The organism is Paraburkholderia sprentiae WSM5005, assembly GCF_001865575.2.
In the GTDB taxonomy this organism is placed as follows: domain Bacteria; phylum Pseudomonadota; class Gammaproteobacteria; order Burkholderiales; family Burkholderiaceae; genus Paraburkholderia; species Paraburkholderia sprentiae.
In genome coordinates, this window is the sequence record NZ_CP017561.2 from 2,689,624 (window position 1) to 2,746,563 (window position 56,940).

At 62.4% G+C, this 56,940-nt stretch carries 51 protein-coding genes, 1 tRNA gene and 1 pseudogene (2 of these 53 cut by a window edge); 23 read left to right on the forward strand and 30 right to left on the reverse strand.

Going from position 1 to position 56,940, the window contains the following annotated elements:
• Together BJG93_RS12240 and BJG93_RS12245 are read right to left on the reverse strand one after the other, a co-directional pair.
• On the reverse strand, positions 1–1,559 hold the 5' portion of the coding sequence (locus BJG93_RS12240; RefSeq protein WP_051374431.1) for an AAA family ATPase. 916 nt of this gene lie to the left of the window's left edge; only the first 1,559 of its 2,475 coding nucleotides appear in the window; the start codon lies at positions 1,557–1,559; its stop codon lies off the left edge, out of view.
• Between the two features lie 93 nt (positions 1,560–1,652).
• Positions 1,653–5,102 (reverse strand): TM0106 family RecB-like putative nuclease, encoded by a 3,450-nt coding sequence (locus BJG93_RS12245; RefSeq protein WP_027198537.1) that lies wholly within the window; start codon positions 5,100–5,102, stop codon positions 1,653–1,655.
• A gap of 167 nt (positions 5,103–5,269) precedes the next feature.
• Between BJG93_RS12245 and BJG93_RS12250 the strand changes: the two genes are divergently transcribed.
• Both BJG93_RS12250 and BJG93_RS12255 read left to right on the forward strand, forming a co-directional pair.
• Positions 5,270–5,560: a hypothetical protein gene (locus tag BJG93_RS12250; protein WP_027198538.1), complete on the forward strand. Its 291-nt coding sequence runs from the start codon at positions 5,270–5,272 to the stop codon at positions 5,558–5,560.
• Positions 5,561–5,697: 137 nt separating this feature from the next.
• Positions 5,698–6,747: a helix-turn-helix transcriptional regulator gene (locus BJG93_RS12255; RefSeq protein WP_027198539.1), complete on the forward strand. Its 1,050-nt coding sequence runs from the start codon at positions 5,698–5,700 to the stop codon at positions 6,745–6,747.
• A 235-nt stretch (positions 6,748–6,982) separates the two neighbouring features.
• Here BJG93_RS12255 and BJG93_RS12260 read toward each other — a convergent pair whose 3' ends face one another.
• Complete coding sequence (locus BJG93_RS12260; RefSeq protein ID WP_027198540.1) at positions 6,983–7,648, reverse strand: hypothetical protein; 666 nt, start codon at positions 7,646–7,648, stop codon at positions 6,983–6,985.
• Positions 7,649–8,510: 862 nt separating this feature from the next.
• Between BJG93_RS12260 and BJG93_RS12265 the strand changes: the two genes are divergently transcribed.
• Positions 8,511–8,831, forward strand: a complete 321-nt coding sequence (locus tag BJG93_RS12265) for a hypothetical protein (protein ID WP_027198541.1) — start codon at positions 8,511–8,513, stop codon at positions 8,829–8,831.
• A 227-nt stretch (positions 8,832–9,058) separates the two neighbouring features.
• Here the strand turns inward: BJG93_RS12265 and BJG93_RS12270 are convergent, their stop codons facing one another.
• The 7 genes from BJG93_RS12270 to BJG93_RS12300 form a co-directional block, all read right to left on the reverse strand.
• Positions 9,059–10,867 (reverse strand): hypothetical protein, encoded by a 1,809-nt coding sequence (locus BJG93_RS12270; protein WP_027198542.1) that lies wholly within the window; start codon positions 10,865–10,867, stop codon positions 9,059–9,061.
• On the reverse strand, positions 10,867–11,352 hold the full coding sequence (locus BJG93_RS12275) for an ABC-three component system middle component 2 (RefSeq protein WP_027198543.1): 486 nt from the start codon (positions 11,350–11,352) through the stop codon (positions 10,867–10,869). The genes BJG93_RS12270 and BJG93_RS12275 overlap by 1 nt, the downstream gene beginning before the upstream one ends.
• Positions 11,327–12,385, reverse strand: a complete 1,059-nt coding sequence (locus BJG93_RS12280; RefSeq protein ID WP_027198544.1) for an ABC-three component system protein — start codon at positions 12,383–12,385, stop codon at positions 11,327–11,329. Before BJG93_RS12280 ends, BJG93_RS12275 begins: the two co-directional genes overlap by 26 nt.
• A 695-nt stretch (positions 12,386–13,080) precedes the next feature.
• Positions 13,081–13,407 carry a hypothetical protein gene (locus tag BJG93_RS12285; RefSeq protein ID WP_027198545.1) on the reverse strand — a complete coding sequence of 109 codons (327 nt, stop codon included), beginning with the start codon at positions 13,405–13,407 and terminating at the stop codon, positions 13,081–13,083.
• Between the two features lies 1 nt (position 13,408).
• Positions 13,409–14,878 (reverse strand): hypothetical protein, encoded by a 1,470-nt coding sequence (locus tag BJG93_RS12290; RefSeq protein ID WP_027198546.1) that lies wholly within the window; start codon positions 14,876–14,878, stop codon positions 13,409–13,411.
• 80 nt (positions 14,879–14,958) lie between these two features.
• Positions 14,959–15,363 carry a hypothetical protein gene (locus BJG93_RS12295; protein ID WP_027198547.1) on the reverse strand — a complete coding sequence of 135 codons (405 nt, stop codon included), beginning with the start codon at positions 15,361–15,363 and terminating at the stop codon, positions 14,959–14,961.
• Between the two features lie 93 nt (positions 15,364–15,456).
• The gene (locus BJG93_RS12300; RefSeq protein ID WP_027198548.1) at positions 15,457–16,170 is read right to left on the reverse strand and encodes a hypothetical protein; all 714 of its coding nucleotides are present in this window, start codon (positions 16,168–16,170) and stop codon (positions 15,457–15,459) included.
• Positions 16,171–16,882: 712 nt separating this feature from the next.
• On the opposite strand from BJG93_RS12300, the gene BJG93_RS12305 reads away from it, so the two are divergent.
• From BJG93_RS12305 to BJG93_RS12320, 4 genes are all read left to right on the forward strand, one after another.
• Entirely contained in the window at positions 16,883–17,110 is a 228-nt protein-coding gene (locus tag BJG93_RS12305) for a hypothetical protein (RefSeq protein ID WP_027198549.1), read from the forward strand.
• A gap of 241 nt (positions 17,111–17,351) precedes the next feature.
• The gene (locus tag BJG93_RS12310; protein ID WP_154671854.1) at positions 17,352–18,134 is read left to right on the forward strand and encodes a hypothetical protein; all 783 of its coding nucleotides are present in this window, start codon (positions 17,352–17,354) and stop codon (positions 18,132–18,134) included.
• Between the two features lie 24 nt (positions 18,135–18,158).
• Positions 18,159–18,509 (forward strand): hypothetical protein, encoded by a 351-nt coding sequence (locus tag BJG93_RS12315; protein WP_027198550.1) that lies wholly within the window; start codon positions 18,159–18,161, stop codon positions 18,507–18,509.
• A gap of 376 nt (positions 18,510–18,885) precedes the next feature.
• A complete protein-coding gene (locus BJG93_RS12320) occupies positions 18,886–19,296 on the forward strand; it encodes a hypothetical protein (RefSeq protein WP_063828935.1) in 411 nt (136 codons plus the stop codon).
• 25 nt (positions 19,297–19,321) lie between these two features.
• Here BJG93_RS12320 and BJG93_RS12325 read toward each other — a convergent pair whose 3' ends face one another.
• From BJG93_RS12325 to BJG93_RS12335, 3 genes are all read right to left on the reverse strand, one after another.
• Positions 19,322–19,726: a RidA family protein gene (locus BJG93_RS12325; RefSeq protein WP_027198552.1), complete on the reverse strand. Its 405-nt coding sequence runs from the start codon at positions 19,724–19,726 to the stop codon at positions 19,322–19,324.
• 64 nt (positions 19,727–19,790) lie between these two features.
• Positions 19,791–20,021: a hypothetical protein gene (locus BJG93_RS12330; protein ID WP_027198553.1), complete on the reverse strand. Its 231-nt coding sequence runs from the start codon at positions 20,019–20,021 to the stop codon at positions 19,791–19,793.
• Positions 20,022–20,156: 135 nt separating this feature from the next.
• On the reverse strand, positions 20,157–21,377 hold the full coding sequence (locus tag BJG93_RS12335) for a Bcr/CflA family multidrug efflux MFS transporter (protein ID WP_027198554.1): 1,221 nt from the start codon (positions 21,375–21,377) through the stop codon (positions 20,157–20,159).
• Positions 21,378–21,787: 410 nt separating this feature from the next.
• Between BJG93_RS12335 and hemL the strand changes: the two genes are divergently transcribed.
• Genes hemL through BJG93_RS12350 form a run of 3 tightly spaced genes read left to right on the forward strand, consistent with a single transcriptional unit; the run spans position 21,788 to position 24,919 of the window.
• Positions 21,788–23,071 carry a glutamate-1-semialdehyde 2,1-aminomutase gene (hemL, locus tag BJG93_RS12340; RefSeq protein ID WP_027198555.1) on the forward strand — a complete coding sequence of 428 codons (1,284 nt, stop codon included), beginning with the start codon at positions 21,788–21,790 and terminating at the stop codon, positions 23,069–23,071.
• A gap of 33 nt (positions 23,072–23,104) precedes the next feature.
• Complete coding sequence (gene ribD / locus BJG93_RS12345; protein ID WP_027198556.1) at positions 23,105–24,256, forward strand: bifunctional diaminohydroxyphosphoribosylaminopyrimidine deaminase/5-amino-6-(5-phosphoribosylamino)uracil reductase RibD; 1,152 nt, start codon at positions 23,105–23,107, stop codon at positions 24,254–24,256.
• Between the two features lie 15 nt (positions 24,257–24,271).
• The gene (locus tag BJG93_RS12350) at positions 24,272–24,919 is read left to right on the forward strand and encodes a riboflavin synthase (RefSeq protein WP_027198557.1); all 648 of its coding nucleotides are present in this window, start codon (positions 24,272–24,274) and stop codon (positions 24,917–24,919) included.
• A gap of 101 nt (positions 24,920–25,020) precedes the next feature.
• Here the strand turns inward: BJG93_RS12350 and BJG93_RS12355 are convergent, their stop codons facing one another.
• The 5 genes and pseudogenes from BJG93_RS12355 to BJG93_RS12375 form a co-directional block, all read right to left on the reverse strand.
• Positions 25,021–26,037, reverse strand: coding sequence for a 2OG-Fe(II) oxygenase (locus BJG93_RS12355; RefSeq protein WP_231337401.1), 1,017 nt, complete (start codon positions 26,035–26,037; stop codon positions 25,021–25,023).
• Positions 26,038–26,085: 48 nt separating this feature from the next.
• Positions 26,086–26,893 (reverse strand): annotated as a pseudogene (locus BJG93_RS12360) (oxidoreductase).
• Between the two features lie 35 nt (positions 26,894–26,928).
• Positions 26,929–30,069, reverse strand: coding sequence for an efflux RND transporter permease subunit (locus tag BJG93_RS12365; protein WP_027198559.1), 3,141 nt, complete (start codon positions 30,067–30,069; stop codon positions 26,929–26,931).
• Positions 30,066–31,181 carry an efflux RND transporter periplasmic adaptor subunit gene (locus tag BJG93_RS12370; protein WP_027198560.1) on the reverse strand — a complete coding sequence of 372 codons (1,116 nt, stop codon included), beginning with the start codon at positions 31,179–31,181 and terminating at the stop codon, positions 30,066–30,068. The genes BJG93_RS12365 and BJG93_RS12370 overlap by 4 nt, the downstream gene beginning before the upstream one ends.
• Before the next feature lie 80 nt (positions 31,182–31,261).
• Positions 31,262–31,879: a TetR/AcrR family transcriptional regulator gene (locus BJG93_RS12375; protein ID WP_027198561.1), complete on the reverse strand. Its 618-nt coding sequence runs from the start codon at positions 31,877–31,879 to the stop codon at positions 31,262–31,264.
• A 75-nt stretch (positions 31,880–31,954) separates the two neighbouring features.
• Between BJG93_RS12375 and BJG93_RS12380 the strand changes: the two genes are divergently transcribed.
• A complete protein-coding gene (locus tag BJG93_RS12380) occupies positions 31,955–33,415 on the forward strand; it encodes an efflux transporter outer membrane subunit (protein WP_027198562.1) in 1,461 nt (486 codons plus the stop codon).
• Positions 33,416–33,475: 60 nt separating this feature from the next.
• Positions 33,476–34,093, forward strand: a complete 618-nt coding sequence (locus BJG93_RS12385; RefSeq protein ID WP_027198563.1) for a TetR/AcrR family transcriptional regulator — start codon at positions 33,476–33,478, stop codon at positions 34,091–34,093.
• A gap of 147 nt (positions 34,094–34,240) precedes the next feature.
• Here the strand turns inward: BJG93_RS12385 and catA are convergent, their stop codons facing one another.
• From catA to BJG93_RS12420, 7 genes are all read right to left on the reverse strand, one after another.
• Complete coding sequence (catA, locus tag BJG93_RS12390; RefSeq protein ID WP_027198564.1) at positions 34,241–35,176, reverse strand: catechol 1,2-dioxygenase; 936 nt, start codon at positions 35,174–35,176, stop codon at positions 34,241–34,243.
• 79 nt (positions 35,177–35,255) lie between these two features.
• A complete protein-coding gene (gene catC, locus BJG93_RS12395; RefSeq protein WP_027198565.1) occupies positions 35,256–35,546 on the reverse strand; it encodes a muconolactone Delta-isomerase in 291 nt (96 codons plus the stop codon).
• 27 nt (positions 35,547–35,573) lie between these two features.
• Positions 35,574–36,710: a muconate/chloromuconate family cycloisomerase gene (locus tag BJG93_RS12400; protein WP_027198566.1), complete on the reverse strand. Its 1,137-nt coding sequence runs from the start codon at positions 36,708–36,710 to the stop codon at positions 35,574–35,576.
• 275 nt (positions 36,711–36,985) lie between these two features.
• Positions 36,986–38,629: a GMC family oxidoreductase gene (locus tag BJG93_RS12405; protein ID WP_027198567.1), complete on the reverse strand. Its 1,644-nt coding sequence runs from the start codon at positions 38,627–38,629 to the stop codon at positions 36,986–36,988.
• On the reverse strand, positions 38,619–39,284 hold the full coding sequence (locus tag BJG93_RS12410; RefSeq protein WP_027198568.1) for a gluconate 2-dehydrogenase subunit 3 family protein: 666 nt from the start codon (positions 39,282–39,284) through the stop codon (positions 38,619–38,621). Before BJG93_RS12410 ends, BJG93_RS12405 begins: the two co-directional genes overlap by 11 nt.
• Positions 39,281–40,318 (reverse strand): membrane protein, encoded by a 1,038-nt coding sequence (locus BJG93_RS12415; RefSeq protein ID WP_027198569.1) that lies wholly within the window; start codon positions 40,316–40,318, stop codon positions 39,281–39,283. The genes BJG93_RS12410 and BJG93_RS12415 overlap by 4 nt, the downstream gene beginning before the upstream one ends.
• Positions 40,319–40,346: 28 nt before the next feature.
• The gene (locus tag BJG93_RS12420; protein WP_027198570.1) at positions 40,347–41,468 is read right to left on the reverse strand and encodes an enolase C-terminal domain-like protein; all 1,122 of its coding nucleotides are present in this window, start codon (positions 41,466–41,468) and stop codon (positions 40,347–40,349) included.
• 328 nt (positions 41,469–41,796) lie between these two features.
• Here BJG93_RS12420 and ribBA point away from each other — a divergent pair, with 328 nt between their 5' ends.
• The 4 genes from ribBA (at position 41,797) to BJG93_RS12440 (ending at position 45,270) form a co-directional block, all read left to right on the forward strand.
• A complete protein-coding gene (gene ribBA / locus BJG93_RS12425; RefSeq protein ID WP_027198571.1) occupies positions 41,797–42,930 on the forward strand; it encodes a bifunctional 3,4-dihydroxy-2-butanone-4-phosphate synthase/GTP cyclohydrolase II in 1,134 nt (377 codons plus the stop codon).
• A gap of 49 nt (positions 42,931–42,979) precedes the next feature.
• Entirely contained in the window at positions 42,980–43,492 is a 513-nt protein-coding gene (ribH, locus tag BJG93_RS12430; RefSeq protein WP_027198572.1) for a 6,7-dimethyl-8-ribityllumazine synthase, read from the forward strand.
• On the forward strand, positions 43,489–43,923 hold the full coding sequence (nusB, locus tag BJG93_RS12435) for a transcription antitermination factor NusB (RefSeq protein WP_027198573.1): 435 nt from the start codon (positions 43,489–43,491) through the stop codon (positions 43,921–43,923). The genes ribH and nusB overlap by 4 nt, the downstream gene beginning before the upstream one ends.
• A 150-nt stretch (positions 43,924–44,073) precedes the next feature.
• Positions 44,074–45,270, forward strand: coding sequence for a pyridoxal phosphate-dependent aminotransferase (locus BJG93_RS12440; protein WP_027198574.1), 1,197 nt, complete (start codon positions 44,074–44,076; stop codon positions 45,268–45,270).
• Between the two features lie 91 nt (positions 45,271–45,361).
• Here the strand turns inward: BJG93_RS12440 and BJG93_RS12445 are convergent, their stop codons facing one another.
• Positions 45,362–46,576, reverse strand: a complete 1,215-nt coding sequence (locus BJG93_RS12445; RefSeq protein ID WP_027198575.1) for a transglycosylase SLT domain-containing protein — start codon at positions 46,574–46,576, stop codon at positions 45,362–45,364.
• A 616-nt stretch (positions 46,577–47,192) separates the two neighbouring features.
• Here BJG93_RS12445 and BJG93_RS12450 point away from each other — a divergent pair.
• On the forward strand, positions 47,193–48,767 hold the full coding sequence (locus BJG93_RS12450) for a UbiD family decarboxylase (RefSeq protein WP_027198576.1): 1,575 nt from the start codon (positions 47,193–47,195) through the stop codon (positions 48,765–48,767).
• Positions 48,768–48,811: 44 nt separating this feature from the next.
• Positions 48,812–49,492: a LysE family translocator gene (locus BJG93_RS12455; protein ID WP_027198577.1), complete on the forward strand. Its 681-nt coding sequence runs from the start codon at positions 48,812–48,814 to the stop codon at positions 49,490–49,492.
• A gap of 36 nt (positions 49,493–49,528) precedes the next feature.
• On the opposite strand, the gene BJG93_RS12460 is transcribed toward BJG93_RS12455, so the two are convergent.
• The 3 genes from BJG93_RS12460 to BJG93_RS12470 form a co-directional block, all read right to left on the reverse strand.
• Positions 49,529–50,494 (reverse strand): threo-3-hydroxy-L-aspartate ammonia-lyase, encoded by a 966-nt coding sequence (locus BJG93_RS12460; protein ID WP_027198578.1) that lies wholly within the window; start codon positions 50,492–50,494, stop codon positions 49,529–49,531.
• Positions 50,495–50,691: 197 nt separating this feature from the next.
• A complete protein-coding gene (locus BJG93_RS12465) occupies positions 50,692–51,000 on the reverse strand; it encodes a hypothetical protein (RefSeq protein ID WP_027198579.1) in 309 nt (102 codons plus the stop codon).
• Between the two features lie 385 nt (positions 51,001–51,385).
• On the reverse strand, positions 51,386–51,547 hold the full coding sequence (locus BJG93_RS12470) for a hypothetical protein (RefSeq protein WP_167544139.1): 162 nt from the start codon (positions 51,545–51,547) through the stop codon (positions 51,386–51,388).
• Positions 51,548–51,819: 272 nt separating this feature from the next.
• On the opposite strand from BJG93_RS12470, the gene BJG93_RS12475 reads away from it, so the two are divergent.
• From BJG93_RS12475 to BJG93_RS12485, 3 genes are all read left to right on the forward strand, one after another.
• Positions 51,820–52,755 carry a Rossmann-like and DUF2520 domain-containing protein gene (locus BJG93_RS12475; protein WP_027198580.1) on the forward strand — a complete coding sequence of 312 codons (936 nt, stop codon included), beginning with the start codon at positions 51,820–51,822 and terminating at the stop codon, positions 52,753–52,755.
• A gap of 94 nt (positions 52,756–52,849) precedes the next feature.
• The gene (locus BJG93_RS12480) at positions 52,850–53,170 is read left to right on the forward strand and encodes an EthD family reductase (RefSeq protein WP_027198581.1); all 321 of its coding nucleotides are present in this window, start codon (positions 52,850–52,852) and stop codon (positions 53,168–53,170) included.
• 157 nt (positions 53,171–53,327) lie between these two features.
• The gene (locus BJG93_RS12485) at positions 53,328–53,891 is read left to right on the forward strand and encodes a YggT family protein (protein WP_027198582.1); all 564 of its coding nucleotides are present in this window, start codon (positions 53,328–53,330) and stop codon (positions 53,889–53,891) included.
• A gap of 117 nt (positions 53,892–54,008) precedes the next feature.
• Here the strand turns inward: BJG93_RS12485 and BJG93_RS12490 are convergent, their stop codons facing one another.
• The gene (locus BJG93_RS12490; protein ID WP_027198583.1) at positions 54,009–55,727 is read right to left on the reverse strand and encodes a methyl-accepting chemotaxis protein; all 1,719 of its coding nucleotides are present in this window, start codon (positions 55,725–55,727) and stop codon (positions 54,009–54,011) included.
• 224 nt (positions 55,728–55,951) lie between these two features.
• On the opposite strand from BJG93_RS12490, the gene BJG93_RS12495 reads away from it, so the two are divergent.
• Positions 55,952–56,025: transfer RNA gene (locus BJG93_RS12495), tRNA-Gly, on the forward strand.
• A 124-nt stretch (positions 56,026–56,149) separates the two neighbouring features.
• Positions 56,150–56,940 carry the 5' portion of a tRNA (guanosine(46)-N7)-methyltransferase TrmB gene (gene trmB / locus BJG93_RS12500; protein ID WP_027198584.1) on the forward strand. Its footprint extends 19 nt past the window's final position, so the window shows 791 of its 810 coding nt (coding positions 1–791); it begins with the start codon at positions 56,150–56,152; the stop codon falls past the right edge of the window.

The window sequence follows — 56,940 nt, forward strand, 5'->3', positions numbered from 1 at the left end:
CTCTTGAAGACGCGAATGTAACGTGCTTGCGACTCCGGTCTATCGATGTCCGGCCGGTCGTCTGTAATCTTCTTGCGAATCGCCTCGTCCGTACCGCACTCGGAAAAATCGACATTCTCGCCCCAACCAAGCAATACATAGCCCTTTTCAATACACTCCTGAAATACTTCTTGCCCTTCGGTAGTCCCGGCAACGCCCAACGACATCTTGTACACCGCCCGGTCCTTGAGCGGCTTTCCGCTTAGTCCCGGTTTAATCAGCGTGTTAAGCCGCGCCGCATCGCATATTTCCCGAAAAACACCGGGACGCACCCGATATGATACTTGGCCGTCCCTGAGTTCGGGCCGCAGCCCTTCCACGAAGTCCTCGTATCCGTAAGACTGGTGGAACGTCACGAAACAGACGCGCCCATCCCGACGCAGTTCTTCATAGCGAGCCATGAGGTCTTCGCGCGCCATATCAGCATGGCCATCGCAAATTTCAACGGCAAGCTTGGCAGTGCTGTAGGTCTTTCCAGTGCCGGGAGGTCCGTAAAGAATCTTGTTGGGGCTTGGATAGCTGTTAACAGCGCTCGCTTTCATTTCACTCATAGTTTGTTCCTCTGATATACCCATGTCGGAAGCGTCGCTGTCGTAGGCGTCGCACAGCAACGAAAGGACGGCCATCGACGGCACGTCAATTTTCTGTGCAGGGAATTCCACCCACAGTTTTGGCGCGTTTGCCTTAAGACTGCTTATCCGGGGCTGATTTTTGGCGTAGCTCTCTCTAACGCTCGCGCCGGGCGCTAACGCATCCCAATTGCCCGGCTCCATAAAAATGCTTACGGTAGCTCCGCGCAAAACCAGCCCGAGTTGACGTCCCGCTTCAGTTTTGAACCCTGCCATGTATTGCACGGGTTCTTTAATGAGGGAAAATCGCTCCTTGAGGAACATAAGTGCATCTTCAGTTTTAAGGCGCTCGCCCAGTGCTTTCCTCCAGAGCTTCTGGCCATAGGAGACCAGGTCTTCGTTGTCCCTCTCTTGCAAAAGTCGAAGATAGAGGTCCGGGTACTTCTTGTCCTTTTCGTCAGCCAGCGCGCGAAGCACTTCGATTTTGAAAATGGGAACGATGGTCGGATTCTTACGGTCCTGGTAGAGAAACGCAATCTTCCATTTAAATGCTGGGGCGAGCAGAGCGTCCTCTACCACGTCCAGTTGTCCCGCTCTGGCCGCTTTCGCGACCTTCACTACCTCATCATGCACTTTTTTAAATGCCTCGACCGGTGTTTTTCCGTATCGTTCGCGCCAACCGTATTCATCACCATAGATGCGGCCCTTAGCCTGAATTTTTTCCTCATTATCGCTTCTATGATAAATGCCGAACTTGAAGGATGAGCCCCGCCCGATGGAGCCGAGACCGTCAGTCTTTGTGTCAATCCAATAGGTAAACGAGTCCGCCTCTGCTTTTTCCCCTTTAACCCGCGAGTATTCCTCCAGCGTAAGACTGTAGAGCCGCTCGAGCGGCCAGCGTGCAAGGAAGGCTTCCCATACCGCATTCGCATCATTGACGTTCTGTTTCATTTCTCTGGCTGCGCTTTTGATTATCCACTTTCATTCGGTACCAGCATTGGGCGGCTCAGTGGAGCGACTACTCCCGCCCACTCGCGCTGGCGGTTATACGGTGAACTGGACCTGCACACCGCGCGATGTTACGTGCCTCTCCGAGTAATACACGAGTGCGCACAGCATGTTAACTAGCGCCATTTGCTCTGGCCTGGAGCACGGAACGGTGAGCAGGTCCGGGCAGGCCACGAGGATGGCCAGCGCCTTTGCGCGCGATACCGCGACGTTCAGGCGGTTCTTGCTGAAGAGGAACTCGATATCTCGTGGAAGGTGGTCGGCATTTGACGTTGCCATAGACAGGATGACGACGTGCGCCTCTTGCCCCTGGAACTTGTCCACGGTTCCTACTCGCGCGCCCGTCGGCAGTGCGCGCTTGAGTTGGTTGACCTGCACGTTGTATGGCGCGACGACGAGAATGTCCTCAAGCGTTATGGGCACCATGCGACCATCTTCGTCCCGAGTGCCCTTGCGGAGTGCGTTCACGATATCAACAACTTTCCTGACCTCCTCGTCGCTAGACTGCGCATTGCCGTCGTGCTGAACGGGCACATACCGGATGCCTGTCATGGGCGCTGCGGGCTCGCCTTCGAAGGGCGCGTCAACCAAGCGTTTAGCCGTTTCAGGTGCTGGCATCAGCCGGCCGTCGTACACGGCGTCAGAAATGAACTGACAGACGTCATGATGCATGCGATATGTCGTCTTCAGGAAAATGCCCTTGTCCGCCGGGATGGTAGCGGCACCATCGAGCAGATATTCGAGCGTCGACTCCCCCGAGCGGCTCGGGTGCATGCCCTTGCTCGGCTGCCCGAGTTGCATCTGGTCGCCCAGCAGGACGATGTTCCTAGCGCTCATGCCGACGGCAACGAGGTTGGCAAGAGCCATCTGCCCTGCCTCATCGACGAAGAGGTAGTCCAGTTGGTCGCGCATTTCCTTTTTCGCGAAAAGCCATGAAGTGCCCGCGACGAGGTCGGCACCACCGGAGACGATGTCCTTGTCGTTCTTGACGTCAACAATCATGCTGCCACCGTGACATGTATCGTCTTCGTTCGACTTCTTCATTCCGGAGAATCGGACTTTCGCAGTCAGCGCGCGCTTCTCAACAGCCTGCAGAAGATTGTTGATAGCCTGATGGCTGTTGGAGGTCACTCCAACGCGCTTTTTTTTGCGCAGGAGTTCAACAAGAAGGTGCGAGCCTGTGTATGTCTTACCCGCACCCGGCGGCCCCTGAATGAACAGGCACGTCTCGTCCATCCCTTCGACCACGCGAATGACCTGCGGAAGCAGGTCCAAGTCGTCATCAATGAGCGCCACGCCGTGCCGTGCACCACTGATACGCGGAACTTCGCGTCGCAGAAGCGCCTGAACTGCACGATAACCAGCCGTGTGGCTGTGCATGCAGGTCGCAAAATGCTCGAGTGCTTCACGGTGAGCATCTGTTCTGAGGGGTTTGCCTGGCCCGATGGACGTCACCGAATGTGGGCTGAAGGGCGTTTTTTTGCCCACGGTGAATGAGACGCTCCGGGCCTGCATGTCCACCTGTAGGTTGGACAGCGAGTTCATGGTCCTCGTATCCGCAGGCGTGACTCCCGTGCGCAGCTTCGTCTCCTGGCTCGGCACATTGTAAAAGTACCGGAACGACTCTTTTTCCAGAACCGGCTGACGGCTCGGGTCGGGGACGAGGCCACCAAGACACTCGGCGTCCTCGATAAGCTGCGCATCGGTCATGTCCCTCCGGGCGTACATTGCCCACCACTCTGGCTTTGCCTCGCGCTCGTGGAAGAAAACCAGGTGTGCTACAAGCGCTTGATACCGGTCGGCCACAGTCCAATGCGCCTCTTTCAGCGGAAGAGGCTGCAGAATCGACTCGACAAGGGCCTGTCGGCGAATCGTGTCAGGGTCGGTTGCGACGGGTTCGAGCGCTGGGGCAACTACTTCTGGCGCATTTGACGCCGGTGCCGCCTCTGCTTGCAGTTCCAGCAGCCATTCGCGCAACTCGTAGGTAGACTCGACATCGTCACGGTTATAGTCCTCGATGTCCTGCAGAAGCTGCTCCGCTTCCACAGACTTTTCGCGGTCGTTTGCGAGCACTTTCCATCGCTCGTAGAACACGATGCTTGCGCCGGCGTTGGTCACCGTTCCTGCACGCACCCCGCGATAAAAACGCTCGATGTACTTGATGGAGTAGCTGGGCTCCGACACGCGCAGCGCCTCGCGCACCACTGCGTAAAGGTCGATGAGCGCACCTCGACGCAGAAGATTGTCGACCGACGCCTCGCGCGTACCGTGCACTGACATGAGCTTCTTAAGTGCGGTGGGCTCGTATGGGGCATAGTGGTAGATGTGCGCCTCCGGGTATTGCGCAAGGCGCGCGTCCACATAGTCCATGAACTGCTCGAACGCGAGCTTTTCCTCAGCGCGGTTATGTGCCCAGAATGAACGGAAATATCCGTTTGGCTGGTCGACTTCCCAGACGCCAAAGAGGTATTCCAGGCCACCGGTCTCGAGCGGATTGCCTTCCATGTCGAAGAAAATATCGCCCGGGCTCGGCTTTGGCAGCCGCTCCAAGCCGCGAAGACGGGTGTCGCCCGGCTCTTTCTGGAGCAGGAGGTGACGGCGAACGCCGTCTTTGCGGAACTTATGCTGCAGTTCCGCCTGGGAGCGCAATCGCTCGACCGTGGCAGGTGCAATTTTTTCAATTGGCTTGCCGGGCTTCATGGCCGCGAGAGCTGCGAGAGTGGCGACGCCGGCGTCCTTCAGCTTGCGAATGTGTACGCGCGCGATACCCGCCACCTGGCAAAGATGGTCGTCTTTGATGCGCTGCTTCTCGCACAGATTGCTCCAATGACACTGGCTGCACTTGTCGCACGGGTCCGGGTAGCTGCCCGCAGCAGCCGACTCCCGCTCCACCCGAGCCAGGAACCGGGCGAGCGCCGTGTCAAAGTAGTATCGGTAATCAGCGCAGCGGTACGCGGCTTCCCGGTTAGAACCCAAGACCACGCGCATACGCTCAGGATATCGGCCTTGAGCTTTGGCGAGCAAATGTGAGTAAAAGCAGAGCTGGACCAGAAACTTGCTCCGAGACGAGAGCGCGAGCTTTGTGTCGATGGGTTCGTAGCTATAGTCGCCTAGCGTCGAAGGCATCGCGACCTTCACAAGAAAGTCCGCGTAGCCGAGCAGGTTGTCGTCAAGAAAGGCCGCTTGGTAGATGACATCGTATCCATTGCGCATCGCCAGCAGCGTCGCCTCGACACGGGACTGAATGCTTTTTCCGGCGTGCTTGTTAATGTCGACGACGCGCCTGTGCTGCGCGGTCAATGTAGCCAGATAGGCCTTCTCATGGACAAGCCCCCTTTCCTGCACGAGTGCGAGCTGCTCGTCTTCAGGATTACGCGGCAGTGGAGTCACAAGGTCAATCAGCGCGAGCGTCGTACTGTGCTCGCACTCGAGGAAGGACACGACGTCCGACGCCGAATATACTCTCGCCCCGTTCAGTTGCAGCATTCGTTCTCCTTTGACCCTTCAGACTTTTACTGATAATACCGATAACCGGGACAAAGACCGTCTCGATGTCGGGACGGTTACAAAACACAACGAGCCAAAGCCGTGCTTCCACCGTGTCCGGGTTCGAGGTGAAACGCAGGGCGATGGCAAGAAGCCACGGAATCCCCATGCCATTCTCAGACCACCCGCTTAATCAGCCGCTTCCCGCCGACCTGTCGCAAGGGTTCAGCTTGTGGAATGTCGTTGTGAGCATCTCCCAGGCTCACCAGACCATCCGCGAAGGACACGAAGCGATTATCGACATGATGTTGGGAAAACTTGAGAGCGTGGACGACGCGCCGGCGCTCATCGCTAAGCGATGGGAGCTGATTCTCGCCGCGATGGAAGTCGTGACAGACGGTGAACGAATCCTCGAGGATTACCGCGACGAGATTGCCGCTCTTCCCATTAAGCCTTGAAATGGAAGAAAGAGCGCTCAGTCCCGGGCCCGGATACGTCCGGAAATGGTCATCGACACCACGCCCACAACGAAACAGACAAAATATGCCCCAATTTCTCAGCATGATGCCGAGCGGCATTCGCCACGGATAAACAGATGCTCAGTGAACTGGACGAAAAAATCCTGCTTGCGCTTCCAACCGAGCGGGATGCTGTACCGTGGGTATCGACGCCCACGGTCTATGCCCGACTCCAGGAAGCGCGTCTAGACGTCCGCTATGTGAAGAAGGTGCAGCGTCATCTAGAAGCGCTCGAGGCTGAAAAGCTGGTGCTGTCCCACCGCGACGGCCGCGAGTTGCTCTGGCAACGCAAACCTTGGATGGAGGGGGCCAACCGGAGTTTCAATCTAATGGGGGCTTCGGAGGCTGTTGCCTTCAGCATTCTCAAGCGATTCGCGGGTAGCAAGCTGCCCGAAGCCGTCGTCCGGGATATTGACCCGCTGTTCAAGGCCGCAGAAGTCCGGTTGTCCCGGGAAAGGCCCGACAGCCGCCTTTACCGGTCATGGCCAGGCAAGCTTGACTCCGTCGATGGAAGCTTCGCGCTCATCCGCCCGCCACTGCGGACAGAAGTCTTCCAGACGGTCATTTCGGCAACATTTTTCGAGCGGGAACTTCTGGTCGGATACCGGCCCGCCTACAAGGAAAAACAGGTCGAAGAGCCCAAGGTGAAGCCCCTGTGGCCACTCGCGCTGGTGGAATCTGCCGGTGTCGTCTACATGGTGGGACACAGCGAGCCGCAACCCGAGAAGGGCAAGCTCAAGCCTCTGCGCACCCTGTACCGGCTCGACCGGATTGTCTCCGTACAAGAGTCGGGTAAGGGATTCACGTATCCGGCAGACTTCAGTCTCCAGGAATACGTCGCAAACGAACAGCAATTCAACTTCCTGCCGGAACCGCCCATTCGACTCGTCATCGCCTTCGACAACACGTCTGGCAATTACCTGCGCGAGTCGCCAATGTCCAAAGACCAGGAGCTTGAGACGCTTCCGGATGGACGCCTGCAGGTCTCCGGTACCGTTGTGCCGAGCCTGAAGCTCCGGTGGTGGCTGCGCTCACTCGGACCAACGGTCGAGATTCTTGCCCCGGAGTCGTTACGCAACGAGTTTGCCCAGGATTACGAGACGCTCGCCAAGCGGTACAAGGGCTAAGTTGACACCTAGTCGAAGTCCGAGCGGAGGGGTTAATGCAATGCCTCAAACCCAATACAGGTGGCCGAGGCATAGTGGAATGATGGGCAGCGCGAAAGCGCGCTGACATACGAGAGCAGCCCCGCCGTCTTGTGCACCCGGGTGCAGAAAAGGTGCGGTCCGAATTTGCTCCAGGACCGTTCCCAAGTTCAACGCCGCTTTTCCGTTGCCCCGGCGGTTTGCCGGGAATCCGGAATCAGCCGTCCTCATCCGGGTCTGCCAGGGACGCGGCGCGGCACCAGACGTCCACGATGATGGGCGAACCACCATGTGTCTCGGTGAAGTCGCGGATTCGCTTCTGGGTGTCGTGGTACCAGTTATCGAAGTCCTTGTCGTCTGCCGGGGGCGTCAGCGTGCTATCGCCAAGCAACTCTCCCACACGCCGCACGGTCGGCGTATTGAGCGTCGTGTGGCCATGCTTCTCGATGTGTGCCCGGACGTCATCCGCGACCTTGATACGCAGCCATTTGACGAAGAGGTTGACAAGCTTGTACAACTGCTTCCGGCTGAGCGGATAGGCCGGGTGAGCATTGGCCGACCAGTACTCATCCAGGGACGCCACCAGTCCGCGATGCCACTCATCGAACGACGCCTGTGAATCTACAGTCTTGACCAACTCACCTTTTCTCCTGAGGTCAATCAGCCGTTTCAGGATTTCATCTGCCCAGTCGTTGAAGATGCGATAGGCAGAAGGCTCTTTGCCCGCTGGTCCTGCTTGATTTCCCTGGAATGCGCCCGGAGCTGCGCCCCGTTCCGTAGTTTCATTGTTTACATTGTTGAATTCCTTCTGGCACGTCCTGATAGCCCCCCGATAATCACGAATTATCGGCGTAAGCGACGTGATATGAACCATGGTCTGCATGAAGATGCTCCGTTTTTGTCTATCTGAGGATGTGCGCCAAAAGGTGCCAGTCCGGCATGAGCCTGCGTCTCATCAGTTATCGGCCGTTCCCCCTGTTTCTTTACCCGCGCTCCGTCGCTGAATCACCGCCACAGACTTGTTGTTGATATCGATAAGGCAGGTGCCCTGTCGTCACGCGCCGCGACGTAGGCTCGCAGTGACGCAGATGGTCGGATGCAACGCGCCCGTGAAATCCCATGCGCCTGATAAGTGAATCAATTAACCAGCCTGTTTAGGCCGACCCAGCCTCACCATGTGTGCGCCTGCATCGCTTGGGGAAGATACATCATGAGGGGCAATCGCGACATTCCGCGTCTCGTTTACCATGGTCCCTAACGGGCGTTGCGACCAAGAAAAAAGAAGTTCGCCAGCTCAGTGTCGAACGAAGCCTCCGGCATGCCTCGGCGCGCATCGCGTCGCGGTCTGGGGAGGCTGGCGCACGACCCTATATGCATTCTGGTCGGACAGATTTGTCGTGCGTTGACGCAAAGCTGCAGAAACCAAGACACTAAGTGTCCCGATACAGATACATAATGTCGACTTATTTTCGACAGGAAGACCTTCGATGGAATTTAACGAGGAATTTGCCGCTCAATATAGAGCAGCCCTACCGAGTGCGCTGTTCGCGCGTCACCGCACTTACACGTTTTGAGCGGTTTGCCGACGCTGCTCACGAACGCGACGGACTGATTGCGGAGCTCAAGGCGTTTGCTAATCCGTGGATAAACGACATTGCGTCGTGGCTCTCCGACGACGACACTGACCTGGATACTGGTCCGAGCAATCACACTACGACACCGCAGCTTCCGACTCGGAGAAGATTATGACCGTGACTGCCGGCAAGGTGGTAGTCGTAACCGTTGAATTCTTTCGGACCATGCGCTATCGCCAGCGGCACCAAGTGGAGAGCAATCGGACCCCGCGTTATCGCGTGCGATACCAGCTGGACGGGCAACCGACCCGCGAGGCCGTGGTCGGCCCGAACCCGAGGCAAGGGCTGGTTTGGCGTATTCGCGAAAGCAGACGGGGAGATACGGTTGAGGTCCTGCTCTCCGAGGACGGAAAAAGCATCCTCGACTGGACAAACAAGACGCACGATGAACTGCTGGAAGACTTTGATGGGACCTTCGGCGAATCCGACTGACTGCTACGACTGGAGAGACTTCCGCCCCCGCCGGTCACAGCCCCGCAGACCAGTAGCATTTTTAGGTGTGCGGGAACGGAACAGTGCCAGCAGTAACCCTGCCGCCGCGCGTGTCCGCGAAGCGTAAAGAACGAGCAGCTCGGGCACTCGCCGGTTGTATGCAGCAACAACAAACACGTTTAAGCGAGGCCCTCGTGGGGCTCACCGGCCGTCGGCCGGGGTTCTCTTCACGACGGAAAGAAGCCCCGTCGGCCCGCGCCACCCGATTCACCGATAAACTCAGTGTAAGGGATTTGTTCGAGTAACGCCGTCGAAGGTTCCTCGTTTTCGAGCACGATAACCTGCCCCGGCTCCTGACGAGCGGCTAGCCACTCGTAAAAGCGGTCGGCCACCGTCGTGTCCAGCAACTCCTCGCCCTTCCCCCCGTGTTTAGGGTCCTTATAAGTGACGACAGGAGAGTCGACGGCTACAAATCCGAGATGTGGATTGCCACTCTGCAACGCGTGCTCCATCAGCGCCACCACATACGCCGTCAAAAAAATCCCGCGCTTTCCTTTCCCGAAGGAAATTCGATTCCGCTGATTTATCTGTATATCCACATTCTTCTCGTCGAAGTGCACCGCCTCGACGCCCGGAACTCCCCACTCTGATAGCAACGCTTTGATGCGATTGCAAACACTCACCGCATCTTCGGCCACGTTTCGGACTACGGTTTGAGTTTTTCGTTTGCCAAGTTGTGAGTACTCTTCACGGCGCTTGACCAGCACGTCGACACGGTCCAAGTCGCGTAATACGAGCGCCCATTCCGTTCTCTGCGTGGCCAGCACGCTGAGGCCGACGCCATCCGCGCCAGGCGATTTCGCGAACAGCGCGTCCTGCTCGGCCAAGTTGTCCTCTTCCCGTTTGCGCACTTCACGAAGGTCTACCGTCAGGCTCTCAATGTCGTCATCGAGTTCGCGAATCGCTGACGCAAGACCGTGCTGAAGATGCGAAATTTTTTGAGACTCTGCGCGCGCCGCCTCGGCCATCAGCGCAAAAGAGTCGTTCTCCGCATGCACATGTCGCGACTGCACCACCAACGGCGTATCGCACAGCGGACAGGGCTGGGGAGCAAAAGCGTCCATCAGCGACGCGGCCGTCTCGACGGCCTCCAGCCGCTGAAGGTCACTCGAATACTTCTCTCTGAGAAGTTCGAACCTCGTGCGGGCTTCCGTCAATGCAATGCGCTCGTTTGCGATGCGCCGGACCTCTCTTTGCAAGTGCAATCGGCCACGCTTAAGCTCGTTTAGCGCGTTTTCATTGCTCCGCAAGAACGTCTGCAACTCCTGAATACGAGTGTCCAGCTTTGCCATCGCTTCAAGTACGTTCGATAAACTAACGTCTTTGGGAAGTCGCGCGTTTAGTGTCGCCAGCTCCTCGTCGACTGCTTCGACGTAGCCACCGGCACTCGCCCGTTTGGCGGCTGACGCGACCAGCGTCAGTCCTTCGTCGTCGTGTCCCGTCAGAATGACCGCACCACTGGCGCGTCTTCGTGTCAGCAGGTTTGTGTCCGTTCCAACCAACGGTTTCAAGTCAAGAGTTTCAATCTCGTCAAACAGACTGAAGTGGCGCAGGTCGCCCGCCGCAAGCCCCTCGCGCTTCCCGGCTTTGACCAAAATTCGCTTTTCAGAGGCACCGCACAGCTGCGCCAAAACGCCGGCTATCTTTCGCGGCTTGCCTCCGGGAACTGCGCCCTGAGGTGGGGTTTGATGGTAGCCATCGCATACCGCCTCGCTTCCGTCTACGAGGTCCCGAAAGAACGTCAACTCTTCGCCATCGGCCGACTTTAACTGGAGCGCAAGTCGGGTATATCCTGCTGAGAACTGATTTTCGCGAGGCTTTCCTGAGGAGCCAAGTCCATAGCGCAAGCTCTCAAGAACATACGACTTACCTGTATCGGTCGGCCCGAACACGAGATATGACCGTCCGGCGAACAGCAGTTCTGCCGGCTCCCGGTCTGGTCCGGTTACGCACAACCTTTGAAGCTGAATACTCATCAACCCTCCAAGATGTCGGAGCCGCCATGGACGAAATGGGCTCCCCATCGCAATCCGCGCTCGACAAACATAACCTCTATCTCGCTTGCCGAGCAGCTCCCGAAAGTGTCCGCCACCCAGCGACATCGCTCTGCCAATACCGCTCCGTATTCCCCGGCAATCAGTCCGACAAGTGCTGTCGCACTCTCCCCCGCCGAATACCAGATTCCGCCAGCGTCAACTTCAATCGACACGTGGCCCCTGGTGGACATCAGGTAAAGCCCTTGCTCGATGACATCTCGCCTGGAAAGGTACTCGCCATTCCGGAGCGGCACTGGCGTATGAAGGCTGCTTGGGCCGCCAAGGTCAGCTGAGTAAATTGCCGCATAGTCCAAATAGACAAGTGTCTGCAGGTCCGCCTTGCGAGGATGCAATGCGAGCAGCAAGAACACCATCCGGACGCCAAGCTCGAATGGACTGTTAAACACTTTCGCCGTCTGCTTCATCGCTTTCGACCCATTGGGCCCGACCTTGATTTGCGAGATGATGACAACTGCCCTGCAGGTCACCGGACCTGAGGCGCGCCCGCAACGGGTTATTCATTATCTGCAACACGTTTGCTGTTTGGAGAACGGAGCGCAAGCGGACGAATCCGCTTTCGTGCGGAAAGGTCAACTCTGCTCCAATCCCGTTTTCCACCTCGTCCAGGAGCGCTTCAAATGCCCCTGGCAGCTTGTCACGGCTAAAGCGGTGCAGGCCCTCCGCTGAATAAAAGAGTCGCCTCTGAGCCTTGAAGTGCGCCCCGTGCGCGGGCGGGATATCGGGCAAGTCATCAATCTTCACCTGTGCATGCTCGGCATATATCCGCAGCAATTCGGTCACATACGTCGACTCGCTAGAAACCGGCTTTGGAGGCACTTCTGGGTCATTTTCTCGCGGAGCGAGAACTCCGAATCGCGCCCAATACGAAGCTGCATCTCTCTCATGGATTGACAGCAGTTCCATGGGTGGCAGACGCTTCACAACGTCAAACGGGAATACCTCAATGAACTTTTCAAGGTCGGCATCAAGGGGTTGCTTGAACTTCCCGAACTTGCCCTCCTTCTTTCGCCAGTCGTCGAGAAGTCGTTCTTTCAGTCGTACCGGATTCTTGAGCAGGTCGAAAAGCGTTGTGCCAACGTCCTTGCTTGCACATATGAAATATTTCGCGGGGCGCGTATAGTCTTCACGCCAGACGCACGTCACGAACTTTGCAAGCTCTGGAAAAAACTCGCTGGGCGTCAACGGACTATCATAGTGTTTTGCCTGATAGAGGTCCCAGGTACCCGCTTCCGGATATTCCTTCGAGTACCCACATACGTCACGACCTTTGTCTCCACTCCCGCCGAGAGCCACCACCTCAACATAGTCTCCCTCCTTCTGGAGTTGACGGACGCATTCCTCGATAAAGCCTTCCCACTCGCCCTCGTGCATCAACAGTAACCGTTGCTGTGGCGAAATGGCGGCAGGACCAGGATGGAAGACACTCGGATGGTTCATAACGAAAACCCGCAAACGATTTTAAAGCGCTGCCAGCGGGAACACTCAAGGCGGCATGTTGGCATTCGAAACATCACGTCGGCTATATCGACATGCAATGCGAGCGCCGGCGCGTGCAAGACCGCTGTTTAACGGCGCATTTCTCTAAACCTTGAGAAGCGATAGCGAACACGGCGGAAAACAAGACCGACTTGTCTTACCCAGTCAAGGATGCAGAAGGCACGCTCTCGCGCCGCGATAGGTCAAAAACCGATATGCCCGAGACGAAAGCTCGCCTCATGAGGTTACGCGCCACGCGCCGCCGATTCAAGGAGCATGAACCTGCGACTGACATTGGTCCGATACGGCGGGACAGTCCGAGTTTAATCAACTTGGTAGAACCAAAGCACATAGACCTGCCTAGTTTTTCGATAGTAGATGCGTTCGCTTCTCGGCAAGTTGGTTGTCAGCCTGTGTCCAGGCTGACGGAAACGAGTAACCGGCCAGTCGCTGCTAGCACCATGCCTCTATGGCGTCGTGATTGGCGGGGCGGCGGGCGACCCCCTCAAAAGCACCGGTCGGTAAATCAGCCTACCTCGCTGCGCAACGCCGAACTATCAACGCGTCGCGCAACGAAATCCACGTCTACGATAGATAGGCCTCTAATGCCAGAATTCCGGCACGGGCCGCAAATGTCGCTCGCCTTGCGTTGCATCTTAGCGAGAGCCACGACCTCTACCGGCCGCTTGCACATACTCCTCCTCGATGAGGCGTCGACACCCAGCAGACACCTGCAGGGCCGAAACGAGGTCCGCCTTATCGATATCGAACCGGGCCCCAAGCGCTCCTGCAAGCTTGAATCCAGCCTCGAGGCTCACCTGCCGGATTGCTTCACTGTAGGTACGGCCAATGACGTAGCCAATCCTGTACTCCGGAACCCTCGATTCGATTTCATGGAGCGGTGCGTCCTCAACGGCCTCCGCCCCATGTTCGAAGCCAAGCGCGAACGGGCTGCGCTGACAAGACCTGTTCTCTTTTTCCATTTCAGACTACCACTATCGCGCCGTTTTCTTTCTGTTGCTCGATATAGGCTGCCGCTTGCGTGAACAGGTTCAGAAGTTCCCTCGACGTGCGTCCCTTAACCGCAAACTCGAATAGCTGTTCGTGGAAAGCACGCTTGATGGCCTGGGTTTCTGCATGTTGACGGACATTTTCGCCTTGCAGGTTCCAGTCCTGATTTGAAAAAAACATCTGACCGTAGACCTGTTCGATGAGTTCTTCCGCATGGATGGGGAACATCAGGCCATCGCCGCTGTCCAGTGTCGAAAATGCCGGGTATCTTGAGCTGCTTTTATTATGCTCGGCGGGAATCTCCTTGAGCGTCTGAACCGGGCGAAGTTGTGATTTTCCGCCCCAATGACCCTTGACGTAAAAGACGCTTACCGTCGCCATGGCGAAAATAAACAGATTCTCAGGGTTCCCGTGAATCCGCTCTGCCAGCTCTGGTCCACCGTTTCCTCCCCGGTTTGCCTTATACCGCTTTTGCACTGACTCAGTCAGTTGCACCGCCCTGTCGATGTCCTGGGGCGTCATCACCCGCGTGAAGACGTCGTCCTGTTCACGTAGCCATCCCTTCGCACCAAACCATCGTGACAGCAGCTCCGCAAGCCCCGTCCACTTCGTTCCTCGCGTCGGTACTTCGTCAGGCACCGTCGTGATGCCGCAGCCATTAAGTCTGCTGAGAAACTGCGCGGCCACTGTGGCCGCCTCTTCGCCAATGGTGTCTTTCGCGCAAGTCTCCCAGAGTGCGCGGTTCACCGACAGATTCACAGCAATCCGTGCCCGTAGACTATCTGGAGCTTTGCCTGCCAGGCTGGCATCCTTGCACCAAGCGTCGACGTTTTGCTTCATGAACTGAAGCGCATCACGAGAGCACCGTTTGTCTTCCTCAGCAGGCAACGCCACGCCTACAGGCAATCCCAGGGCTTTGTGGCGTCGCCCAGCAAAAAGGGTAATCTGCTGGCCGAGCAGATTATCTAACCCGATGATGGTCTCCATGAACGCGATATCGTCACCAAAGGGCAGATTCTGCGCAACTTTGGACCTGAACTGCTCGGCAGGCTTCCATTCGGTCATCGCCGCGTAAGGGCCACCCGGTTCGTGAAGTACACTCGACAGATTCTTGCGCGCGGTCACCCACAGGTCCGCAACCTCTTTGTCCTTGCCGGTTAGCAAGGGCGAGAGATACCGCATTGACGCGAAGTTGCGGGGCGTGATGCGGCGCTCGCCGGTCGGCCCAATGTCCCATGCATCAACAGGCAGCTTCGCGAGGAGCAGCGCATTCCATTTGTGTGCCAGCGCATTCGACGCCTGCTGAAGAAGTCCGACCAGAGAGTGGACCTCGTTCAGATACCCGTCGTGCAGAATCTCGGATGCCGCACACTCCCCTACCGAGAGGATGTCCGCAAGATTTTCTCGCGCCCGGCGGAACTCTTCGTCCGTGTAGTTTTTCACTTCTTTGGCCGTCGCGCTCTCTACTCTCAGGTTGAATTTTTGCCGACCGGCGTGCTGCCGGCCAGCGTCCGACTTCTTATTTAGTCCGACTCGTGGAAGTCTTCACCGTCACCGCAATCACCGTCATCCGGGCCGTTGCATTCGTAGCAGTGCCCCTGAATGAACCCGTCACTGCGGACGTCGCCGTCGTCCATCTCGTCGATGTGCGTGCAGTCATTCAGCGCGAGGGCTTCATCGCTGACATAGCCCTCGAGCATGGTCAGATTGTCCTGCGGGCAGGTATCGCACGGAACCGGACGGTGATTTTTGTCGTGCCTGGGCTGGGTCGAGCCATACATGGTATTCCCCAAGTAGATTGATTGAATGTCGTCTCGCAACGGCTTGGTGTGTCGCGACTTCATTTCAGCAAATTTCGCGAAGAAACGCCCGGGCCGAAACGCACACACCCCCTCGGTCGCCCCATAGACCAGGACATCGCGTAGCATAATGCCCGCAAAACAAACAGAGGGGTGCAGGGGTCTGCAGAACTCATACGGGCTACAAATGGCGTGCCATAACCCATGGCCACCCTGTAGGTTTTATATCGCCGGTTCCAGTGCTACCGCTCGCGACCGCCGGGCACGGCTGTCGATGTATTTCAGGGCAGCTGTTGCGAACGGTATGTTCAACCGCGCCAAACAGCGCCGGACGGCTTCCTCCTTCACGGCAAGCGCGGGAATAATGGCGTCTCGAAAAGCGTCTGCCTGTTGCCGCAGCCCCAGTTCGTCCACAAGACCGTCAGCCGCCAGGATTTGCGGTCCCTCCATGAGCACATGGTGGGTGAACAGCCAGTTCACCAGCGCGTGGCGTCGCCTGTCATCCGGGATGAGTGGATTGACACGGATTTCTTCAAGTTTCCTTGTCAAGACACCGGCCCAGTACTCCCGCCGCCCGGGAAACCGGAGAATTTCTTCGGGCACGATGATGAGGTGCTCAAGGCCGTTATCGAGGTTTGTCAGCCCGCTCTCCAGCTCCGGAGTCCAGTCGTTGTAGTCGTCGTTCACCACTATCTGCGGGACACCGTCGACCAGAAACCGGCGCACATGCAGTAGTTCGTGCATCACGGACGCGGGCTGGAAGAACTCTTCCCGGGAAACCAGCAGTGTCGCGCCATGTTCGTCAACGTGGCAGGCCACGGTTCCGCCCCGCGCGGGGTCCACTTCGACCTGGATAACGATGCCGCTCTGCTGCTCGATGCCTCGCACGAATGCCTGGAGGTCGTCCGGCAGCTGACGCAGGTAAAGGTCGTCCATGGCGCGATGCTCCGTTCGGGTTGCTGGATTCTGCAAGCCTAAGGCACGGTCCGCCCTTCCGTCACGTCGTACGCTTGCATGCAAGGTGTAGCCCGAACAGCGAACGCATGCGGGAACCCTCGCATCCGACGGCGGCATCGACTACCCGGCTGGCATCCTTGCCCGGAGACAACGCCAGGAGGCCTTTCATCGGGCCCACTGAGCCGACCGTGCCGGCCGAACCAGGACCAGGACAAGGACCAGGACCAACCAGCTTCCGCTTGTGTGTGCCGTTCAGGTGTGCCAGTATGGCGATGAAAGCAAAGTTAAGTCGTTGTTTTTAAAGGACCGGTTTTATACTGAGCGAGAATCTCACCGCCTCCGCCAAGTCTTCAAGAAAAACCCCGTAAGTTCAGCGACTTTACGGGGTTCTTCTTTTTCTGGCCCATCAATCGCTCATCATCGAGCACAAAGCTCGAATACGAACAACGGGAAGGGCGCCTGATCGAGCTTGCGCTGGCGGAGGACGTTGTGTTCAACCTGTTCCGCGCACAGCGCGACGCGTGGCCTTGCGGCGTCGGGTTCATCAACCCGATAGAGGCATGTCCCATGTGTCACGTCCCTTCTCTTCCTGAGCAAACGCAATCGTCTATCTCATTCCCTATCATCGGCACGCTACTCGCCGCCGCGCTCGCTTTCATCCAGGCGCACAACAATGCGACGGGGCAGTGTCATGCCTGACTTTCTGAACGCCTCTGTACAACCGGATACCGCGATGCCTGACACCGTCGTTATCCGCGTCGATCAATTGCACGCGCTGACGGGCCTATTGAGTCTGGAAGAAGTCGCGGAGCAATTCTCCGATCTCTCAACCGTTGCCCAGGTTTCCATTTTCGGTCTGTTCGAGGATGCGCTTGCTGGCATATGCACAGCACTGACACGGACGGCAACGGGTGAATGATGGGCTGCGCGAGTGCCGCCAGCGGTTGGAAAAGCTCATAGACCAGCGGTACGGTCGCTGCCCGCGAACATCCGCGCTACGGGCGTGAAAAACCGCAATGTTCCTGCGGGCGCTTTTTTCCGTTTCATCGAGGGCCGAGGAGATTTTGGGCGGTCGCCCATGTACGGACTGCCTGTCGCACGGTAATTATCTGACTGCTGTCAACCCCGGCAGCGACTTCAGATAGACCATCGACACACCCATGTCCCTGTCCGTATTTGAAATGCACTCCGTGGAGCTGTCCTGCCAGCGGCCACCGGGTGTCTGTTATGTCATCTGCGACGAATGGCACTATAAGGCGTGCCTCGGCAGGGCCGCAGACCTTCAGAGAGCCAGGGCGGAGACCCGGGACTTTCTTGACATTGCCCAACTGAATCACAGGGCATGGCAGGAGGACCGGAAACTGGTCAGGAATCTCATTGGCAGTCACTGGCTGTTTTTTCATCGCGTACGGGACCGCAACCCTGACACCGATGGCTGGTGGGTCATCGTCGCGCTTCTCGAAGAGGTGCGCCGGGGTGCCCTGCTTGCCATTAAAGGTCCGCGCAATGGCCTGTTTCCGTCACCCTACAGCAGCGCGCCGTTGCGGAATATCGCAGCGAGGGCCGGTAATCGCCCGGACGGCGAACCCATTCTGTCTGTGCAGTACGATCCGGCCACCAGGCAAACCCAACTGAACGCTGCGCGCGCAGCCAGGGCTAGCGATAGAGGCGCATCAACGCTGCGTGCCGACCCACGGCCTTTCGAGTACACGCCGGATACGGTGAGCGGTGATTCCTTTGATATAGCCAAAACGCCCAACAACGGAGAGCCCGGTACGTGGTACGCCAACCCCGGCAGCGGTCAGGTGCGACTATATGGTAGCGACGGCAAAGGATACATAGACTTGGACTTCGACCATTCGCACGACGGAATGCGTCCACATGCGCATAATTGGGTGGACGGCAATCGTGATTGGGCTGTCGTCCCTTTCTCCCCATTATGAATAAACTGTCAAACATCAATAGATATGGACAACGACAAAACCCTTGATGGCTTCCACGACTCCTACCTTATAGGAATCGACGTGGATCATTTAACCAATTCAATCACGCTAAAACTGCGACTTGGCGACACGGTAACATCCTTGATCTTCCACGGTGCTACTCGGTTTTTGCTAACAGAAATGCTCATACAAAATATCGTCTACGACATTAAAGATCTGATGCCGGGCTCCGATGCCCATCAACATGCAAAGGCGCTACTTGATAAAAGTTACTGGAAGGTCAAGAAGCCCGGCTCGCGCATTATCACAATCACCGCATCGCTTGGAGCGGAATTATTAATTGAATTCGAAAGTTTAGAAAAACTGATTCATTGATCACTCGCGCGCTGTGATAGACACCGGGGACACCGAAGCAACCGAATCTGCGGACACGCGCGTCCCAGCGCCACGCAATTGATTGCGCGGGGACCGCGGCGGCATTGTGTTGCTGCAACGGAGCGTAAAAAATGCTGAGTTCCTATGAGCGTGGTTTGAAACGTGATAACTCTTTCGCGTAACTCCGCGGCACCCCATACCGACGACGCCATGAGAGAAATCCGCGAACAGATGCACCGTGACCCGATCACGGCTGTCGAAGTCAAGCACAATGATCCCGTGGCCGCGCGCGCGGCAACTAAGCGCAGTCGAGCCAAGAGTCTTGCGGGACATACTCATGCATAGACGCAAGTGCACGTATTTTTTGACGCGTCTCATGCGTGTGCTCGCCTTCATTGCACTAGCGTGGATACCGGTTGCGTATGGCAAAACCTGCACGCAGCGTGAGGCAAGCGCGGCGGATGCAGCGATCGATCACCTCGACACGTGGGCAAAGCTGAACGAGGCGTTCAACAAGTACGCGCAGTGTGACGATGGCGAAATCGCGGACGGCAACTCAGAAGCTGTCGCGCGTCTGCTAGTGGATCATTGGCACACTTTGCCGCAACTAGGTGTATTGATAAAGCGTAATCCGTCATTGAAAGCCTTTGTGCTCCGCCACATCGATACGACGCTAGACACCGACGATCTTTTCAGAATCGCCAAGCTTTCAACGTCATCCTGCCCGATCGGCATGAGTTCTCTATGTCGAGAATTAGCGGCCGCCACGAAGAAAGTCATGCCGTAGTTGCTATATGGCTGTGACGTCGAATTCAAATCACCGCCACCGCCTCAACCTCGATCTTGAACCCATAATGCAACTGCGGCACCGGCACGACCGCGCGCGCGGGTTTTGCGTCGCCGGCCCAGCGCGCGTAGATCCGATTGAAGCTCGCCCAATGTTCGACATCGACCACATACACGCGCACCTGCACCAGTTGCGCGACACTGCTGCCGACGCTTTCGAGCGCTGCCTTCACATTGGCCAGGACCTGTTCGGCTTGCGCGTCGAATGACGCATCGGCGAGTTTCTCGCCCTGCGCATCGATCGGCAATTGCCCGGACACGAACACGAAGCCATTCGCAACCGCGACGTGACTGTAGTGACCGCCGGGTTTCGCGAGCGCGGCGGGGTTGTCGGTGTACGGCAAACGTGGGGCGTGCGTGCTATCAGTCATCAACCACTCCAGAAGTAAAAATCTCAGAGCGGCTCAACGCCGTGATGCCCACGCGCAGCATGCATCACGCGTCCGCCATCTCGAGCTTCTCGCGCGCATCCGCACAACGACGATTCAGATCGCGATGCATCAACTGGCTATCGAGCAAAGCCGATACATCCGTCAAACCGTGATCAAAGCGCAACACGTATTCGATGTCGGTGTAGTCGTAATAAGCGCCGCTATCGGCCAGCCGTTGCGCTTCGGCGAATGCGGCATGCTGCCGTTCGCCACTCATCAGGTCTTTGATCGCCATGATTGCCGCTCCGAGGAACAGTGACTTCATCATAGCAATGCGAACCGCGAAGCACGGTGGTGCGCACGCAACACCAGGTGTTTTCCGGACACGCGCCCAATGACCTCACGCGTTGACCGTAGCACCCGACATCACTCACGCAGCCGCGACCGGCGACTTCGCCGCGCGCCAGCGCATCACGAGCACGCGTCCGACAAAGCACAGGCAGCCCGCGACGCCGACCACGATCCCCATGCCCTTCGGCGTGCCGTCGTGCCACAGTCCGACCGCGAGGCTCGACAACGCGCCGAGCGCGAGCTGCACCGCGCCGAACACGGCCGCCGCGGCGCCCGCGTTGGCGGGGTAGCGATGCATCAGATCGGTCGTGCAATTGGCGGACAACACGCCCACCACGCCGACGACGAAGAACAGCCCGAACACGATCGACCACAAGCCGCCCCACCCCGTCAGCGACACGATGGACACGAACAGCGACGCGACGAAGCTCACGGTCGCCGCAAACGAGATGATCGGCACCGGCCCGAGCCGGCCGACGAGCCGCGTGTTCAGGTAGTTGCCGAACATGATGCCGACGATGTTCAGCGCGAACAGGAAGCCATAGTGCTGCGCGGACACATGGAAATACTCGATGTACACGAACGGCGTCGCCGTGATGTACGCGAACATCGACGCGAACGCCATGCCGCCGCACAACATGTGGCCCCACGCGACCGGATCGCGCAGCAGCGTGCCATATGCGCCGAACGACTTCAGCAGCGCCGAGTGCGCGCGCTTCTCGCGCGGCCACGTCTCCGGCACTTTCAGGAATGCGGTGACCGCGCACACCGAACCGAACAGCGTCAGCGCAACGAATACGGTGCGCCAGCCGCCGGCCAACAGCAACTGTCCGCCGATCAGCGGCGCGAGCAGCGGACCGATCGCCGTCACGATCGCGATCATCGACAGTACGCGCGCCGCGTCGCCCGGCTCGTGCGCGTCGCGCGCGATCGCGCGAGCGAGCACCGACGCGGCGCCCGCACCCAACGCCTGCACGAAGCGGAAGCCGACCAGCGAGCCGATCGAGACCGACAGCGCGCAGGCGATGCTCGCGAGCGCATACAGGACGATGCCGCCAAGCAGAATCGGCCGGCGGCCGTACGTATCGGACAGCGGACCGTACAGCAGCATGCCGATCGAAAAGCCGAACATGAAGCTCGTGAGCGTCGATTGCGCGGCGCCCGTGCTGACCGAGAAGGCTTGCGCGATGGTCGGCAGACTCGGCAGATACATGTCCATGGAAATCGGCCCGCACGCGGCCAGCGCGCCGAGCAACAGGATCAGCCGGCCATCGGGCCGGCGTTTGAGCACGTGAGACATGGGGAAAATCCGGACGGAACGCCGCGCCGGCATCGGCAGCGGAACGCGTGAAGCGGAACGGTCATCAGCTGACCGGCTCGATTGTACGCGACGGTTAACTCGCTGACTGCCCGCGTGGCGCACTGCGTGGACGTTGCGCGACAGCGCGGCGCGACCTATCCGGCCCTACGAAGTCCCTGACGCATCGAAAGCGCTGCGCCGAACTGACCGCCAAGCGCAAACCGCCGAGGATCGCCGCAGCGGGCAGCCGGGCGAACCATGCGACGCCGCGAGCGCCCGCCCGCACAGCCCGCTGACGCCGACTCCGGTACAATTTCTCGATCCATCCCAGCATCGCGCGAAGTGTCCGCGGGAATTGTCCGAGGCCCTTTGCGCCGCTGCGCCACCCCGTTCAAATTGCAGCCATCGCCATGTCACGAAACGAAATCCTCTTCGAACGCGCGCAACGCACGATCCCCGGCGGTGTGAATTCGCCGGTGCGCGCTTTCCGCTCCGTCGGCGGCACGCCGCGCTTCGTCGAGCGCGCGCAAGGCCCGTACTTCTGGGACGCGGACGGCCAGCGCTATACCGACTACATCGGCTCGTGGGGACCGATGATCCTCGGCCACGTTCATCCCGAAGTGCTCGAAGCCGTGCAGCGAGTGCTCGCGAACGGCTTCTCGTTCGGCGCTCCCACCGAGTCGGAAGTGGAGATCGCCGAGGAAATCTGCAAGCTGGTGCCGTCGATCGAACAGGTGCGCATGGTGTCGAGCGGCACCGAGGCGACGATGAGCGCGCTGCGTCTCGCGCGCGGCTTCACGAACCGCAGTCGCATCGTCAAGTTCGAGGGCTGCTATCACGGCCACGCCGACAGTCTGCTCGTGAAGGCCGGCTCGGGCCTGCTGACCTTCGGCAATCCGACCTCGGCGGGGGTGCCGGTCGATATCGCGAAGCACACCACCGTGCTCGAATACAACAACGTCGCCGCGCTCGAAGAAGCGTTCAAGGCGTTCGGCAACGAGATCGCCTCGGTGATCGTCGAGCCGGTCGCGGGCAACATGAACCTCGTGCGCGCGACCCCCGAGTTCCTGCAGGCGCTGCGGCGCCTGTGCACCGAGTACGGCTCGGTGCTGATCTTCGACGAAGTGATGTGCGGCTTCCGCGTTGCGCTCGGCGGCGCGCAGCAGCTCTACGGCGTCACGCCTGACCTCACGTGTCTCGGCAAGGTGATTGGCGGCGGCATGCCGGCGGCGGCGTTCGGCGGCCGGCGCGATATCATGGCTCACCTTGCGCCGCTCGGCGGCGTCTATCAGGCGGGCACGCTGTCGGGCAATCCGATCGCGGTCGCGGCCGGCCTGAAGACGCTGCAGCTGATCCAGGCCCCCGGCTTCTACGACACGCTCGCCGCGCGCACCACACGTCTCGCGCAAGGCCTCGCGCGGGTGGCACGCGAAGCGGGCGTGCCGTTTGCGGCCGATGCGCTCGGCGGCATGTTCGGCATCTATTTCCGCGAAGCGGTCCCGACGAGCTTCGCCGAGGTCACGAAGAGCGATGTGCCGCGCTTCAACGCGTTCTTCCACAAGATGCTCGACGCGGGCGTGTACTTCGCGCCGTCGGCCTATGAGGCGGGCTTCGTGTCGAGCGCGCACGACGACGCGGTGATCGACGCGACGATCGACGCCGCGCGCGGCGCATTCGCGGCGTTGAAGGGCTGAATCCCACCCGCGATCGAACCACAACGGACACCGATGTTCTCGCAAACCGATTTCGTCCATATGGAACGCGCGCTCGCGCTCGCGAAGCGCGGTATGTACACGACCGACCCGAATCCGCGCGTCGGTTGCGTGCTCGTCAGAAACGGCGAGGTGATCGGCGAAGGCTTCACGCAGCCGGCCGGCCAGGATCACGCCGAGATTCGCGCGCTGAAGGACGCGCGCTCGCGCGGCCACGATCTGCGCGGCGCGACCGCCTACGTGACGCTCGAACCATGCAGTCATTTCGGCCGCACGCCGCCGTGCTCGAACGCGCTGATCGAAGCGCAGGTCGGCCGCGTGATCGCCGCGATGGAAGATCCCAATCCGCAGGTCTCCGGCCGCGGTCTCGCGATGCTGCGCGAAGCCGGTATCGAGGTGCGCTGCGGGCTGCTCGCGAACGAAGCGCGGGAGCTGAACATCGGCTTCGTGTCGCGCATGACGCGTGGCCGTCCGTGGGTGCGCATGAAAGTCGCGGCGTCGCTCGATGGCCGCACCGGCTTGCCATCGGGCGAAAGCCAGTGGATCACGAGCGCGGCAGCGCGTGCCGACGGCCATGCGTGGCGCGCGCGCGCGTCGGCGATCCTCACCGGCATCGGCACCGTACGCGAGGACGATCCGCGCATGACCGTACGCGCGGTCGATACGCCGCGCCAGCCGCACCGCGTGCTGATCGACAGCCAGCTGGACGTGCCGCTCGACGCGCAGATCCTGGCCGGCGCGCCGACGCTGATCTTCTGCGGCGAGCTCGATGCGCGGCTCGAAGAACGCGCGAGCGCGCTGCGCGCGCGCGGCGCCGAGATCGTGCCGCTGCCGAATGGGTTCGGCAAGGTGGATCTGCCGCGCATGCTGAGCGTGCTCGGCGAGCGCAACGTCAACGAGTTGCACGTCGAAGCCGGCTACAAGCTGAACGGCTCGCTGCTGCGCGAAGGCTGCGTCGACGAACTGCTCGTGTATCTCGCGCCGAGCCTGCTTGGCATGGACTCGATGAGCATGTTCAATCTGGCCTCGCCCGAGCTGCTCGAAGACCGCGTCAAGCTGAATTTCCATACGGTCGAGCGGATCGGCGACGATCTGCGGATTCTCGCGCGCTTCGCCCCGACAACCGTACCCGGGACCGACGCCGTGTCCCCCACCGTTTCGACATGAGCAAGGACTAGCACGATGTTTACAGGAATCGTCGCGGCAGTGGGCCGCATCGAATCAGTCAAGCCGCTCGGCACAGGCGACGACGCAGGCGTGCGCCTGAACGTCGAGGCCGGCGGGCTCGACCTCGCCGACGTGCAACTCGGCGACAGCATCACGATCCAGGGCGCCTGCATGACAGTGATCGCGAAGACCGCTCACTCGTTCGAAGTCGACGTGTCGCGCGAAAGCCTGAACTGCACGGCCGGTCTCGGCGAAACCGGCGAGGTCAATCTCGAGAAGGCGCTGCGCGCGCATGACCGGCTCGGCGGACATATCGTGTCCGGACACGTCGACGGGCTCGGTACCGTGACGCGTTTTGCGCCGGTCGGCGAATCGCACGAGTTGCGCATTCTCGCGCCGCGCGAGATCGGCCGCTATCTCGCGTACAAGGGATCGATTACGGTCAATGGCGTGAGCCTGACCGTGAATTCCGTCGATGATCGCGACGATGGCTGCGAGTTTTCGATCAATCTGATCCCGCATACCGTGCAGGTGACGACGCTCAAGCATTTGCGCGATGGCGTGCGGGTGAATCTGGAAATCGATCTGATTGCGCGGTATGTGGAGCGGATGCTCGGTGCGTCGCAGCACGGCCATGCGCCAACGAAATCACCCGATTCTTGATGCGCGGGAAGACAAGCAGGTCCCCCGCGCTTTGCGCGCGTGGCTTCGGCACGAGAGGAGCGCGCGCCTGACGCAGCCAATCCAGTGAGGCGTGTCTGCGCTTACTCGTTGGTCTCTTTGTGATAGACGTGTTTGTTCTCAACGACGCCGTTCGGGAACACCTTGCGCACCAGACCACGCGCGGTCGCGTCGGCCCGCAGCACGACATCGCGCACTCGTTGCTCGGGGCGCCCGCGGAACGACGTTGGGTGAAAGTATTCCGTGTCGCCAACCGGTTGACTCGAGAAGTAGTAGTTCGACACGCAGCAACGCGCTTCGCTGCTCAGGTTCGGTGATACTGAATGCCACGAATGCTGGTTGGTGACCATCACGGCAAGCCGGTTGAACTTGCTGACGATCGTGACCGGCTCTCCCTTGGTGCCCTCTGGCCACACTTCGAGATTGCAGCCGTTTTCGGCCCGCCAGCCTGGCGACACGTAATACAGCAGGTTCAGCACGCGGTAACGCTGGCGATCCTTGTCATGCGAATTATCAAGATGCGGGTTAAGGAAGTGCCCGAGGCCCATCATCGAGATGCCGCCCGCGTACAGACGTTCGTCCGGGTCTAGCGACGAAAGGCCAGTGATTTGCGAGACGAGCTTCACCACTTCCGGCTCCTGGAACGCGTAGAGCGCTTCCTCCAGGATCGGCGCGTGGTGGTTCATTTGGGCCGAAACGTATTTCAATTCGCGCAGACTTTTGCGAAGCATCATTGTCGAGGCATCGGGAAAGCCACGCCGTATCGTCATGGCAAGCGCTTCGGGAAGAACGTCGTCGATGAAGAAGTGATTAACGGGTGCGTTTTCCTGCCATTGGCGGCGAGCGTCATCCAGATTGTCGCGCAGTCGTGAAGCGATCAGCGCACCAATGTTCGTCCGTTGCAATTGCGCATTTTCAATAGGTTCCATATCCGTACCTTTGGGCGACGCGACCGATAAGTACATCAGACCATATGAGCCGCAGCGCGGCCTCTCAGTAGGATGCTGCGTCTCTTTTTCGTGCCCAACTGTGCGGCACCGAGCATTTCCGGTTGTGCAGCACAGATCCGCGCCCTCTGAGCGTTGTGGCGGCGGCCGCACCTCTGACCGCCGTCCAACTCTAATGCGGGTTACACGTGGGTGGGCATTTCAACCAAGTCCGAATGTTTTTCTCAAGCTTGCATCGACGGGTCCAGCCGGCATGAAACGCCGCAATTTGCGCAGCAGAGAAGCCTCACCCGCGGGCGTACGACGCATACGCCAATTGCCAAGCGCCGCTTCGACGATGGTGTTTGCCACGCCATCGGGCTCAGGCGCACCCTTGACGCTGTTGACGACTGCGCTCGATGCAAGGGCACGCTCGCGGTCATAGTCGGCGATTCTCGAGCTCGCCTGTGGCGTATTGACGTCGAGATTGGTCCTGGTAAAGGACGGCTCGACCAGCGTAACGCGGATACCAAACTGGCGCACTTCGTGATCCAAAGTCTCGGTCAGCCCCTCGACGGCATGCTTGGACGCCGAATAGAGCCCCATATACGGGGGCCGGGAGAAATCCGAGCACCGAACTGATATTGATGATTCTCCCGCCACGTTGTGCCCGCATGTGGGGGAGTACCGCCTGAGTCGTGCGCAGAATGCTGAATACATTGGTATCGAACAGAGCCGAGGCTTCGGCAGTCGACGTTTCCTCCACCGCGCCGATCATGCTCGTTCCTGCATTGTTGACGAGCACGTCGATACGTCCGGCACGATCGATGATGGACTGGATTCCGGCCTGGACCGACGCATCGTTGCGGACATCCATCTCGACGAGTTCGACACCGGCCAACGGCGCCGTTCTGGTGATGCTACGCACGGTGCCAAATACGCGGCATCCCCGCCCGGAAAAGTTCTCGGCGGTGGCGCGTCCGATACCCGACGACACGCCGGTAACAATGACCACGGTGGGATTCGACATGGCAGCTTCCTTCGATACGGTGATTTGATGGTGTGTTACCTGGGGGCGTCGAGCGCGTCGTCCAGTCTCTGTTCAGCAGGCTCTGCTCGCTCGTGCCGATCATTGCGCGAACCGACGGCACGATCGGGCTTGATCTTGAACCAGATCGAATACATGGCCGGCAGGAACATCAGGGTCAAAATGGTCCCCGCAAACGTGCCGCCGATCAGCGTATAGGCGAGGGTTCCCCAGAACACCGAATGGGTCAGCGGGATGAATGCGAGGATTGCCGCCATCGCGGTCAGAATCACGGGGCGGGCGCGCTGAACCGTGGCCTCGACGACCGCGTGGAACGGATCCAGCCCCGCCTGCTCGTTCTGGTGGATCTGCCCGATCAGGATCAGCGTGTTGCGCATCAGGATGCCCGACAGCGCGATGAGGCCAACCAGCGCATTGATGCCGAAAGGCTGCCGGAACAGGATCAACGTCGGCACGACACCGATCAGACCCAGCGGACTGGTCATGAACACCATGACCATGGCAGAAATCGCGCGGACCTGAAGGATGATGATGACCAGCGTAACCGCCAGCATGATCGGGAACAGCGGCAGCATGGCCGTCGTCGCCTTGGCCGATTCCTCGATGGAGCCGGCCTGCTCGATGCGATAGCCGCTGGGCAGCCTGGCCACGATGGGCTGGAGCTGCTTCGTGATTGCCGTGGACACATCCGGCGGCTGCAAGTCCTCCGCGATGTCGCCGCGTACCGTGATCGTCGGCACGCGGTCGCGCCAGCGCATGATCGGTTCCTCCATGCGCACGTCGAGCTTGCCCACCTGCGACAGCGGGATGCGTTGCCCGCCCGCGCCAGCCAGCGTGAAGTCGCCGAGCCGAGCCGGGTCGAGCCGCACATCGCCGGCCGAACGCGCCATGACCTGCACGGTCCGGATGTCCTCACGCACGGCGGTGATGGGCACACCGCTGAGCAGGAATTGCAGTTGTTGCGCCACGGCGCTGGACGTCAACCCGACCGCCTGCAAGCGGTCCTGCTGCAACGTGAAATGCAGTGTGGGCGCGCGCGTGCCCCAGTCGGCGTTGACCGTACGCATCATCGGACTGGCGTCCATCACGTGCTCGACTTCAGCCGCGATCCCGCGCAGCTTGTCCGGGTCCGGGCCAGAGATACGGTAGGCAACCGGGAACGGCGAATACGGCCCGAACACGAGTTGTGTGACCCGCACGCGCGCTTCTGGAGCGAGACCCTCGGCGACGGCCTGACGCAGTCGCTCCTTCAACACGTCGCGCTCATGCTGGTTGTCCGTGCGCACCACGATTTTGGCGAACGACGGATCGGGCAGCTCGGGGCCCATGGCCAGGTAAAAGCGTGGCGCACCTTGCCCGACGTACGCGGTGACGATCCGGGCTTCCTTCTGCTTGGCGAGCCACGCTTCCACCTTCGCGGTGGCCGCGCTGGTTTGCGAGATGGACGTGCCATAGGGCATCTGCACCTCGACCAGCACTTCGGGACGATCGGAGATCGGGAAAAATTGTTTCTTGACCACGCCCATGCCGAGGATGGCCAGGACGAAGAGGCCCACGACCGAAGCCGCGACCAGCCATTTGCGCGCGATGACGCGCGTGAGCAGCTGACGGAAGCGGTTGTAGCGCGGCGTGTCGTAAATCGCGTCGTGACCGCCTTCGACCTTTTTGAAGTCGGGTAGCATCTTGACACCCAGGTAGGGCGTGAAGACCACGGCAACGACCCACGACGCGATCAGTGCGATGCCGACGATCCAGAACATGTTGCTGGTGTATTCGCCGGCCGTGGAGCGCGCGAAGCCATTGGGCATGAAGCCGACGGCGGTCACCAGCGTACCCGCCAGCATCGGCGCGGCCGTATGGCTCCACGCGTAGGCGGAGGCGGCGATGCGGCCATAGCCCTCTTCCATCTTCACCACCATCATTTCGATCGCGATGATGGCGTCGTCCACCAGCAGGCCGAGCGCCAGGATCAGGGACCCCAGCGTGATGCGGTCAAAGTTTTTGCCGGTTGCGGCCATCACGACGAACACAACCGCGAGTGTCAGCGGTACGGCCGCCGCAACGACGAGGCCCACACGCCAGCCCATGCTGACGAAGCTCACCAGCATGACCACCAGCAGCGCGACGAAAAACTTCACCATGAACTCGTCGACCGCCGAATGAATGTTGACGGCTTGATCGGTAACCTTGGTCAGGCTCATGCCCAGCGGCATCCCGGCGTTGATTGCGCCGACCTCGCTGTCCAGCGCCTTGCCGAGATCGAGCCCATTCCAGCCGTCGCGCATGACGATGCCCAGCAGGAGTGCGGGTTCGCCGTTGTTGCGGATCATGAAGGTCGCCGGATCTTCGTAACCGCGCGTGACGGTCGCGATATCGGACAGCTTCAGCGTGCGACCTTGCGCCACGACGGGCGTGTCGCGGATCTTCTGCAGTTTGTCGAATGCGCCGTCCAGGCGAATGAATACCTCCGGCCCGCGGGTTTCGACAGAACCCGCCGGCGTCAGGGCGTTCTGGCCATTAAGCGCGGCGAACACATCCTGCGGGCTCAGACCGAGCGTTGCCAGGCGCTCATGGGAGAACTGGACGTAGATGCGCTCCGCCTGCTCGCCAATGATGTTGACCTTCTTCACGCCCGGCACGTGGAGCAGCCGCTGGCGCAGCGTCTCCGCGTCGCGTACCAGCAGGCGCTGCGGTTCGCCCTTGGCCTTCAGTGCGAAGAGGGCAAACGTGACGTCCGAATATTCGTCATTGACCATCGGCCCGATCACGCCTGCGGGAAGGTTATTTGCCTCGTCGCTGATTTTTTTTCGCGCCTGGTAGAACTGCTCCTGCACTTCCGACGGCGGCGTGCTGTCGAGCAAGCTCAAGGTCGTGAAGGCGAGACCTGGGCGCGTGTAGGTCTCGGTACGGTCGTACCAGCGCAGCTCCTGCATGCGCTTTTCGATCTTCTCGGCGACCTGATCGTGCATTTCCTGCGCGGTGGCCCCCGGCCACGCAGTGATGACGGTCATTACCTTGACCGTGAACGCGGGGTCTTCCGCCCGGCCCAGCTTGAAGAACGACACGAGCCCCGCCAACGAGATCAGGCAGATCAGGAACAGGGTGATGGAGCGCTCGCGCACGGCGAGCGCCGACAGGTTGAAACGGCCTTCGCTCACGGACGGGCTCCCTCTGGCGTCATGGCGACGGCTTGACCCGTCACCCGGACCTGCTCGCCTTCGCGCAACAGCTGCGCACCGAGGGCGACGACGCGCTCGCCTTGCGTGAGCGCACCGGCGACGCGGGCGCTGTCGTCGTCCAGACGTTCGACTGTGACCGGGCGCCACGAAACCTTTGCCGGCTCGCCGCTGACGACCCACACGCCGGGTCCCTTGCCCGCGTCCAGCAGCGCACCGATCGGCACCTGCAAACCGCCTTGCCCCGGCGAACGCGCATCGGGAATCTGAACGGTCACCGTGGCGCCCAGCGGGGCGTCGGCCAGCGCGCCTTGCAGTACGTACCGCGCTTCGAAAGTGCGGGTACGAGGATCCGCCGTATCCGAGAGCTGACGCAGCGTGGCCTGCACGCGAACGTCGCCGTTGCCGAACAGCGTGGCCTGTGCGGCCGAACCGATGGCGGGGCGCAGGGTTTCGGGCAGCTGGATGACAGCCTCGCGGCGCCCGGCGTGGGCGAGGCGCACCACGGGCTGTCCGGCGCTGACGACCTGGCCCGGTTCGGCCAGCGTTTCCATTACGACGCCATCGCCGTCCGCCACCAGTTCGGCATAGCCCGTCGCATTGCGCGCCACGGCGGCGTCAGCCTCGGCGGCACTGAGCTGGGCTTTGGCGGCGTCGGCCGCCGCCTTGATCTGATCGTAGGCCGATGCCGATATCGCGCCGGTGCCGCGCAGGTCGCGGTAGCGCTCTTCGTCCTGCGCGGTCTGCTGCGCCCGGGCCCGAGCGGCCGTGACCGCGTCCTGCCGGGCCTGCGCGGCTAGCTTGAGATCGATGGGATCGATGCGCATGAGCGGCTGGCCCCGTTTGACGGTTTGCCCGGCATCCACCAGCCGCTCGAGCACTTTCCCGGAGACGCGAAATCCCACCTCGCTCTGCACGCGTGCGGCGACGGTTCCGGTAAACGCACGGGACGCCGGAATCGCCGCCTGAACGATGGCGGTACGCACCGGAGGCGCCTCGGTGCGCGGATCGGACGGTGTTCTTGCGCCACAGGCGGCTAACGCAAGTGGCAGTGCACAGACGACTGCGGAGATAGCGAGGCGGCGCCGGAGCATGAAAGACCCATTGACGGAGTGATCGGGGCTTTCATTATCGTTCTAGTGACCAAATTAGTCAATGGTCACAAGGCTTTTTTTCAGGGAGACAGACTGCGGAGCACCAGACTGGACAGTTGCGCAGGTGCGACCTTGGTGTAATCGAAGCTGTATTGCAGCAGCATCGGATTGAGGTAGGGGCGCATCACCAGGTAAATCGCCATCGCAGTCTCATCGAGCGGCGTTTTGCGCTCGAAGTCCCCGTTTTGCCGACCCTCTTGCAGGACGTCCCGAAGCAGCGTCTGGACGCGCTCTTCATACGCAAGCACCGCCTGCCAGTTCTCCGTGGCCGCCGATGCTGCAATCTCGTACAGCTTGCGGTCCTGGAAAAACAGACGCAGGCTCGCATCGGTGAAGACGCCGAACATGCGCCGCAGCTTCTCCGCCGGCAGGTCGGTCTGTGCGACGGCCGCCCTGACTTCGGATTCGATCTCGTGCAGGCAGTTTGCGCAAATCATCTCGCCAATGGCCTGCTTCGATTCGAAGAACTTATAGATGTAGGCCTTGGAAAATCCGATCGCCTTGGCGAGATCCGAGACTGTCGTTTTCTCGTAGCCATACCGGCTGAAGTGCTCGGTGGCAGCGGCGACGATCTGATCGCGTACCTCATGGTCGGCGGGGCCGCGTGCCGGGACGGGGGAAGTGGTGGCTTTTTTCATCGGTATAGCATACAAGAATGGACAACGAGTGACTATTTGGTATTATAGTCACAACCTGAACCTGCGAAGACACTCATGCTACCCAAACACCTCCTTGCCGCGGTCATTGTCGCCAGCCTGTCGGCAGGCTGCGCTGTAGGCCCCGATTATGTCCGGCCCAACGTAGCGATGCCCGAGCAGTTCCGGGGCCAGGCCGCGGTCGATCACCGGCACGCGGCGGCCAGTGCCGACCTTGCCACCTGGTGGGGTGGTTTCGGCGACCCGCAACTGACACGGTTCGTGACGCTTGCTCTGGAACAGAACCTCGATCTTGCGCAGGCAGCCGCGCGCGTCGCTCAGGCGCGCGCGGGACTCGGCGCGGCCAATGCCGCGCTGCTTCCCTCCGGCAATGTCAGCGCACAGGCAGCGAGAGTCTATCAATCGGTTGAAACGCCTTTGGGACGCGTGTTGAATTCGACGCCCGGTTTCGATCGCCACGGCAGTGATTACGAGGCCGATTTCAACGCCAGCTGGGAACTGGATGTGTTTGGTGGCCTGCGTCGCGGGCGGGAAGCGGCGCTCGACGACTACCAGGCTTCGGAAGCCGGCGCCGCGGCCACGCGGCTGGCGGTGGCTGCGCAAACCGCCGATATCTATATCAGCATTCGTGGATTGCAGGCGCGTCTGAAGGTGGCTCGCAGGCAGTTGCGCACGCAGCAGGACCTGCTCTCGACCATCAACCTTCTATATAGCAAAGGACTGGCGGCCGACCTTCAGGTGAGCCAGGCCGAAGGTGCGGTGGCTCAGGTTCAGGCATCCGTCCCGGTCCTCGAGGCGGGTCTGGATGCGGCCATGAACGCGCTGGATGTGATGCTGGGCTCGCAGCCCGGCACGCATCGGGCGGAACTGGTCGAGGGCAGCGACATCCCGGCTGCTCCGCAGATCGCGGCAACCGGATCGCCGGGAGAGTTGCTCAGACGCCGGCCCGACCTGATCGTGGCCGAGCGTCGCCTTGCTGCATCGAACGCACGCATCGGCGTGGCTGTTGCCGAGTACTACCCCAAACTATCCCTCAGCGGACTGCTCGGCAGCGCGACTTCGGTGGCGAGCGGCAACCTGTTCAGCAGTGGCGCGAATCAGGCCGCCGGCGTGCTGGGGCTGCGCTGGCGCCTGTTCGACTTCGGCCGCATCAATGCGCAGATCGAGCAGGCCAAGGGCCAGCAGGCAGAGATGCTCGCTGCGTACCGGCTGGCAGCGCTGCATGCGACCGAAGATGTGGAGAACGCTTTGTCGGCACTGGTCAAGCGCGAGGAGCAGGCAGCCGTTCTGACCCAGGGAGTGAACTCGCTCGGCCGCGCTCGAGCGGCCTCGTTCGCGGCCTATCAAAAAGGCGTCGTCAGCCTGATCGAAGTCTTGCAGGCCGACGACAACCTGCTGCGAGCCTCGGACGAGCGCGCGCAGGCGCAAACTGAATCGGCGCGCGCCGCGGTCGCAGCCTTCAAAGCGCTCGGTGGTGGTTGGCAGCCTCCTGAATACGAGGCAGTAGCCGCGAAGTAGCGATCCGATGCACCGATAGTGCATGGACATACATGAGACAGATTGCAGAGGCCTCGCCGCATGCCACGCCAACGACTGACTCGGGCAGAAAACCGCGAGCAGACCCGCCAGCGCCTGCTCGACGCAGCGTACTTCAGCATTACCCGGAAAGGGCTGGCCGCGACCAGCGTGGAGGACATCGCTGGCCACGCCGGCTACACCCGTGGAGCGTTCTACTCGAACTTTGGCAATAAGAGCGATCTATTTGTCGAACTGCTCCGACTCGATCACCAACATATTCAGGAGAAGTTGCAGAAGCTGCTGGACGCCGCCCCATCCGGCGACGATCTGCACAAACAGTTCGCATCGTTGTATGCGCACTGCTACCGCGACAGCGACAACTACATCATCTGGTCCGAGGCACGTCTGCACGCGATGCGTGACTCGCAATTCAGGCAGTGGCTGAATGCGCTGTACCTAGAAAAACACCACATGATCGCGTACTTCATCGAACGGCTCTGCACGCGCCTAAACATCCCGTTATCAAGCTCTGTCGCCGATCACGCCCTCGCCGCGATTGCATTGATGGACGGCGTCCTCTATTTCGACATGACGATGCCCAATGATCTGCCGAGCGCGTCGGCCGAAGCGATTTTGTGCAACGTCTTTACGAAGATGTTCTTCCATCCATCGTCTTGAGCGCGATTTTTGTGAGGCCCCGCGGTCGTTCACGATCACGTTCGGACCGTGCGTTTTAAGGTGCCTCCCCAGGCGCGCCAAATCGAGAGCCGATCCGGCCGTTGGCAACGAAAGGCGGCGGCCGTGCCGCGCCGCCGCCTCGCGCGATTACGCTTCGACCGAAGCGCGCAGACGATGGACGAGCTGATTGTCCTTGCCCTGGACCAGCGGCGTGATCGTGAAGTTGAACTCGATCTCGTTGTATGCATCGGCCTTCAGGCCCAGCGCCGCGCCACCGGTCTTCTCGACGACCGGCGGAATCAGCTCTTCGCGCGTGGCGTAGGCGAAGTCGTCCCAGATCAGCGGATCGCCTTCAATGTTGAACTGCGTGGTCAGCTTGCGATGGCCGTCACTGCTGACGAAAAAGTGCACGTGCGCCGGACGGTTGCCATGACGGCCCAGCCCGTCGAGCAGCCGCTGCGTCGAGCCGTGCGGCGGGCAGCCATAGCCCACCGGCATCAGCGTGCGGAATTCGTACTTGCCGTCGGCGCCCGTCTTCACCGCGCCGCGCAGGTTGAAGTCGCTCTGCGCGCCGGTCGGATCGAAGTGCGAGTAGAAGCCCTTCGAGTTCGCGTGCCAGCACTCGACGATCGCGTCCGCGACCGGCTTGCCGTCCAGATCCTTGACCGTGCCGCGGATCACGAGCGGGCCCGCGTCTTCGTCCGGATTGATGTCGATCTTCGAGACGCCTTCTCGCACCGTCGCGCCGGCAACGTACAGCGGGCCTTCGATCGTACGCGGGGTGCCGCCTTCGAGACCGATCTGCTTGTCCTCGGCGTCCATACGGATGTCGAGGTACTTCTCGAGACCGAGACCGGCCGCGAGCAGCGCCGCTTCGCCGTCCTGACCGAGCTTGTTCAGATAGCTGACGCCGGCCCAAACTTCGTCGGGTGTGATGTCGAGGTCATCGATTGCCTTGAACAAGTCGCCCAGCAGACGGAAAACGATCTGCTGGAAACGCGGGTTGCCGTTGTCGGCATCGACGTTGGAAGCGGCTTTCAGCAGATCCTGCACTTCTTTGGTTTCAAAAACTTTGACGCTCACGATGACTGTCTCCGGTTGGTATTGGGGGAAATGATGGCTTTGGATGCGCTCGCCTTCAAAGCGCGTCTGGCCGCTGGGCTCAGATGTCGTCGTCCCGAATCGACGACGGGTGACGACATAGAGGCGTCACCGAAATCTTCATGTAGGGGAACAGAGGCAAGCCGCACAGAATGTCGTGAAGTTCGGCATTGCTCTCTACCTCGAAGATGCTGTAATTCGCGTACTCGCCAACGACGCGCCAGATATGACGCCACTTGCCGCAACGCTGGAGGTCCTGCGAATAGGCCTTCTCGCGCGCTTTGATGTCGTTCGCTACTTCGGCTGGCATGTCGACCGGCAGGTGCACGTCCATTCGTACTTGGAAAAGCATCGTTGAATCCTCTTGATCGAAATCCGTTTAGCGGGTGACTTTCATCAGCCCGTCTCGAGTGAATCGTTTGAGCTTCGCCTCGTCGAGTTCGATGCCGAGACCCGGGCCGTTCGGCACGGTCAGCTCGAAGTCGCTGTAATCGAGCGACGTGGTCAGAATTTCTTCGGTGATCAGCAACGGCCCGAACAGCTCGGTGCCCCATTGCAGATTCGCAAAGCTCGCGAACAGATGTGCCGAGGCCACCGTGCTGAACGCGCCCTCGAGCATCGTGCCGCCGTACAACTCGATGCCGGCGGCATCGGCGATCGCGGCCACGCGCTGTGCGGCGAACAGGCCGCCGCTCTGTTCGATCTTGATCGCGAATACATCGGCGCCGCCGGTCTTCGCGATCTCGAACGCGCTGTCCGGGCCTTGCAAGACTTCGTCGGCCATCAGCGCGACCGGGAAACGGCGCATCAGGCGCGCGAGCGCGGCGGCGGACGCGACCGGCTGCTCGACCAGATCGCAGCCCGCGTCGGCCAGCGCCGGAATCGCCCAGGCGGCCTGGGTCTCGCTCCACGCCATGTTCACGTCGACGCGCACCGCCGCGCGCTCGCCGAGCGCTTTCTTGATCTCGGCGACGTGCCGGATGTCGGTCTTCAGTTCCTTCGCGCCGATCTTCAGCTTGAAGACCCTGTGGCGGCGCACGTCGAGCATATGCTCGGCTTCAGCGATGTCTTTCGCGGTTTCGCCCGACGCGAGCGTCCACGCCACCGGCAGGCGCTCGCGACGACGGCCGCCGAGCAGCTCGCTCACCGGCACGCCGAGGCGCTTGCCTTGGGCGTCGAGCAGCGCGGTTTCGAGCGCGCTCTTCGAAAAATGATTGAGCTTGACCAGCTTGCCGAGGTGCGCCATCAGCGCCTGGATCTGCGTCGCGTCCTTGCCGATCATCGCCGGCGCGAAGTACGCGTCGATCGCGAGCTTCATCGCTTCCGGGCTTTCCGGGCCGTAGGCCATGCCGGCTATCGTGGTGCCTTCGCCGATCCCGACGACGCCGTCGCTGCAGTACACCTTGACCAGCATCAGCGTTTGCCCGTACATCGTGGCGACCGACAGCTTGTGAGGGCGGATCGTCGGCAGATCGACGAGGCGGGTTTCGATACGTTCGATGGTCGCTTGGGGCATGGCGGCTGCGGCGGGAAGTGAGTTCATTGGACGTTTTTATACCCCTCGCCCGTTTCGCCCGTCCAATACTTTTCCCGTCCATTTTCATACCTTACGGGTATGGAGAGGCCGGAAAGCCCGCATTTCTATGGATTTGGCATCACACCATGCAAACTGCGTATTGAAGATACAGGTCGATTTTCTCGCGCCAAACACGGTGTGCGTCACGTTTCGATGCATGCAGAGCATGGTGTGATCGCATCGCGATACACGGCAAGCCGCTGACGGATCCGAAGCTATAGCTCACCGCGCGCGGCCAGCGCGGCGATCCGGTCGGCGGTGCGGCACGCGATCGCCTGGATCGTCAGCGACGGATTCACGCCGCCCACGGTGGGAAACACCGAGCCGTCGCACACCCACAGGTTGCGGATGTCCCAGCTGCGGCAGTCCGCATCGACCACGCTCGTCGCCGGATCGTCGCCCATGCGCGCGGTGCCGTTCAGATGGCAGGTGTCGTTGGTCTCGCGCCAGATCTCCTTGCCGCCAGCGGCCGCGAGCGCCTGTTCCATGAAGTCGAGCGAATGCGCGATGAGCCGCTTGTCGTTGTCGCACCATGAATAGGTGACGCGCGCGATCGGCAGCCCGTACTGGTCCTTCTCGTCGGCAAGCGTCACACGGTTGCGCTCCTGCGGCAGCATCTCGCCGACGATCTTCAGCCCCGCCTGGTGGTTGTACTTGAGCATCTCCGCGCCGAGCGCGTCGCCCCACAAGCCGCGACCGTTCTGCGACGCGACCCACGCGTTGGGCAACGGTCCCTGGCTCATGTACGCATAGCCGCCGAAGAAATCCTTGCCCTTGTCCTCATAGTTCCAGTGCTCGGTGATCGACAGCGACGGCGGCCCCTTGTACCAGCGGATGTCGTCATCGAAGGTGCCGTAGACGGCCTGGTTCGACTGCGCCATCAGATGTTTGCCGACGAGTCCCGAGCTGTTCGCGAGTCCGTCCGGAAAGCGGCTGTTGGCCGACATCAGCAACAGGCGCGGCGTCTCGATCGCGTAGCCCGCCACCACGACGTTTTTCGCGCGCTGGAATTGCCACCGCCCCTCGCGCAGATATTCGACGCCGCTGGCGAGCCCCGCGTCGTTGGTGACGACGCGGCCCACCATCGCGAGATCGCGCACTTCGGCGCCGGCGCGCACCGCGCGGGGAATCCACGTGACGAGCGCGCTTTGCTTCGCGTTGGTCGCGCAGCCGGACACGCAGAAGCCGCGGTACACGCACGGATGCGCGCGGCCGCGCGGCGCCGAGATGGTCGCGAGCGGCGTCGGGCTCCAGCCGATGCCGAGCGCCTCGGCGCCGCGCGCGAGCACCAGCGCCGCCGCGTTCAGTTCATGCGCGCGATACGGATAGCGCGGCCGCTTCGGCCCCCACGGATAGTTCACCGGTCCGGAGATTTTCAGTGCGTCCTCGACCTCGCCGTAGTAGCGCCACATCTCGCGCCAGTCGAGCGGCCAGTCGACGCCATAGCCGAGCACGCTGCGCGACTTGAACCACTCGGGCCGAAAGCGCAGCGACACCATCGCGAAATGGACCGTGCTGCCGCCCACCGCCTTGCCGCTGTTGTTGTTGCCGAGCTTGAGCGGATTGTCGCCGTCGCAGATGCGCTCGTCGGTCCAGTACAGTTTTTCCTGATGCGCTTCGTCCGACGCGAACTCTTCGAGCGGACGCCACCACGCGCCGGCATCGAACGCGACGACCTTGAAGCCTTTCTCCGCGAGCCGGCACGCAAGCGTGCCACCACCGGCGCCCGTACCGACGATCGCGAAATCGACCTCTTCGCTGTCGGCGTACGTGCGCATCGGCACCCAGCCGCCGCGCTGGAACACATCGGGTGCGCGGCCGTCCTTGCCGCGCGGCCGCTGTTGTGCGTCATCGGACACGGCGGTTCTCCTTCGCGGCGTGCTCATGGGTGTCGGACCTCGCTTCGACCGCCTCCCACGGATCGCGCCGGTTGAGGTACATGCGCACATAGCCGCGCGGGTTCGCCGGACCGCCGAAGCCGATCTCGCTCCACGCGTGCGGGTGCGAGTAGTAGAGGCCGCAGATGTCGTGCAGCACGCGCTCGCTGAAGAACAGCTTCGACGGCATGCCGCGCCACGCGGGGTTCGTCAGTTCGCCGCGCTGCATCTCGCCAAGCAGCGCGTTCTGCGTGTCTTGCGCGAGGCTCGCGAACGGCAGGCCGCCGCGCTCGCGGCACTCGGCGTCGAGCGCGGCGAGGCCGATGCGCCAGGCGTCGCGCATCGGCGGCAAGCGGGCGTCGCGGTAGCCGTCGTTGCTGTGGCCGGCGAGGCGCGCGTCGAGCAGCGCGGCGAGCGGCACAACCGGTTGCGCGTTCGCTTGCGGCACGACGCGGGCGCACAGCGACGTCACCGCGAGCCATTCGACCGCGTTGAAAAAGCGCGGCTCGAGCGGTGTCGCGAGGCGATCGGCGATCACCGCGCGGGTATGCTCGTCCCACGACGGCGTCGTGCGTTTGTCGAGCACGTCATAGTCGGGATAGCGGGTGGCTCGGGTCGAGCGTGGTCCGTTGGTCATTTTTCAGTCTCCCGTAGACGCAGCGCTGCGAGCCCGGCGAGCGCCAGCGCGGAAAAGCTCGGCGGCGCGGGCAGCGGCGGCCCGTCGAACAGATTCTGGCTCCAGTTGCGCCAGCCGCCCTGGCGACGCGCGATCCCGCGCGCGTGAAACGCCGCGCCGATGAAGCCGAGCGCGGTCGTGATGCGCAACCACAGGCGCGTGTGCCAGCGCTCGCGCGGCGCGCTCATCGCGGCATGCGCGAGCAGCGCCGCGGTGACAGGCGGAATACTGACCGGCGCGTACATCGCGCGATGCTGGAATGCGCCCCGAAAATGCAGCAGCGCAGCCTCCCCCACCGTGCCGACGAGACCCGCGGCGACCAACAGGCCGAGCGCCTGGCCGGCCGGCATGCCGAGCAGTCGGGGATCGTCGGCGGGCTCGTCACGCAGCCGTTCGGCAATGGCGCCGAGCGCGCCCGACAGCAGCAGCGCGACCGGCGCGCCGACCGGCGCCGCGTGAAACAGGTTGTTCCAGCTCCAGCCGCCCGGCCGCTTCATCACGTTGTACAAATGGAAGCCCGTGCCGGCGATGCCCGTCGCCGCCGCGCTCAGATAGATCGCATGGCGAGCGCGATGCGTCTGGCCGCGGCGATCCGCGCCGCCATGCAGGCCCGCGGCGAGCGACAGACTCGCGCTGACGAGCGGCGCGAACATCGCGGGGTTGTCGAACGAGCCGCGGTAGTGCTCCATCGCGCTGTCGGTGAGCACCGAGAGCGCGAGCAGCGCGGAGCTGTGGTTGAAGGTGCGAGCCGCTTCGACGTGGGCCTCGACTTCGGTGCTGGGTTCGCTCGCCCGCAAGCGCGCCGGCGCACGCTGAAGGCTTCGGGCCGCGCGGGCCGGGGACGTCGCAGAGGCGCGAGGCAAGCGGCCGCGCGAGCCGGTCCCACGTGGTTCGCCACGCGACTCGGGCTGTCCCGCGCCACGCGCGGCCAATGCTGCCACGGCCGCCAGCGCTGCCGCCGTGTAAAACAATCCGGGTACGCGTGAAGAAGTCATCGATGTCGATTCCTCGTGGGGAGCTGCTCTATTTGATGAGGTAGCGAGCGGCGTCGCTGTGCCTGAATTCGAGCCCGCAGCCGGGCCGCGACAGGTCCGGCTCCATCTCGCCATTGCGCAAACGGGGCGCGCCGTCGAACAGCATGGCCTCGATCCGCGCGTGGTCGTGGAACCATTCCTGGTGGCGCAAGCGCGGCGCCGCGCACGCGACGTGCAGATGCAGCGCCGGCGCGCAGTGCGCAGACAGCGGCACGTGGTACGCGTCGCACAGCGCGGCGGCCTGCAGAAAGCCGGTGATGCCGCCGCAGCGGCTCGCGTCGGCCTGCAGCACGTCGACACAGGCCCCCGCGAGCAGGTGCCGGAAGTTATCGAGCGTGTAGCCGTATTCGCCGGCGGCGATCTCCATGCCGGGGGGCGCGTGCTCGCGCACGTCGCGCAGGCCCGCTTCGTCGTCCGAAGAGACGGGCTCCTCGAACCAGCTCACATGGTGCTCCGCGAAGCGTTGCGCGTAATACAGCGCCTGCTTCGCCGTGAAGGCGCCGTTCGCGTCGACGAACAGGCCGGCGTCGCCGATCGCCGAGTGCGCCGCGGCGACGCGCGCCGGGTCCTTGTCCGGCTCGCTGCCGATTTTCATCTTCACCCACCGGCAGCCGTCCTGCGCGACCCAGCCCGTGAACTGCTCCTGCAAGCGCTGGTTCGTGTACGTGGTGAAACCGCCGCTTCCGTAGACCGGCACGGCCGAACGCAGCGCACCGAGCAGCCCGACGAGCGGCACGCCGAGCAGCTTCGCCTTCAGGTCCCATAGCGCGCAGTCGATTGCCGAAATGGCCGTGGCGGCCAGTCCCGCGCGGCCGAGATTGCGCACCTGGCGTTGCAATCGTTGCCAATGCGCGCCGACGTCCAATACGTCGTGATTCAGCACGCAGGCGGCGAGCGCTCCCTGAATCAGCGCGACGATGCAGGCGTCGCTATACGTGTAGCCGACGCCGGTCGCGCCGCCCGCATCTGCCTCGACGACGATCAGCGTGGTCGCGTCCCACGCGAACGTGCCGTCGGCCTCGGGCGCGTCGGTCGGAATGCGGTACGCGCTCGCGCGCAGTGCGGTCACAGGCGCTTGCGACGAGCCCCCGCTCGTGGCGCCGCGCTTCATGGCCGCAACCCTAAATCGCGAGAATGATGCGTATCAGTGATGCAACAGCCGACGGTCCCCGACATTGCGCTCTCCGGTGGAAGTGAGACGAGACCGCCTGCTTCGTCGCAAGTACCGTTCCGCACTATTGCAATCCGTAAAGCAGGCCGCGCTGGAGCACAGCCCGCGTTGTCGCCAGCGCCAGCGGCCCCCTCGCGCACCGTTCCAACGAGCATATCAAGCACGCCAGGCTCGTCACCAGTCGGCCAAACGGCCGATGTCGTTTGGCGGAGGCGACTTGGACCCGCACGTGGCGTAAAATACGCGCTTTCCCGAAAAACTCGCCAACATGATGCTCGCCTCCACCCAAGAGATCATCGCCGAACTGAAGGCCGGCCGGATGGTGATCCTCGTCGACGAAGAAGACCGCGAAAACGAGGGCGACCTCGTCATCGCCGCCGAGTTCGTCACGCCGGAAGCGATCAATTTCATGGCTCGCTACGGCCGCGGCCTGATCTGCCTGACGCTGACCCAGGAGCGCTGCAAGCAGCTGAACCTGCCGCTGATGACGTACCGCAACGGCACCCAGTACGGCACCGCGTTCACGGTCAGCATCGAAGCGGCCGAAGGCGTGACGACCGGCATCTCGGCAGCCGACCGTGCCCGCACCATCGCCGCCGCGGTCGCGCCGGACGCCAAGGCCGAGCACATCGTGCAACCGGGCCACATTTTCCCGATCATGGCCCAGCCGGGCGGCGTGCTGGTGCGCGCCGGCCATACCGAGGCGGGCTGCGACTTCACGAGGCTCGCGGGCCTCACGCCGGCCGCGGTGATCTGCGAAGTCATCAAGGACGACGGCACGATGGCGCGTCTGCCGGACCTGATCGAGTTCGGCAACGAGCACGGTCTGAAGATCGGCACGATCGCCGACCTGATTCACTATCGCAGCCGCACCGAATCGATCGTCGAGCGTATCTGCGAACGGACGATGCAAACCGCGCACGGCGCGTTTCGCGCGGTCATGTATCTCGACCAGCCGAGCGGCCAACCGCACATCGCGCTGGTGCGCGGCACGCCGGCGCCCGATCGCGACACGCCGGTGCGCGTGCACGAGCCGCTGTCGGTGCTCGACCTGCTCGAAGTCGGCGAGTCGACCCATTCGTGGACGCTGGATGCGGCCATGAAAGAGATCGCCGAACGCGATCTCGGCGTGGTCGTGTTGCTCAACTGCGGCGACTCGAAAGACCATCTGGTCGACGTCTTCAAGGCGTTCGACTCAACGGAAAAAGCCAACGCGCTGAAGCGCCGGCCGGTCGACTTCAAAACCTACGGCATCGGCGCGCAGATTCTGCGCGAACTCGGCGTCGGCAGGATGCAAGTGCTGTCGAACCCACGCAAGCTCGGCAGCATGTCGGGTTATGGTCTGGAAGTCACGGGCTTCATTCCGATGCCCGGCAGCAAAACGCAAGCCCCGCAATTCTGATCCGGTCACTCACGCGCCTCGCGCCCACTCAAAACACTACGGAATTCACATGGAAATCGGACAATACCAACCGAATCTCGACGGCGACGGACTGCGCATCGGCATCGTCCAGGCGCGCTTTAACGAACCCGTCTGCAACGGGCTCGCCGACTCCTGCATCGAAGAACTCGAACGCCTCGGCGTAACCGGCCAGGACGTGCTGCTCGTCACCGTGCCGGGCGCGCTGGAAATCCCCCTCGCGCTGCAAAAGCTCGCGGAAAGCGCGCAATTCGACGCGCTGATCGCGCTCGGCGCGGTGATCCGCGGCGAGACCTACCATTTCGAACTGGTGTCGAACGAAAGTGGCGCCGGCATCACGCGCATCGGGCTCGACTTCGGTATTCCAGTCGCGAATGCCGTGCTGACCACCGAGAACGACGAGCAGGCCGTCGCGCGCATGACCGAGAAGGGTCGCGACGCCGCACGCGTGGCTGTCGAAATGGCGAACCTCGCGGTCGCGCTCGAACAGCTCGGCGGCGATGACGACGATGAACAGGACGAAGACGACGAGGAAGAGGCATGAAGAGCGCACGCCGACGCTCCCGCGAACTGGCCACGCAGGGGCTTTACCAGTGGCTGCTGTCGGGCTCGCCCGGCGGTGAGATCGACGCGCAACTGCGCGGCGCGCAAGGTTACGACAAGGCTGACCACGAGCATCTGGAAGCGATCCTGCAAGGCGTGATGCGCGATTCCGAAGCGCTGTCCGCCGTCATCGGCCCGTGCCTCGACCGTCCGATCGATCAGCTCTCGCCGGTTGAACGCGCAGTGCTGCTGGTCGCCGCGTACGAGCTGAAGAATCACGTCGATATTCCGTATCGGGTGGTCATCAACGAGGCGGTCGAACTGACCAAGACGTTCGGCGGCTCGGACGGCTACAAGTACGTGAACGGCGTGCTCGACAAGCTGTCGGCGCAACTGCGCGCCACCGAAACGCAGGCGGCTCGCAAGAGCTGAGCGCGGTGTGCGGGGTATCCGATCCGCCTCTCGTGCACCGCGCTGCACGGGGCGAAGAACCGAATCGCCCGCAAGGACGCGCTGCGCACATCGATGAGCGCATCATTCGATGGATGGGCGCCGTCCTGTTTCTGAACTGGATCTGACCGTATGAACTCCGCGACCGAACCTCTCGTGCGGCTTGCCGCGCGCGTCGATGCCATCCAGCCTTTCTACGTGATGGAACTGGCCAAGGAGGCCGCGCTACTCGAACGCGCGGGGCGCGACATCATTCACATGGGTATCGGCGAGCCGGATTTCACTGCGCCCGAGCCGGTCATCGAGGCGGCCGCCAGCGCGCTGCGCCGCGGCGTCACGCAATACACGAGCGCGCTCGGCGTGCATGCGCTGCGCGACGCGATTTCCGCGCACTACGCCGAGTTCTACGGTATCGACGTCGATCCGGCGCGCATCGTGGTCACGGCGGGCGCGTCGGCCGCGCTGCTGCTCGCGTGCGCGGCGCTCGTCGATCGCGACGACGAAGTGCTGATGCCCGACCCCTGCTATCCGTGCAACCGCCATTTCGTGATCGCCGCCGAAGGCAAACCGGTGATGGTGCCGAGCGGCCCGGCCGAGCGCTTCCAGCTGACCGCCGTCGATGTCGAACGCCTGTGGGGCGAGCGCACCCGCGGCGTGCTGCTCGCGTCGCCGTCGAATCCGACCGGCACGTCGATCGAGCCGGCCGAGCTCGAGCGCATCGTCAAGGCCGTACGCGCGCGCGGCGGCTTTACGATCGTCGACGAAATCTACCAGGGGCTGAGCTACGACACGAAGCCGGTGTCGGCGCTGTCGTTCGGCGACGATGTGGTCACCGTCAACAGCTTCTCGAAATACTTCAACATGACCGGCTGGCGCCTCGGCTGGCTTGTCGTGCCGCCCGCGATGGTCGGCGCGTTCGAAAAGCTCGCGCAGAACCTGTTCATCTGCGCGTCGGCGCTCGCGCAGCATGCGGCGCTCGCCTGCTTCGAGCCGGAGACGATCGCGATCTACGAAGCGCGACGCCTCGAATTCAAGCGCCGCCGCGACTTCATCGCGCCGGCGCTCGAATCGCTCGGCTTTGCGGTGCCGGTGATGCCCGACGGCGCGTTCTACGTCTATGCGGATTGCGGCGGCGTCGCGCATCCGGCGGCCGGCGACAGCGCCGCGCTCACGAAGGCGATGCTGCACGATGCCGGCGTGGTGCTGGTGCCGGGCATGGACTTCGGCACGCACGCGCCGAAGCAGTACATCCGGCTGTCGTATGCGACCGCGTATCCGAAGCTCGAAGAAGCTGTCGAGCGACTGGCGAAGCTGTTCGGCCGGCATTGACGCACTGAGTCGGCAGTAGTCGACCTGCCAGACGCAAAAAAGGACACCCTCGGGTGTCCTTCTTTTTTCACGCGGCCCGCAAGCGCCTGACCTAAGCCCCCAGCTCCGACGCCGATGCCACATGGCGCGTCGTCGAATTGGCGCTCGCATCGTCCTGATCGGTCGGCTGCGTGTGCGCCGCCGACGTCGCCGAGCTCAACGCGTGACCGCCCTGCAGTGTCACCTGCACGCGCTTGCCGTTTCCGCCGCTCGTCGCGGCAGCCGGCGCCGGCGTAGCCGACGCGGTCAGCACCGGAGCCTGCGGCGCATTGATCGGCACCTTTCGGCCATGCGCGACGTCGCGCAGACGACCGCGCTCGGCCATCACCTTCGCGCCATAGCCACCGTCGTCCTGTGTACTGGAGCCGACGTAAAGGCGCAGGCCGCCCGGCAGGGAACCGCCGCGCGCGATGCAATCCTTGAGCACGAGCGCGCCGACCTTGATGTTCGCGAGCGGTTCGAGCGCCGCGCTCTGGCCGCCGAAATACTGGAACTTGTCCGAATGCACCTTCGACATCACCTGCATCAGGCCCTGCGCGCCGACGCCGCTCTCGGCGTACGGATTGAAGCCCGATTCGATCGCCATCACGGACAGCAGCAGCAGCGGATCGAGACCCACTTCGCGGCCGGTGTCGAACGCAGCCTTCACGAGTTCGCCGACGGGCTCCTGCGCGACGCGATAACGCCGCGCGAGGTACGACGCTACCAGGGCCTGCTCGCGGCTCGATACGAGCACGCGGTCATCGCGCGCATCGGCGGACACGCGCTGCTGCGGAATCAGACGCGCGAGCGCGCTGACGCCCTGCATCGTGCGCGGGTCGAGGCCGTTGAGCGCCGCGGCGCTCGCGCTCGACGAACTGTAGCCCTCGAACGCGCCGTCGAAGCTGGTAGTGGCCGCGGTGAGGGTCATGCCGCCGTCGTTCGCGCCATCGATGGCGCTCGGCGCGTTCGGCGTGGTGGGCGAATTGGCCGACAGGGATTCGTCGGAGGACGTGCCGGCGTTTCGGGCCGGTCCGATGGCCGGCAGCGGATTGCCTTGCAGCAGGCGGGCGGGACCCGCCTGCACGGCGGCCGAAATGACCGGCATCAGACGCGCGGCGAGCGCGCCGCGCCAGGTCGGCATCAGCCACAGTGCGAGAGCCAGCACCACGGCGATACCGCCGACAATGCTGAACAGGTGATGACTCAGTCGCGTCCCGCGGCGCAACGCACCGCGCACGACCTGCGCAATACGCTCATCGGGACGCCACGATAACCAGGCGTTCATTCAGATCTCCCATCTTGCATGATCCGCGAACTCCGCCGGACAAGTCAGGCGGTACAGCGCGCTCGCAGAGTCAAGACATCGCACGCCCTCTGGTTGGGCAGCAGCGACGTCGGGAAAACGGCAACAAATACCGTTTGGGGAGCCATCTCAAAAACAGCCCTTACATACTCGATGTATGCCGGGCTCGGCTCCCACGCGAAAAACCAGCGTTGGTGGACGCTGGTGAGGGACTTCAATCGTGCCGTTCTACTCTGCAGGGGAGTGAAACGGTGACGCGTTGCGTCTAAGGACCGGGGGCGACGGTAAAAAGGTTAACGCCCTGCAACCAATGTGGACGGATTCTATGCACGGTTTTATAGATCGTCAACACTATAGAATGCAACATCTATAACTATTTGTAATTATGAACAGTGTTCAGTCGCCCGAAAAGCGCGCGCGGTGCGCGTTTTGACCGATCCCACCCTGGCCGTCTGCGATCGACCATTTGGTCGTTCTGCGTGCGGTAGCCAACGCAGGTAAAATCGACAATCGTTTTGCTGCGCCAGACAGGGACCGCCGCGGTCCCGCCTGGGCTTCCGCTCCTATGCGCCGTGCATGCGGCCTTGAACCGTCACAGATGAAATACAAAGACTTGCGCGACTTCATCGGCCGCCTCGACACGATCGGTGAACTGCGCCGAATCTCGCAAGGGGTATCGCCGAATCTCGAAATGACCGAACTGTGCGACCGTGTGCTGCGCGCGGGCGGCCCGGCCCTGCTGTTCGAGAACACCGAGCGGCATGCGTTCCCTGTGCTCGCCAATCTGTTTGGTACACCGCGCCGCGTCGCGCTCGGCATGGGCATCGATGCGCAAGAGAACGCAGGCGACCAGGCGGCGCTCGAATCGCTGCGCGACGTGGGCCGGCTGCTCTCCGCACTGAAGGAACCCGAGCCGCCGAAGGGGTTCAAGGACGCGGGCAAGCTGTTGTCGCTCGCGAAGGCGGTGTGGGACATGGCGCCGAAGACAGTCAGCGCGCCGCCTTGCCACGAAATCGTCTGGGAAGGCAACGATGTCGATCTCGCCAAACTGCCCATTCAGACCTGCTGGCCCGGCGATGCCGGACCGCTGATCACTTGGGGACTGACGGTCACGAAAGGCCCGAATAAGAGCCGACAGAACTTAGGTATCTACCGCCAGCAACTGATCGGGCGTAACAAACTGATCATGCGTTGGCTCGCGCATCGCGGCGGCGCGCTCGATTTCCGCGAGTTCGCACTGAAAAATCCCGGCAAGCCCTATCCGGTAGCCGTCGTGCTCGGCGCGGACCCGGCGACGATCCTCGGCGCGGTCACGCCGGTGCCCGACACGCTGTCCGAATACCAGTTCGCCGGCCTGCTGCGCGGCGCGCGCACCGAACTCGCGAAGTGCATCACGCCGGGCGTCGACGGTCTGCAGGTGCCCGCGCGCGCCGAGATCGTGCTCGAAGGCTTCATCTATCCGCAGCAAGGCGCGCCCTCGCCCGCTGCGGCCGGCGCGCCGCCGCGTCCGTCGAAAGGTGCGTCCGCCATGTACGAGCACGCGCTCGAAGGCCCGTACGGTGATCACACCGGCTACTACAACGAACAGGAGTGGTTCCCGGTCTTCACGGTCGAGCGCATCACGATGCGCCGCGACGCGGTGTATCACTCCACCTACACCGGCAAACCGCCCGACGAGCCCGCCGTGCTCGGCGTCGCGCTGAACGAAGTATTCGTGCCGCTGCTGCAGAAGCAGTTCACCGAGATCACGGACTTCTATCTGCCGCCCGAAGGCTGCAGCTACCGCATGGCAATCGTGCAGATGAAGAAGAGCTACCCCGGCCACGCGAAACGCGTGATGTTCGGCGTATGGAGCTTCCTGCGGCAGTTCATGTATACGAAGTTCATCGTCGTGGTGGATGACGACGTCAATATCCGCGACTGGAAGGAAGTGATCTGGGCGATCACCACCCGAGTGGACCCGACGCGCGACACGGTGCTCGTCGACCGCACGCCGATCGACTATCTCGATTTCGCGTCGCCGGTGGCTGGGCTCGGTTCGAAGATGGGGCTCGACGCGACCAACAAATGGCCGGGCGAAACCGACCGCGAATGGGGCCGCCCGATCGTGATGGACGACGCGGTCAAACAGCGTGTCGACAGCTTGTGGAACGAGTTGGGCCTCGGCCCGTAACGCTCGCCGGACAAGACAAAACAACCAACGGAACGCTTGCGCGGATGCATGCTTTTTCAATGATGTCGGACGGATTTTTTCTGTCCTTGTCGCTGTGCCTCGATATCGGTCTCGTCAATGTCGCGATCATTTCGCTGACGCTGTCGCACGGCTTCCGGCCAGGCTTCTGGCTCGGTCTTGGCTCGTGCGTCGGCGACCTCATTTACGCCACGCTTGCGCTCGCGGGCATGGCCGCGCTGCTGCAGTTCGAGTCGGTGCGCTGGGTCGTGTGGATCGGCGGCGCGGCGATCCTGCTGTTCCTCACCTGGAAGATGGCGCGTGAAGCGATCTTCCCGGCCACGGCGCCCGCGGTCGCCGGCGAAGGCGCCGCGGCTGCGCCGCATCAGTCGGCATGGCGCGGGTTTCTGCGCGGCGTGCTGCTCGCGGTGTCGTCGCCGTCGGCGATCCTGTGGTTCGCGGCCGTCGGCGGCGCGCTGATCGCGAAGGCTGGCGCAACGAGCCCGGCGACCGCGCTGATCTTTCTCGGCGGTTTCTTTCTCGGCGGCCTGTGCTGGACGCTCTTTATCTGCGGGCTCGGCAGCCACGGACGCAAGCGCGCGGGCGCCGGTCTGCTGCGCGCGTGTCACGTTCTGTCGGCACTGCTGTTCGCGTATTTCTCGTACAGCGTGATCGTCAACGGGTATCACGACCTGACCGTGCAAAGCACCGCGCAAGTGGCAAGCTGAAGCAGTTCACCGACAAAACGGCTTGCATCGGCGAGCTCATGCGAGGTACTGCGCGAGCTTCGGCAAATCAACGTTGCCGCCGCTCACCACCACGCCGACGCGCTTGCCCTTCACCGGCACGATGCCGTTCAGTACCGCTGCCGCCGCGAGGCAACCGGTCGGTTCCACGACGATCTTCATGCGCTGCGCGAAAAAGCGCATCGTGTCGATCAGCTGGGCGTCGCTGACCGTTTCGATTCGCGCGACCAGCCGACGGATGACGTCGAACGTGTAGTCGCCGAGATGCGTCGACGCGGCGCCGTCGGCGATCGTACGCGGCGTGTCGATATGCACGATCTCGCCGCGCGCGAGCGATTGCTGGCCGTCGTTGCCCGCTTCCGGTTCGATGCCGATCACCGTGCAAGCCGGGCTCAGCGCGGCTGCCGACAACGCGCTGCCGCTGATCAACCCACCGCCGCCGAGGCACACGAACAGCATGTCGAGGGGGCCGGTTTCGTCGATCAGCTCTTTGACCGCGGTGCCTTGCCCGGCGATCACGTGCGGATGATCGTACGGTGGAATCAGCGTCATGCCGCGCTCGTCGGCCAGCCGCCGGCCGATTTCCTCGCGATTTTCCTTGTAGCGGTCGTAGGTGATCACCTCGCCGCCGTAGCCTTTCGTCGCGGCGACCTTGGCCTCGGGCGCGTCGTGCGGCATCACGATCGTCGCGTGAATGCCGGCGAGACGCGCCGACAGCGCGATCGCCTGCGCGTGATTGCCCGACGAATACGTCAGCACGCCGGCCTTGCGCTGTTCGGCGTCGAAGTGCGAAATCGCGTTGTACGCGCCACGGAACTTGAACGCGCCCATGCGCTGAAAATTTTCGCACTTGAAGAAAACCGACGCGCCAGTGCGCTCGTCGAACGTGCTCGACGTCAGAACGGGGGTGCGGTGCGCGACGCCTTCGAGGCGTGCGGCCGCGTCGAGGACGTCATCGAAAGTGGGAGCGGGAAGCGCTGGCATCGGCGAGACTCTCCTGGAGCGGTGGCGAAACAGCCATTCTCCCAGCTTCTCCGCTGCTTTGGAACGCGGCTTGCGCGAAGCGCCACCAGCGTCAGGCGCAACGCAAAACCGGCAGCGCCAAAGAAAAACGGCGTAACCCGGCGTATCAGCCGGCATTACACCGTCGAGGTTCCCGCGCGCTTCAGGCGCGCCCGCGCTTAGCGGCGATAGTAGGGGTGGCCGTAGTAGCCGCGATAGCCGTGGTAGTAGCCACGATAATACGGATGGCCATACCTGTAGTAGCCTCCGACCACGACCGGAACCGGCGCATACACCGGCGCGGGCGGCGCATAGTAGACCGGCGCGGGCGGGGGCGCGTAGTAGACAGGCGGCGGCGCCGCATAGACCGGATAAGCCGGCGCGATTGGCACCCCAAGGCCGATACCGACGGAAACACCTGCCTCTGCAGACCCGGCAAGTCCCAAGCCGAGTGCGGCTGCAACGACAAACGGAACGATCTTGTTCACTTTTATTCTCCTAGCGCGGCCTGCCAAGGTCGCCGACTGCGCATGCCTCGCATGCTGTGCAATCAATGTATCCAAAAAGCCCCAACTGAACTGTGCGCATTTGTTGCAAATTGCAAGGAGTGAGCCGCAGCGTTTTGCCGAGCGCCGCGCGAGCGCACCTACGCGCCGCCGCGAGGACAGCCAAATGTGCCGCGAATCAAAGGTTTGCGCGCGACTGACGGGGCGTGCGTCACAGGTATGATCAAACGCGCGGGTTCGAGTTCGCGCATCGGTAATCTTTAATTACAAATTCGCTTCAAAGCGGGCAGCCGGAAGGAATTCCCAATAAAAATGCCCGGCTCGATTGCTCGAGCCGGGCATTTCCTCGCCTGCAAAGACCGCGCGATTAGCCGACCTTCACGTACACGAATTCGCGGGACACGTTCGGCGGCACGTAAGCGCCGCTGATCCGCACGCGCGGCGTCAGGCGCTTTCTCTGATCCCACCAGCGACGGCGCTGCGCGTGCGTCAGGAACCGCAAGTGCTTTCGGTAAGAAAAAATACTCATCTCGACCTCCCGAATTTCTGACTGCGAACGAAGTACGGAAAACAAACTGCTAACCGGCTCATCGACCACTGTTTCCTGCCACGCACGATTGTGAACAGTTTTGACGCGCGCGGAAGTCGCGCCATCCGATGATCGACCGCTCGCGCCATATCGCCCGCGATCTCATCCGACGACAGCTGTCGGACCGCGCACGCGGCCGGGTCGCGCCTGCTTCGCCGAATGCGCGATACTGCTGCTTTCCCGTTCACACGATCCGTCCGGAGCAGGTGACCATGTCCCAGTCTTCCTTGCCGCGCGTCGGCTTCATCGGCGCGGGGCGGCTCGCGCGCTGTCTCGCTCTCGCGTTTGCGCGCGCCGGCTATCCGGTCACCGCGGTGGCGAGCCGCTCGGCCGATTCCGCGCGCCGGCTCGCCGCCCAGATCGCACACTGCGCGGCCTGCGACGATCCGCAACAGGTCGTCGACGCGGCCGATATCGCTTTTTTAGCCGTTCCTGACGACGACATCGGTACGACAGCGCACACACTCGGCTTCGGAGGCGATGCGGCAGGCCAGCCCGGCAAAGCGCTCGTGCACTGCAGCGGCGCATCGCCGGTGGAGCTGCTTGCGCCGGCGCGCGATCAGGGCGCCGCGATCGGCGGCTTTCATCCACTGTATCTATTTAGCGGCGAGCTTGCCGATCTAGAGCGCATCGCCGGGTGTTCGGTGACGATCGAAGCCGACGGCGAGCTAAAAGAGACGCTCACCGCGCTCGCGCTGGCGCTGCGCTGCCGTCCGCTGTCCATCGCGCCGGGCGGCCGCATGCTGTATCACGCCGCCGCGCACTATGCGGCGAGCTTCGCGCTATGCAGCCTCGCCGAATGCGTCGCGTTGTGGCGCACGCTCGGCTTCGCCGAAGACGACGCGTTGCGCGCGCTGCTGCCGATGCTCGCCGGCACGATCGAAACCGCGCGCGACAAGGGCCTGCCCAACGCGCTCGCGGGTCCCGTATCGCGCGGCGATACCGGTGTCGTGGAGAAGCAGCTCTCGCTGCTCGAAGGATTCGGCGGCGACCATGCCGCGCTGTATGGTCTGCTCACGCGCCGCGCGGTCAACCTCGCCCGACGCCGCGCCACCCCGCCCGCGACGATCGAAGCGATCTCCGAAGCGGTGGAACAATCGCTGGGCCGCTCGCTGAATCAGGCCGCGGCAGGTGCAAGCGTGAAGTAAGCCGTGATAATGTGACGTCCGGCGCACCGGGCCAACCCCACGCGACCACGCGAGCAGCCCGCGCCGCTTCGGGATCAACAGACGAGAACGCACAATGATCAAGGTCAGCATCCTCTACCCGTACCGGGAAAATGGCCGCTTCGACATGGACTATTACTGCGCGACCCACATGCCTCTTGCGGCAAAGCTGTTCGGGCCGGCGCTGAAAGGTTGGTCGGTCGACGCGGGCCTGAACGCCGGGCCGCCCGGCACGCCGCCGCCTTATGTGGCCGCGGGTCACTTCCTGTTCGATAGCGCGGACGACTTCTATAAAGTGTTCAAGCCCGCGTCCGAGCAACTCTTAGCGGATATTCCGAACTACACCGACGGCGGTAACGGCATGATCCTGATCAGCGAGGTCCGGATTTCCGTGTGATGCCGGACAGACAGCCATCAGGAGGCGGCGCGCAATGGCGTCGAACTTCCGCCTGGCTAACCGGGTAAGTCCAGTCAACCGCTGGCGCGCGCCGATTACGCGACGCCGGCAGCCCGCGGCCGGTCGACGGCCGTCATCAGAAGCATAAGGACACGAGATGTTTGGCGATATCGCCCGTTTTCTGCTCAATACCGTTTTCACGCTGTTCGGCGCCGCGCTGCTGCTGCGTGCGTGGCTGCAGGTCGTGCGCCTGCCGCCGTACAACCCGGTCTCGAACGCCGTGCTGCAGGCGACCAACTGGATCGTGCTGCCGCTGCGGCGCGTGCTGCCGAGCACGCGCAACATCGACTGGGCGAGCGTGGTCGCGACACTGATCGCCGCGATCATCTACGTCGTCCTGATGATCGTGCTGACCGGTGCCGATCCGCTGACGCTCGTGCCGACGCTGCTGATCGTCGCGGTGCTGACGGCGATCAAATGGGCGCTCAATCTGATCATCTGGATGACGATCCTGATGGCGCTGCTGTCATGGCTGAACCCGCGTTCGCCGGCGATGCCGATTCTCTATCAGCTAACCGCGCCGTTTCTGAATCCGCTGCGCCGCGTGCTGCCGAAATTCGGCGGCATCGATCTGTCGCCGATCCTGCTGTTCGTGATCGTGCAGGTGCTGCAGATGGTCGTCACGCGTGCGGCGGTTCAGCTGACTTATTTTGTGATCTGAGTTGATGTCGCAGGTGAAGGGGATGCTTCGGCCGCCTCAGGCGATCAATCGCCAATCGGCCGCGCCATCCGAATATGCGGCTCGGCACGACTGATCGTGCCGCTCGCAAGCCCTGAATCAGAACGTACTCCAGTCATTATCCGCAGCCGCAGTTTCCGCCACGCGCTCGCGCGCGGGCGCGGCCATCGCTGGCCGCGGCAACGCGCGCTTGTCGACGTGTGAGCGCGCGGGCGCTCGAGTCGGCGCGGGTTTCGGTACGGCCGCCGCAAAAACGCGGCTCTCCCCCGTGCGGAACACCGACACCGTCTGCTTCATGTTGCGCGCCTGCGCTTCGAGCGATTGCGCAGCCGCCGCAGCCTGTTCGACGAGCGCCGCATTCTGCTGCGTGGTCTCGTCCATCTGCGTGACCGCCTGGCCGACCTGGTGGATGCTGCGGTTCTGCTCTTCGGATGCCGTCGCGATCTCGCCGACGATATCCGACACGCGATGGATCGCGTCCTTGATGTCCGTCATCGTCGCGCTGACTTCGGCCGCTTGCTGCGTACCGCCCTCGATGATCGCGGCCGATGTCGTGATCATCTCCTTGATCTCCTTGGCCGCGCTCGCCGAGCGCTGCGCGAGATTGCGCACCTCGCTCGCGACCACCGCGAAGCCGCGCCCCTGCTCGCCCGCGCGCGCCGCCTCGACCGCCGCGTTCAACGCAAGAATATTGGTCTGGAACGCGATGCCCTCGATCACGCCGGTGATTTCCGAGATCTTCGTCGAGCTGCCGCTGATCTCGCCGATGGTCCGCACCATCCCCTCGACCGCCGTGTTGCCCGTGTTGGCGACCTGCGCCGCCTGAGTTGCGAGCGCGCTCGCGTTGCGTGCGTTGTCGCTGTTGCGGCTGACGGTCTGCGTCAACTCCGACATGCTCGCGGCGGTCTGTTCGAGCGAAGCGGCCTGCCCTTCGGTGCGCGCGGACAGATCGATGTTGCCGCTCGCGATCTGCTGCGAAGCGATGCTGACCGACTCGGCGCTTTCGCGAATCGAGCCGATCGTCGTCGCGAGACGCTGCTGCATGTGCGCAACCGCGCGCAGGATGCTGCGCTCGTCGGTGCTGTCGGTGTGCAGACGCTGGCTCAGGTCGCCGCTCGCGATCTGCTCGACGATCTTTGCAACGTCGGCCGGTTCGCCGCCGATCTGCCGCACGACCGCACGCGTCACCAGCAGTCCGAGGCCGATCGCAATCGCGACACCGACGACCGCGCAGCTCGCGATCCACCACGTCACCGAGCGGACCATGTCGACGCCGTTCGCAACGCGCTGCCTGGCCAGTTCGTCGCGCACGTCGGACAGCTGGATCATCAGCGTGCGCAGCTTGACGTGCAGCGGATCGGTGGTCGATTTGAGCTCGGCGAGCGCGCCGGTCTGATCGCCTTGGTCGGCAAGCGCCATCACTTTCGCGACCGAACTCATATAGGCCGGATAGGCGGCGTCGAAGTCGCTTAGCAATTGCTTTTGCGCGTCGGTGGTCGCGTGCTTGCGCTCGTAGTCGAACGCCGACAGGATCGCCGCTTCACCGCCGTGATTCAGGCGCACCGTGTCGGCGCGGCCGGCCGGCTCCGGATTCAGAATGTACGAATAGAGACGGCGGAAGTGCGAGGCGGCCTGCCAGGCGGCGGTGCCGTCGTTGCGCACCGGCACGAATTCGCGGTCGTACATCTCGGTTTGCATCGTCGCGAATTCGCGCACCTTCAGTACACCGACCGTGCCGACGATGGCCGTCACGAACGCGCACAGCAACAACGAGCCGACAAGCTTCTGGCTCAGCTTCAGATTGGAAAGCCACTGCATTTTGGGAAAGTCTCTTGATCGGGAGGGGAGCGCCGGACTCGTGCTGGCTTCCGGTTGCGAAAGCGCACGGCATCGGATATCAGTCGGGTTATCGGCAGGCGCAGACGCTATCTGAAGGTCAGTGCCGTTCGAACCGTCGAAGCCGATAAAAGGCGGGTGCTGTTCCTGGGCATCGACTCTACCCCTGCCCAAACGACCCGAAAGCCTGTAAAATAGCGCGCTCTGCGGGCGTCGTATAATGGTAATACCCTAGCTTCCCAAGCTAGAGCCGTGGGTTCGATTCCCATCGCCCGCTCCACTTTCCGGCTGAGTGTTCAGCGGAATCCAGCAAGAGCCGCCTCCCTGAAGGCGGCTTTTTCGTAGTGGCAACGGCCCGGCACAGCGCGCGACGCGCAGCCCTCACGCTTGCAGCAGCATCGACGATGATCCACGATCCAAACGACTCCGGCCTCCCGGACGACGCCCCGACACCCACGAGCGCAGCCGCCGACCAGCCCACCGGCAACGACGCGAACAACGTCGACGGCACGCCTGGCACAACGCCGGCAGATACGCTATACCACCGCCGCATCCGCAGCTTCGTGACGCGCGCGGGTCGCGTGTCGACCGGCCAGCGCCGCGCGCTCGATGAGTTCGGTCCGCGCTTCGTCGTTCCCTACGCGCCGCAGCAGCCCGACTGGGCCGGCGTATTCGGCCGACAGGCGCCGCGCATACTCGAAATCGGCTTCGGCATGGGCGCGAGCACCGCGGAGATCGCCGCGCAACGTCCCGCCGACGACTTCCTCGGCGTCGAAGTCCACGAGCCCGGCGTCGGCGCGCTGCTGAAGCTGATCGGCGAGCAGTCGCTGACGAACATCCGCATCATCCAGCACGACGCGGTCGAGGTACTCGAGCAGATGATCGCGCCCGACAGCCTCGACGGCGTGCACATCTTCTTCCCCGACCCGTGGCACAAGGCGCGCCATCACAAGCGCCGGCTGATCCAGCCGAAGTTCGTCGCGCTGCTGGTGTCGCGTTTGAAGCCCGGTGCGTATCTGCATTGCGCGACCGACTGGCAGAACTACGCCGAACAGATGCTCGAAGTGCTGGGCGCCGATCCGCTGCTCGAGAACACGGCGCACGCCTACGCGCCGCGGCCCGACTACCGTCCGGTGACGAAGTTCGAGCGGCGCGGTCTGCGGCTCGGCCACGGCGTGTGGGACCTCGTGTTCCG

Excerpts from the sequence above, each read along its gene's own strand:
- BJG93_RS12420 (WP_027198570.1), bottom strand. The coding sequence starts at position 41,468 with ATGAAGCGCGGCGCCACGAGCGGGGGCTCGTCGCAAGCGCCTGTGACC.
- BJG93_RS12315 (WP_027198550.1), top strand. The coding sequence starts at position 18,159 with ATGGACAACGACAAAACCCTTGATGGCTTCCACGACTCCTACCTTATA.
- BJG93_RS12255 (WP_027198539.1), top strand. The coding sequence starts at position 5,698 with ATGCTCAGTGAACTGGACGAAAAAATCCTGCTTGCGCTTCCAACCGAG.
- BJG93_RS12400 (WP_027198566.1), bottom strand. The coding sequence starts at position 36,710 with ATGCCCCAAGCGACCATCGAACGTATCGAAACCCGCCTCGTCGATCTG.
- ribH (WP_027198572.1), top strand. The coding sequence starts at position 42,980 with ATGGAAATCGGACAATACCAACCGAATCTCGACGGCGACGGACTGCGC.
- BJG93_RS12305 (WP_027198549.1), top strand. The coding sequence starts at position 16,883 with ATGCCTGACTTTCTGAACGCCTCTGTACAACCGGATACCGCGATGCCT.
- BJG93_RS12310 (WP_154671854.1), top strand. The coding sequence starts at position 17,352 with ATGTCCCTGTCCGTATTTGAAATGCACTCCGTGGAGCTGTCCTGCCAG.
- BJG93_RS12410 (WP_027198568.1), bottom strand. The coding sequence starts at position 39,284 with ATGACCAACGGACCACGCTCGACCCGAGCCACCCGCTATCCCGACTAT.
- BJG93_RS12490 (WP_027198583.1), bottom strand. The coding sequence starts at position 55,727 with ATGCAGTGGCTTTCCAATCTGAAGCTGAGCCAGAAGCTTGTCGGCTCG.
- BJG93_RS12350 (WP_027198557.1), top strand. The coding sequence starts at position 24,272 with ATGTTTACAGGAATCGTCGCGGCAGTGGGCCGCATCGAATCAGTCAAG.
- BJG93_RS12300 (WP_027198548.1), bottom strand. The coding sequence starts at position 16,170 with ATGGACGACCTTTACCTGCGTCAGCTGCCGGACGACCTCCAGGCATTC.
- BJG93_RS12265 (WP_027198541.1), top strand. The coding sequence starts at position 8,511 with ATGACCGTGACTGCCGGCAAGGTGGTAGTCGTAACCGTTGAATTCTTT.
- hemL (WP_027198555.1), top strand. The coding sequence starts at position 21,788 with ATGTCACGAAACGAAATCCTCTTCGAACGCGCGCAACGCACGATCCCC.
- BJG93_RS12285 (WP_027198545.1), bottom strand. The coding sequence starts at position 13,407 with ATGGAAAAAGAGAACAGGTCTTGTCAGCGCAGCCCGTTCGCGCTTGGC.
- ribBA (WP_027198571.1), top strand. The coding sequence starts at position 41,797 with ATGATGCTCGCCTCCACCCAAGAGATCATCGCCGAACTGAAGGCCGGC.
- BJG93_RS12455 (WP_027198577.1), top strand. The coding sequence starts at position 48,812 with ATGCATGCTTTTTCAATGATGTCGGACGGATTTTTTCTGTCCTTGTCG.
- BJG93_RS12260 (WP_027198540.1), bottom strand. The coding sequence starts at position 7,648 with ATGCAGACCATGGTTCATATCACGTCGCTTACGCCGATAATTCGTGAT.
- BJG93_RS12380 (WP_027198562.1), top strand. The coding sequence starts at position 31,955 with ATGCTACCCAAACACCTCCTTGCCGCGGTCATTGTCGCCAGCCTGTCG.
- catC (WP_027198565.1), bottom strand. The coding sequence starts at position 35,546 with ATGCTTTTCCAAGTACGAATGGACGTGCACCTGCCGGTCGACATGCCA.
- BJG93_RS12385 (WP_027198563.1), top strand. The coding sequence starts at position 33,476 with ATGCCACGCCAACGACTGACTCGGGCAGAAAACCGCGAGCAGACCCGC.
- BJG93_RS12250 (WP_027198538.1), top strand. The coding sequence starts at position 5,270 with ATGCCATTCTCAGACCACCCGCTTAATCAGCCGCTTCCCGCCGACCTG.
- BJG93_RS12445 (WP_027198575.1), bottom strand. The coding sequence starts at position 46,576 with ATGAACGCCTGGTTATCGTGGCGTCCCGATGAGCGTATTGCGCAGGTC.
- BJG93_RS12485 (WP_027198582.1), top strand. The coding sequence starts at position 53,328 with ATGTTTGGCGATATCGCCCGTTTTCTGCTCAATACCGTTTTCACGCTG.
- BJG93_RS12375 (WP_027198561.1), bottom strand. The coding sequence starts at position 31,879 with ATGAAAAAAGCCACCACTTCCCCCGTCCCGGCACGCGGCCCCGCCGAC.
- BJG93_RS12415 (WP_027198569.1), bottom strand. The coding sequence starts at position 40,318 with ATGACTTCTTCACGCGTACCCGGATTGTTTTACACGGCGGCAGCGCTG.
- BJG93_RS12320 (WP_063828935.1), top strand. The coding sequence starts at position 18,886 with ATGCGTGTGCTCGCCTTCATTGCACTAGCGTGGATACCGGTTGCGTAT.
- BJG93_RS12460 (WP_027198578.1), bottom strand. The coding sequence starts at position 50,494 with ATGCCAGCGCTTCCCGCTCCCACTTTCGATGACGTCCTCGACGCGGCC.
- BJG93_RS12480 (WP_027198581.1), top strand. The coding sequence starts at position 52,850 with ATGATCAAGGTCAGCATCCTCTACCCGTACCGGGAAAATGGCCGCTTC.
- ribD (WP_027198556.1), top strand. The coding sequence starts at position 23,105 with ATGTTCTCGCAAACCGATTTCGTCCATATGGAACGCGCGCTCGCGCTC.
- BJG93_RS12470 (WP_167544139.1), bottom strand. The coding sequence starts at position 51,547 with ATGAGTATTTTTTCTTACCGAAAGCACTTGCGGTTCCTGACGCACGCG.
- BJG93_RS12270 (WP_027198542.1), bottom strand. The coding sequence starts at position 10,867 with ATGAGTATTCAGCTTCAAAGGTTGTGCGTAACCGGACCAGACCGGGAG.
- BJG93_RS12275 (WP_027198543.1), bottom strand. The coding sequence starts at position 11,352 with ATGAAGCAGACGGCGAAAGTGTTTAACAGTCCATTCGAGCTTGGCGTC.
- nusB (WP_027198573.1), top strand. The coding sequence starts at position 43,489 with ATGAAGAGCGCACGCCGACGCTCCCGCGAACTGGCCACGCAGGGGCTT.
- BJG93_RS12280 (WP_027198544.1), bottom strand. The coding sequence starts at position 12,385 with ATGAACCATCCGAGTGTCTTCCATCCTGGTCCTGCCGCCATTTCGCCA.
- BJG93_RS12295 (WP_027198547.1), bottom strand. The coding sequence starts at position 15,363 with ATGCTACGCGATGTCCTGGTCTATGGGGCGACCGAGGGGGTGTGTGCG.
- BJG93_RS12475 (WP_027198580.1), top strand. The coding sequence starts at position 51,820 with ATGTCCCAGTCTTCCTTGCCGCGCGTCGGCTTCATCGGCGCGGGGCGG.
- BJG93_RS12330 (WP_027198553.1), bottom strand. The coding sequence starts at position 20,021 with ATGGCGATCAAAGACCTGATGAGTGGCGAACGGCAGCATGCCGCATTC.
- BJG93_RS12335 (WP_027198554.1), bottom strand. The coding sequence starts at position 21,377 with ATGTCTCACGTGCTCAAACGCCGGCCCGATGGCCGGCTGATCCTGTTG.
- BJG93_RS12440 (WP_027198574.1), top strand. The coding sequence starts at position 44,074 with ATGAACTCCGCGACCGAACCTCTCGTGCGGCTTGCCGCGCGCGTCGAT.
- BJG93_RS12450 (WP_027198576.1), top strand. The coding sequence starts at position 47,193 with ATGAAATACAAAGACTTGCGCGACTTCATCGGCCGCCTCGACACGATC.
- BJG93_RS12325 (WP_027198552.1), bottom strand. The coding sequence starts at position 19,726 with ATGACTGATAGCACGCACGCCCCACGTTTGCCGTACACCGACAACCCC.
- BJG93_RS12370 (WP_027198560.1), bottom strand. The coding sequence starts at position 31,181 with ATGCTCCGGCGCCGCCTCGCTATCTCCGCAGTCGTCTGTGCACTGCCA.
- BJG93_RS12245 (WP_027198537.1), bottom strand. The coding sequence starts at position 5,102 with ATGCTGCAACTGAACGGGGCGAGAGTATATTCGGCGTCGGACGTCGTG.